This is a genomic window from Pseudomonas sp. PB106, assembly GCF_009764645.1.
Lineage (GTDB): Bacteria > Pseudomonadota > Gammaproteobacteria > Pseudomonadales > Pseudomonadaceae > Aquipseudomonas.
Window position 1 is genome coordinate 1 of the sequence record NZ_RWIM01000220.1, and the last position, 57,671, is coordinate 57,671.

The following is a 57,671-nucleotide window of genomic DNA, read 5'->3' on the forward strand; positions in this document are numbered from 1 at the left end:
TGCGATCCCTTGATTTTTTAAAGAGCAAAATCAAAAGATCGCAGCCTTCGGCAGCTCCTGCAGGGGTATCCGGCAGTCGGTGTGCCATTACGCCGCAGACCCTGCTATCATTCGCGCGCTCTTTTGCGGGTAATCCTGACTAAAGTACTAGGTCTTAAAGTTGACTTAAATACTCGGGAATTGCATACTCGCCCCATTCTGAACTCCGTGGTAACTGTCCATGCGACTGACTACAAAAGGCCGATACGCCGTGACTGCCATGCTTGACCTGGCGTTGCACGCGCAGCACGGGCCCGTGTCCCTGGCCGATATCTCCGAGCGCCAAGGCATCTCCCTGTCCTACCTTGAGCAGCTGTTCGCCAAGCTGCGCCGCAGCAACCTGGTTTCCAGCGTTCGCGGCCCGGGTGGCGGCTACCAATTGTCCCGCGACATGCAGGGCATCCAGGTTGCCCAGGTGATCGATGCAGTAAACGAATCGGTTGATGCCACCAAATGCCAGGGCCAGGGCGATTGCCATTCCGGCGACACGTGCCTGACCCATCATCTTTGGTGTGATTTGAGCCTGCAGATTCACGAATTTCTAAGTGGTATCAGCTTGGCTGATCTTGTGACTCGCCGTGAGGTGCAAGAAGTAGCCCAGCGTCAGGACCAGCGCCGTTGCAACAGCAAGGCGCCACGCCTGGACAAGATTGAAGCGTCCGCCGTCGAATGACAGCCGAAGAGCTAGCGGTACGCCAGCCCTGATTTAGGAGATAGTCCATGAAATTGCCGATTTACCTTGATTACTCTGCGACCACCCCGGTCGATCCGCGCGTTGCGCAAAAAATGAGTGAATGCCTGCTGGTTGACGGAAACTTCGGTAACCCGGCGTCCCGTTCCCATGTATTCGGCTGGAAAGCTGAAGAGTCCGTCGAAAACGCCCGTCGTCAGGTGGCCGATCTGGTCAACGCCGACCCGCGCGAAATCGTCTGGACCTCGGGCGCTACCGAATCCGACAACCTGGCTATCAAGGGTGCGGCACATTTCTACGCCTCCAAGGGCAAGCACCTGATCACCTCGAAGATTGAGCACAAGGCTGTCCTCGACACCATGCGCCAGCTGGAGCGTGAAGGTTTCGAAGTGACCTACCTCGAGCCGACCGAAGACGGTCTGATCACGCCGGCGATGATTGAAGCAGCGCTGCGCGAAGACACCATCCTGGTCTCCGTGATGCACGTGAACAACGAAATCGGCACCGTTAACGACATCGCCGCGATCGGCGAAATGCTCCGCGCCAAGGGCATTCTGTTCCACGTCGACGCCGCTCAGTCCACTGGCAAGGTCGAGATCGACTTGCAGAAGCTGAAAGTCGACATGATGTCGTTCTCCGCTCACAAAACCTACGGCCCTAAAGGCATCGGCGCGCTGTACGTCAGCCGCAAGCCGCGTGTGCGCATCGAAGCGACCATGCACGGCGGCGGTCACGAGCGTGGCATGCGTTCCGGCACCCTGGCGACTCACCAGATCGTCGGCATGGGCGAAGCGTTCCGCGTAGCCAAAGAAGACATGGCTGCTGAAAATGTCCGTATCAAAGCCTTGAGCGACCGTTTCTACAAGCAGGTCGAGCACCTGGAAGAGCTGTACGTCAATGGCAGCCTGACCGCCCGCGTTCCGCACAACCTGAACCTGAGCTTCAACTACGTTGAAGGCGAGTCGCTGATCATGGCGCTCAAGGATCTGGCGGTATCGTCCGGTTCGGCGTGCACCTCGGCGTCGCTGGAGCCTTCGTACGTACTGCGCGCCCTGGGCCGCAACGACGAACTGGCACACAGCTCGATCCGCTTCACCTTCGGCCGTTTCACCACCGAAGAAGAAATCGACTATGCCGCGCAGAAAGTCTGCGAGGCTGTTACCAAGCTGCGCGCTTTGTCGCCGCTGTGGGACATGTACAAAGACGGCGTCGATATCTCGAAAATCGAGTGGGCGGCACACTAAATATAGAAGCCGCCGGATACAGATCCTGTAGCGACGCGGCGGTTTACGCAGCGCAGTTGCAGGGTCTCAAGAGCGGCCCTGATGAGTGAGGATTGAGAATCATGGCTTACAGCGAAAAGGTCATCGACCACTACGAAAACCCGCGCAACGTCGGCAAGATGAACGCGGAAGATCCTGATGTCGGCACCGGCATGGTCGGCGCTCCGGCGTGCGGCGACGTGATGCGTCTGCAAATCAAGGTCAACGACGCCGGCATCATCGAAGATGCCAAGTTCAAGACCTACGGCTGCGGTTCGGCTATCGCCTCCAGCTCCCTCGCTACCGAGTGGATGAAGGGCAAGACCCTGGACGAAGCGGAAACCATCAAGAACACTCAGCTGGCCGAAGAACTGGCCCTGCCGCCAGTGAAAATTCACTGCTCGGTACTGGCTGAAGACGCTATCAAAGCGGCTGTTCGCGATTACAAGCAGAAGAAAGGCTTGATCTGACTTTCTGGATTTGGCGACGAGTAAGGAGTCACCGATGGCTATCAGCATGACAGAAGCGGCTGCTCGACACGTGCGGCGCTCCCTCGACGGGCGCGGCAAAGGTGAAGGGATTCGTCTGGGTGTTCGCACCACAGGCTGTTCCGGCCTTGCCTACGTGCTGGAGTTTGTCGACGAGGTGGTTGCAGAGGATCAGGTGTTCGAGAGTCACGGCGAAAAAGTGATCATCGACCCGAAAAGCCTGGCCTATCTGGACGGCACCGAGCTCGATTTCGTCAAGGAAGGGTTGAACGAAGGTTTCAAGTTCAACAACCCCAACGTACGCGGTGAGTGTGGCTGCGGCGAAAGCTTCAACATCTGAGGCTTGTCGTGGGTATTCCTTGTCATTTCGCTTTATTCGAGCTGCAACCGAGTTTCCGTCTGGATCTCGAGCAGTTGGCCACGCGCTATCGTGAGTTGGCGCGCGGCGTTCATCCTGACCGCTTTGCCGACGCTTCCGAGCGTGAGCAGCGCTCGGCACTCGAGCAATCTGCGCGGCTCAACGACGCCTATCAGACGCTCAAGAGTCCGGCCCAGCGCGCACGCTACCTGCTGACCATCAGCGGGCATGAAGTGCCGATGGAAGTCACCGTCCATGATCCCGAGTTTCTTCTGCAGCAGATGCAATGGCGCGAAGAGCTCGAAGACCTTCAGGACAGTGCCGACCTCGACGGTGTCGCGGTATTCAAGCGTCGCTTGAAAGTGGCTCAGGAAGAACTCAACGAAAGCTTCGCAGCCTGTTGGGATGATGCAGCGCAACGCGAACAGGCCGAACGCCTGATGCGGCGCATGCAGTTCCTCGACAAGCTCACCTACGAAGTGCGCCAGTTAGAAGAGCGCCTCGACGACTAACCCAGTGCTGCCCTGATTGCACGCCTGATAGACAGACAAGACCTGATTACCATGGCTCTACTGCAGATCGCCGAACCCGGCCAAAGTCCTCAACCGCACCAGCGTCGCCTGGCTGTGGGGATCGACTTGGGCACTACCAATTCGCTGGTCGCTGCATTGCGCAGTGGTCTTTCCGAGCCGCTGGCCGACGCTAACGGGCAGGTCATCCTGCCGTCCGCCGTGCGTTATCACGCCGATCGCGTCGAAGTCGGCGAGTCGGCCAAACTGGCTGCCGCCTCCGACCCTTTGAACACCGTGCTGTCGGTCAAGCGCTTGATGGGTCGTGGTCTGTCCGACGTCAAGCAATTGGGCGAGCAACTCCCGTACCGCTTTGTCGGCGGCGAATCGCACATGCCGTTCATCGACACCGTGCAGGGCCCGAAAAGCCCGGTCGAAGTCTCCGCCGATATCCTCAAGGTCCTGCGTCAGCGCGCTGAAGCGACCTTGGGTGGCGAACTGGTGGGCGCGGTGATTACCGTTCCGGCGTATTTCGACGATGCTCAGCGTCAAGCCACCAAAGATGCGGCAAAACTCGCCGGGCTGAACGTGCTGCGCTTGCTCAATGAGCCGACCGCAGCCGCTGTGGCGTATGGTCTGGATCAGCATGCGGAAGGCCTGGTTGCTATTTACGACCTGGGCGGCGGTACGTTCGATATCTCCATTTTGCGTCTGACTGGCGGTGTTTTCGAGGTTCTGGCCACTGGCGGCGACAGCGCGCTGGGTGGCGATGACTTCGATCACGCGATCGCCGGCTGGATCATCGAGAGCGCGGGTCTGTCCGCCGATCTCGATCCGGGCGCGCAACGCAATCTGCTGCAAACCGCTTGTGCGGCCAAAGAAGCCCTGACCGATGCGGTCAGCGTTGAAGTGGTCTATGGCGACTGGAAAGCGCCGCTGACTCGCGAAGCCTTCGATGCACTGATCGAGCCGATGGTCGCTCGTAGCCTGAAAGCTTGCCGTCGCGCCGTTCGCGATTCCGGCATCGAGCTGGAAGATGTGCACGCCGTGGTCATGGTCGGCGGTTCGACTCGCGTTCCGCGTGTTCGCGAAGCCGTTGCCGAAGCATTCGGTCGCCAGCCTTTGACGGAAATCGATCCGGATCAAGTGGTGGCCATCGGTGCCGCGATCCAGGCCGATACCCTGGCGGGCAACAAACGCGATGGCGGCGAATTGCTGCTGCTCGACGTGATTCCGCTGTCCCTGGGGCTGGAAACCATGGGTGGCCTGATGGAGAAGGTGATTCCCCGTAACACCACTATCCCCGTCGCTCGCGCACAGGATTTCACCACTTATAAGGATGGCCAGTCGGCCATGGCGATCCACGTGTTGCAGGGCGAGCGTGAGCTGATCAGTGACTGCCGCTCGCTGGCGCGCTTCGAATTGCGCGGCATTCCCGCGATGGTGGCCGGTGCAGCGAAAATTCGCGTGACCTTCCAGGTCGATGCCGACGGTCTGCTCAGCGTTTCCGCCCGCGAACTGGGTTCGGGTGTTGAGGCGAGCATTCAGGTCAAACCGTCCTACGGTCTGACCGACGGCGAAATCGCCAAGATGCTCAAGGATTCGTTCCAACACGCCAATGACGACAAGGTCGCTCGTGTTCTGCGCGAGCAGCAAGTCGATGCCCAGCGCCTGATTGAAGCGGTGCAGGGCGCTCTCGAGGTTGATGGCGAGCGTTTGCTCGACGCCGAAGAGCGCATGGTTATCGACCTGCAGTTGCAGGAACTGGCCGAACTGATGAAAGGCACTGATGGTTACGCCATCGAGCAGCAGACCAAGCGTCTGTCGCAAGTGACCGATGCTTTTGCTGCCCGCCGCATGGATCTGACGGTGAAAGCCGCTCTGTCGGGGCGCAATCTGAATGAAATCGAGGATATCTGATGCCGCAGGTCATTTTTCTGCCCCACGAGAAGTTCTGCCCTGAAGGCATGGTCGTCGAGGCTGCACCCGGCACCTCGATTCTCGAACTGGCCCACGAACACCACATCGAGATGGAAAGTGCCTGCGGCGGCGTCTGCGCCTGCACCACCTGCCACTGCATCATCCGCGAGGGTTTCGACTCGATGGAAGAGGCGGACGAGCTGGAAGAAGACTTCCTCGATCGTGCCTGGGGTCTGGAAGCGCAATCGCGTCTGGCTTGCCAGGCTATCGTTGGTGAAGAAGACATCACCGTCGAAATTCCGAAATATTCGCTTAACCATGCGGCAGAAGCGCCGCACTGACTGGTAAGACTGTCATGAGCTACGGTTGGAATGATGTTCAACGTATTGCAGAAGAACTGGCCGAGGCCCATGCCGGCGTCGATCCGTATTCTGTAGGTTTTGTCCGTCTGCAGCAGATGATCCTGGATCTGCCTGAATTCGATAGCACTTCTGGCCGTGTCGGCGAGAAGGTGCTGGAAGCGGTTCAGGAGCTCTGGGCCAAAGAATTGGACTGATCGTCTCGCAGGTTAGGCAATACCCAAGAACCCGCGTATAATTCGCGGGTTTAATTTTTCGCAAATTACCGTTTCTGGAGTTACACCATGGCTGTTCAACGTACTTTCTCCATCATCAAGCCTGACGCTGTTGCTAAAAACGTCATCGGCGAGATCACCACTCGTTTCGAAAAAGCCGGCCTGCGCGTTGTAGCTTCGAAACTGAAGCAACTGTCCAAAGCCGAAGCTGAAGGCTTCTACGCTGAGCACAGCGCTCGTGGTTTCTTCGGCGACCTGGTTGCTTTCATGATTTCCGGTCCTGTTGTTGTTCAGGTTCTGGAAGGCGAAAACGCTATCGCTCTGAACCGTGAGCTGATGGGCGCTACCAACCCTAAAGAAGCTGCTGCCGGCACCATCCGCGCTGACTTCGCTGATTCCATCGACGCCAACGCTGTTCACGGTTCGGACTCCGAAGCCGCAGCTGCTCGTGAAATCTCGTACTTCTTCGCAGCTACTGAAGTAACCACTCGCTAAGCATTGGCTTAAGAGTGAAGGTGAATCCATGACTACATCGACTGTAAAAACCAACCTGCTGGGTCTGACTCAACAGGAAATGGAAAAATTCTTCGACTCAATCGGGGAGAAGCGTTTCCGTGCCGGTCAGGTAATGAAATGGATTCACCACTTTGGCGTCGATGATTTCGACGCCATGACGAACGTCAGCAAGGCCCTGCGCGACAAGCTCAAGGCCATTGCTGAGGTCCGTGGTCCGGAAGTGGTCAGCGAGGACATCTCCAGCGACGGCACCCGCAAGTGGGTGGTGCGCGTGGCGTCCGGCAGCTGCGTCGAGACCGTTTACATTCCCCAGGGCAAACGCGGCACTCTGTGCGTTTCGTCCCAGGCAGGCTGTGCCCTGGATTGCAGTTTCTGCTCCACCGGCAAGCAAGGCTTCAATAGCAACCTCACCGCCGCTGAAGTCATCGGTCAGGTGTGGATTGCCAACAAATCTTTCGGCAGTGTCCCGGCAACCGTCGACCGTGCCATCACCAACGTGGTGATGATGGGCATGGGTGAGCCGCTGCTGAACTTCGACAACGTCGTCGCCGCCATGCACCTGATGATGGATGACCTCGGCTACGGGATCTCCAAGCGCCGCGTGACCCTGTCCACGTCGGGTGTGGTGCCGATGATCGATGAGCTGGCCAAGCACATCGACGTGTCCCTGGCGTTGTCCCTGCACGCACCGAATGACGCATTGCGTAACCAATTGGTGCCGATCAACAAGAAATATCCGCTTAAGATGCTGCTCGAGTCGTGCCAGCGCTACATGTCCGCCCTTGGCGAGAAACGTGTGCTGACCATCGAGTACACCTTGCTCAAGGACATCAACGACAAGGTCGAGCACGCCGTCGAAATGATCGCGCTGCTGAAAGATATCCCGTGCAAGATCAACCTGATTCCGTTCAACCCGTTCCCGCATTCCGGGTACGAGCGTCCGAGCAACAACGCGATCCGTCGTTTCCAGGATCAGCTGCATCAGGCCGGTTTCAACGTCACTGTCCGCACCACCCGTGGTGAAGACATCGACGCCGCATGTGGTCAATTGGTAGGGCAGGTGCTGGATCGCACCCGTCGCAGCGAACGTTATATCGCCGTGCGTGAATTGAGCGCCGACAGCGATCTGGCACAGAACGCCGCGAACACTAACTAAGAGAGGATCTCTATGTCCCTGCGCTTTGCGCTGCTGTTGCTGTTGGCCAGCCTGTGTGCTGGTTGTGTCCTGTCGGGTGACTACAACCCGATGAAGACCAGCAAGGGCCGCGATGAAGCGCGGGCTGCGTACGTGCAGTTGGGGCTGGGATACTTGCAACAAGGCATGAGCGAGCGGGCCAAGGTGCCGCTGAAGAAGGCGCTGGAAATCGACGGCTCCGATCCTGACGCCAATGCGGCCCTCGGGTTGGTGTTTCAGTCCGAAATGGAGCCGGAACTGGCCGACGAACACTTCCGCAAGGCGTTGTCCTCCCGTCCCGCCGATGCCCGTATCCTCAACAACTACGGCAGTTTTCTCTACGAACAACAGCGTTATAAAGAAGCCTACGAGCGTTTTGAACAGGCCGCCGCCGATACCCTGTATCCTGAGCGTTCGCGTGTGTTCGAGAACCTCGGCATGACCGCTTCAAAGCTTGGCGTGCGTGATCTGGCGCAGCAGCAGCTGGAAAAGGCCCTGCGTTTGAACCGCCAACAACCACGTGCATTGCTGGAAATGGCTGAGTTGTCCTTCGAAGACAGGCATTATGTGCCCGCACGTGACTATTACGACCGTTTCAGCCTGCTGACCGAACAAAATGCACGTAGTCTATTGCTCGGTGTTCGGCTGGCAAAAGTGTTTGAAGATCGCGACAAGGCCGCCAGTTATGGCCTGCAATTAAAACGACTCTATCCCGGTACGCCGGAATATCAGCAATACCTGTCGGAGCAATGATGAAAGCGGCGCATCCCGAAGTTGTAGCAGCGAATCGCGTTAACCCCGGTGAGACCCTGCGCCAGGCCCGCGAAAGCAATGGCTGGTCGCTGGCCGAAGTGGCCCTCAAGCTCAACCTCACCGTGACTTCCCTGAGCAATCTTGAAGCCGGCGCTTTCGACAAGTTGCCGGGGCATACCTTCGCTCGCGGTTACATTCGCGCCTACGCCAAATTGCTCGGCATGGACCAGACCGTACTGGTTCAGCAGTTCGACCAGTCCACCGGCACCGATTCCCAGGGCAGCAACGTGCATGCCCTCGGCCGTATCGAAGAGCCTGTGCGGGTTTCCCACACCATTTTGCGAATCGTCAGCCTGCTGTTGCTGATCGCGGTCATTGGCGGCGGTTTCGTCTGGTGGCAGGATCAGACCTCGCTGCGCACCAAGGACCTGACGTCTCTGGCGCCTGAGCACGTTGAAGTCGAAGGTGCCGACGGTACGACCCAGATTCATCCGATCGACGAGCCGGAAGACCAGGCTGTCGAGGAGAATCAGGCCGATAATTCGACAACACTGGCGTTGCCTCAGTCCGAAACCACCGCTGAATCGACTGGTGCCGAAGGCGCTGCTCCGGCCATCACTCCAACTGCGCCGGCTGCAACGCCGACCGCCCCGGTTCATACACCGGCGCCGGTTGTCGCCACTCCGGCTACCCCAGCGCCGACCGTTACCGCTCCGGTTGTTCCTGCTGCTCCGGCAGCCACCGCAGAAGCGGCCGCACCCGTTGCTGGCGAAGGTCAGGTACAACTGCAGTTCAGCGCCGATTGCTGGGCACAGGTGACCGATGGTCGTGGCAAAGTGATCTTCAGTGGTCTCAAGCATAAAGGCGATAGCGTCAGCGTTTCCGGCAAACCGCCGCTTAACGTACGTTTGGGCGTAGCTCGTGCCGCACAGGTCAGCTACAACGGCCAACCGGTCGATATCGCTCCGTTCACCAGTGGCGAGACTGCTCGCCTGAAGTTGGGTCAATAAGTCATGCACGGCGAATCTCCAATCAAACGTCGCGTTTCGCGCAAGATCTGGGTCGGCAACGTACCGGTGGGCGGCGATGCGCCGATCGCGGTGCAGAGCATGACCAACAGTGACACCAATGACGTTGCCGCCACTGTTGCGCAAATCAATCGTCTGGAAGCCGCCGGCGTCGACATCGTTCGCGTTTCGGTGCCGGACATGGACGCCGCCGAGGCGTTCGGCAAGATCAAACAACTGGTCAAGGTGCCGCTGGTTGCCGACATCCACTTCGACTACAAGATCGCTTTGCGTGTCGCTGAACTGGGTGTGGATTGCCTGCGCATCAACCCGGGCAACATCGGTCGTGAAGACCGTGTTCGTGCGGTGGTCGATGCAGCGCGTGATCGCGGCATTCCGATCCGCATCGGCGTCAACGCCGGTTCGCTGGAAAAAGACCTGCAAAAGAAATACGGCGAGCCGACGCCCGCCGCGTTGGTCGAGTCCGCCCTGCGTCACGTCGAGCACCTCGAACGCCTGAATTTCCAGGACTTCAAGGTCAGCGTGAAAGCCTCCGACGTGTTCATGGCCGTTGAAGCCTACCGCCTGCTGGCTAAAGAAATCGTTCAGCCGCTGCACCTGGGGATCACCGAAGCCGGTGGATTGCGTTCGGGCACAGTGAAATCCGCCGTGGGCCTAGGTATGCTGCTCGCCGAGGGGATTGGCGATACCATCCGCATCTCGCTCGCGGCCGACCCGGTCGAGGAAGTGAAGGTCGGTTACGACATTCTCAAGTCTTTGCATCTGCGTTCCCGTGGCATCAACTTCATCGCCTGCCCGAGCTGCTCGCGGCAAAACTTCGATGTGGTCAAGACCATGAACGAGCTGGAAGGGCGCCTTGAAGACCTGCTGGTGCCGCTGGATGTCGCGGTGATCGGTTGTGTGGTCAACGGCCCCGGCGAAGCCAAGGAAGCCCATATCGGCTTGACCGGCGGCACGCCAAATCTGATTTACATCGACGGCAAGCCGGCGCAGAAACTGACGAATGACAATCTGGTGGACGAGCTGGAAAGGCTGATCCGCCAGAAAGCGGCCGAAAAGGTCGAAGCTGACGCTGCCGTAATCGCGCGCGGCTGACCCTGACTGAAGAGCCGAACGAATTTAAGGATTTAAAGTGAGCAAGTCATTGCAAGCCATTCGTGGCATGAACGACATCCTGCCCGAACAGACCCCGCTGTGGCGTTATTTCGAGGGCACCGTCGCGCGTCTGCTGGATAACTACGGTTACAAGCAGATCCGCATGCCGATCGTCGAGTTCACCGAGCTGTTCAAACGCTCGATCGGTGAAGTGACCGACATCGTCGAAAAAGAGATGTACACCTTCGAAGATCGCAACGGCGACTCCCTGACCCTGCGTCCGGAAGGTACTGCCGCGTGCGTGCGTGCGGTGCTCGAACACGGCATCACCGGCGGTGGTCAGGTGCAGAAACTCTGGTACATCGGTCCGATGTTCCGCCACGAGCGCCCGCAGAAAGGTCGTTATCGCCAGTTCCACCAGATCGGTCTGGAGGTGTTCAACCTCGACGGTCCGGACATCGACGCCGAACTGATCATCATGACCTGGCGCCTGTGGGGCGAGCTGGGCATCCGTGATGCGGTCAAGCTCGAACTCAACAGCCTGGGCACCAGCGAGTCCCGTGGTCGCTACCGTGAAGCGCTGGTCGAGTACCTCTCGGCGCACCACGACAAGCTCGACGAAGACAGCCAGCGTCGCCTGAAAACCAACCCGCTGCGCGTGCTCGACACGAAAAATGCCGACACCCAAGCAGTGCTGGTCGATGCGCCGAAGATGGCCGACTACCTCGACGATGAGTCCCGCGCGCACTTTGAAGGTTTGAAGTCGCGTCTGGATGCCGTCGGCATTCCGTACGTGCTCAATCCGAAGCTGGTGCGTGGCCTCGATTACTACAGCAAAACCGTTTTCGAATGGGTCACCGACAAGCTCGGCGCCCAGGGTACTGTCTGCGCGGGCGGTCGTTATGACGGTCTGGTCGAGCAGATGGGCGGCAAGCCAACCACCGGCGTCGGTTTCGCCATGGGCATCGAGCGTCTGGTGCTGATGCTGGAAACCCTTGAGCAGATCCCGGAAGAAATTTCCCGTCAGGTCGACGTCTACCTTTGCGCCTTCGGTGAAGAAGCCGAGCTGGCCGGTCTGGCCTTGGCTGAACGTGTTCGTGATCAACTTCCAAACCTGCGCCTGCAAGTCAATGCCGGCGCCGGCAGCTTCAAAAGCCAGTTCAAGAAGGCCGACAAGAGCGGTGCGCTGTACGCACTGATCCTCGGTGACGACGAAATGGCCCAGCAAGTGGTAGGTTTCAAACCCCTGCGTGGCCAGGGCGAACAACAAAGCATTGCCTGGGATGCGCTCGCCGCTCACCTGGCCACCTGCGTCGTGCAGGGTTGAAGCTGTCCAAACAGCCGATTTAGCGATTAAGGAGTATTGGGGTGTCGAGTACCGAAGACGAACAGTTGGCGGATTTGAAGGACTGGTGGACACGCAACGGCAAACCTCTGGTCACCGGCGGCCTGTTGGCGCTGGTCATCGTGTTCGGCTGGCAGGCATATCACAAATACCAGAGCAACCAGTCGCAAGGCGCCTCGGTGCTCTATCAGCAATTGCTGGAAACCACGCTGACGCCTGACGGCAAGCCTGATGCTGCCCGTGTGGCGGATCTGGCCGGCAAGCTCAACAGCGAGTTCGGCGGTTCCGCCTATGCGCAGTACGGCAGCCTGTTCGTGGCCAAAGTGGCTGTGGACAGCGGCAAGCTGGACGACGCCGCGACCGAGCTGAAAGCCATCGTCGACAAACCGGCCAACCCGGCGCTGGGCGAAATCGCCCGTCAGCGTCTGGCGCAGGTACTCGGCGCACAGAACAAGGCTGAAGATGCCCTGAAACTGCTTGACGGCGACGCCGACAAAGCGTTCCTGGCGACTCGCGAAGAACTCAAGGGCGACCTGCTGGTGCAGCTGGGTCGTACCGATGACGCGAACAAGGCGTATCAAAAAGCCAAGGCGGCACTGTCGGATGAAGCGGCGGTCGGTGGCCTTCAAATCAAGCTCGACGACCTGGCCAAAGGGGATGCGTGACGTGATCCGTTGGAAGCATGCAGCATTGCTGGCTCTGGCCCTTCTGGCCGCGGGTTGCAGCAGCAACAGCAAAAAAGAATTGCCACCGGCTGAACTGACCGACTTCAAAGAAGAAGTGGTTCTGCAAAAGCAGTGGAGTCGTTCGATCGGTGACGGTCAGGGCGAAACCTACAACATGCTGGTGCCGGCGATCGACGGTGACACCATCTACGCCGCCGATGTGACCGGTGTAGTGATGGCCATGGATCGCGGCAATGGCGACGTGAAATGGAAGCAGGATCTTGATCTGCCTGTCTCCGGCGCTGTCGGCGTTGGTTATGGTCTGGTTCTGATCGGCACCCTGCGTGGCGAAGTCGTTGCTCTGGACACCAGCAACGGTGAAGAGAAGTGGCGCGCACGCGTCAACAGTGAAGTTCTCGCGCCACCAGCCAACAACGGTGACGTTGTGGTTGTGCAGACTCAGGACGATCGTCTGATTGGTCTGGATGCATCGACCGGTACTCAGCGCTGGGTGTATGACAGCACTCCGGCCGTACTGACCCTGCGTGGCACCAGTGCCCCGCTGGTCACCAATCGCCTCGCGGTGGCTGGGCTGTCGACCGGTAAAGTAGTCGCTCTGGATATTTCCAACGGCGTGCCGGTTTGGGAACAGCGCATTGCGATTCCACAGGGTCGTTCGGAGCTGGAGCGCGTGGTCGACATCGACGGCGGCCTGCTGCTGTCCGGCGGTACCTTGTACGTTGCCAGCTATCAGGGGCGCGTTGCGGCACTGGATCTGGAAAGCGGTCGTCAACTCTGGCAGCGCGATGCGTCGAGCTACGCCGGTATCGCTCAAGGTTTCGGCAGCGTCTACGTGAGCCTGTCCTCGGGCACCGTTGAAGGCGTCGACGAACGTTCCACCACTGCATTGTGGAGCAACGATTCGCTGGCTCGCCGTCAACTGTCGGCTCCGGAAGTGTTCTCCAGCTATGTAGCAGTAGGTGACCTGGAAGGTTATCTGCACCTGCTGAGTCAGGTTGACGGTCGTTTCGTCGGCCGTGAGCGCATCGACAGCGACGGCCTGCGTGCCCGTCCGCTGGTGGTGGGTGACACGATTTATGTGTATGGCAACAGCGGCAAACTGGAAGCCCTGACCATCAAGTAACAACTATGCTTGGGGATAACACCCCAGGCAGCTTCACTTGTGGAAGTGGACCTGTTCACTCCCGCAGTGTTGCCCCGAGCACCAGCCGCTGCCTCGCAGCGGCTTTTGTATTTTCTGAAATAACGAAGTGGAGAGCCGCATGGTTCCCGTAATCGCCCTGGTGGGCCGACCGAACGTCGGCAAATCCACCTTGTTCAACCGCCTGACCAGGACTCGCGACGCCATCGTCGGCGACTTGTCCGGTCTGACCCGTGATCGCCAGTACGGTGAGGCCAAGTGGCAAGGGCGTTCCTACATTCTGATCGACACCGGCGGTATCTCCGGTGACGAGCATGGTATGGACGAAAAAATGGCCGAGCAGTCGTTGCTGGCCATTGAAGAAGCTGATGTTGTGCTGTTCCTGGTAGATGCCAAGGCCGGTTTTACCGCCGCCGACCAGATGATCGCCGAACACCTGCGCAAACGTAACAAGCGTTCCCACGTGGTCGCCAACAAGGTCGACAACATCGACCCGGAAATGGCCCGCGCCGAATTCGCTCCGCTGGGTATGGGCCACGCGATCCCGATCGCCGGTGCTCACGGCCGTGGCATCACGCAGTTGCTGGAAGCCGCCCTGGGCGACTTCCCGCGCGATGATGACGAGCTGGCGGAAGGCGAAGAGGAAGAAGTCGTTGCCGAAGGCGAGGAAGCCAAGCGCATTCCTGGTCCGAGCGAAAAGGATGGCATCAAGATCGCCATCATCGGCCGTCCTAACGTCGGCAAGTCGACCCTGGTCAACCGCATGCTCGGTGAAGACCGGGTCATCGTTTATGACCAACCTGGCACCACCCGCGACAGTATCTACATCCCGTTCGAACGCAATGAAGAGAAGTACACGCTGATCGACACCGCGGGTGTGCGCAAGCGCGGCAAGATCCACGAAGAAGTCGAAAAATTCTCCGTGGTGAAAACCCTGCAGGCGATCAAAGACGCCAACGTGGTGATCTTCGTGATGGACGCCCGCGAAGGCGTGGTCGATCACGACCTCAATCTGCTCGGTTTTGCCATCGAGTCGGGTCGTGCGCTGGTCATCGCGATCAACAAGTGGGACGGCATGACGCCAAGCGAGCGCGACTACGTCAAGGTCGAGCTGCAGCGTCGCCTGTTCTTCGTTGATTACGCCGACATCCACTTCATCTCGGCACTGCACGGCACGGGCGTGGGCAACCTCTACGCTTCGGTGCAGAACTCGTTCAAGTCGGCGGTTACCCGCTGGCCGACCAACCGTCTGACCCAGATTCTGGAAGATGCGGTTGGCGAGCACGCGCCACCGATGGTCAACAACCGCCGGATCAAGCTGCGTTACGCCCACTTGGGTGGTGCCAACCCGCCGATCATCGTGATCCACGGTAACCAGATCGAGAAAGTGCCGAAGTCGTATGTGCGCTATCTGGAGAACACTTACCGCCGTGTGCTGAAGCTGGTCGGTACGCCGATCCGCATCGAGTTCAAGGGTGGCGAGAACCCGTACGAAGGCAACAAGACTGCGCTGACCGACCGCCAGGTCAACAAGAAGCGTCGTTTGATGTCGCACCACAAGAAAGCCGACAAGAAGCGCCGCGACAAGAAATAAGGTCGCTGGCTGTTGATCGTTCCCATGCTCCGCGTGGGAATGTATCCCGTGACGCTCTGCGTCACAAAGCGGCGGACGCAGAGGCGTCCAAGGCTGCATTCCCACGCAGAGCGTGGGAACGATCAATATGAGAGAAGGGTGCCATCCGGCGCCCTTTTTTTATGGGCGCCGGATGGGCTATCCTCGGGCTCTCCCGCGCCGTCGTCAGAGCCGGGTGTTGAGCAGGGAATCCCCCATGATCACCAGCAAGCTGCCGAATGTCGGCATCACTATTTTCACGCAGATGTCTCAGCTGGCCGCGCAAACCGGCGCGATCAACCTGTCGCAGGGTTTTCCTGATTTTGACGGCCCGCAGGCGCTGCGCGATGCGGTCGGTCGGCACATTGCCGGTGGTCATAACCAATATTCGCCAATGACCGGTCTGCCGGCGCTGCGTGAGCAGATCGCCGCAAAGATCGCCCGTAGCTATGGTGTCACCGTCGATGCTGACAACGAAGTGACCGTGACGCCGGGCGCGACCCAGGCGATCTTCTGTGCGATTCAGGCAGTTATCCACAGCGGCGACGAAGTCATCGTTTTTGATCCGTGCTACGACAGCTACGCACCGGCGACGGAATTGGCCGGTGGTCGTTGCGTGCATGTACAGCTGAATCCGGACGACTTCTCCATTGATTTCGACCAGCTCGCTGCGGCCCTGAGCCCGCGCACGAAAATGATCGTTATCAACACCCCGCACAACCCGAGCGGCGCCCTGATCAGCCGTGCGGAACTGGACCAACTGGCGGCGCTGATCCGCGATCGCGACATCTATCTGCTCAGCGATGAAGTCTACGAACACCTGGTGTTCGACGACGTGCCCCACGTCAGCGTGCTTGCTCACGAAGAGTTGTATCCGCGTGCGTTCGTGGTCAGCTCGTTCGGCAAGACCTATCACGTTACTGGCTGGAAAACCGGTTACGTCGTCGCGCCACCGGCGCTGACCGCCGAGTTGCGCAAAGTCCATCAGTACGTCAGTTTCTGCGGCGTGACCCCGCTGCAATACGCGCTGGCCGACTACATGGCCGAGCACCCTGAACACGTCGAAGAGTTGCCGGGTTTCTATCAGGCCAAACGCGATCTGTTCTGTGATCTGCTGGCACCGTCGCGCTTCACCTTCAAACGTGTCAGCGGCACTTATTTCCAGTTGGTCGATTACTCGCAGATCCGTCCTGATCTGAGTGACGTCGAGATGGCGATGTGGATGACCCGCGAGCACGGCGTGGCGAGTATTCCGGTGTCGGTCTTCTATCAGAATCCACCCGAACGCCAGCGCCTGGTGCGTCTGTGCTTTGCCAAACGCGAGGAGACGCTGCGTGAAGCGGCGGCAAAACTATGCGTGATCTGAGTGCGTTACCCGATCTGAACCTGGCGCTGATCCAGACCAGCCTGGCCTGGCACGACCGTCAGGCCAACTTCGAACACTTCGAGCTGTTGCTGGAACAGGCGCAGGGCGCGGATCTGATCATCCTGCCGGAGATGTTCACCACCGGTTTCTCCATGGAATCGGAAACCCTCGCCGAGCCCGAGAACGGTCCGAGCCACAAATGGCTGCGGACGCAGGCCGCTAAATTGAATGCGGTGATCACCGGCAGCGTAATCATCCAGGCCGCTGACGGCAGCCATCGCAATCGCTTGCTGTGGGCACGGCCGGACGGCGAAGTGCTGCATTACGACAAGCGTCATTTGTTCCGCATGGCCGGAGAGCACAACCATTACACGCCCGGCGAACGGCAGGTGCAGTTCGAGCTCAAGGGCTGGCGGATCCGGCCGTTGATTTGCTACGACCTGCGTTTCCCGGTGTGGAGTCGTGATTCGCAGGATACTGATCTGCTGCTGTACACCGCCAACTGGCCTGGGGCGCGACGGTTGCACTGGAATCGACTGTTGCCGGCACGGGCCATCGAAAACCTCTGCTACGTAGCGGCGGTGAATCGCGTTGGCACCGACGGCAAGGGCTTTGCCTACACCGGTGACAGTCAGGTGCTGGATTTCCAGGGCGAGAGCTTGCTGGCGGCAGGGGAGGCGGACGGCGTGTTCAAGGTGGTGCTGGAAGCGGCGCCATTGGCGGCTTATCGCGAGCGCTTTCCGGCGAATCTGGATGCCGATACCTTCGAGTTCACCTGAAAAGCAAAAGATCGCAGTCTTCGGCAGCTCCTACATTGGGATGTCGCTCACCCAGTAGGAGCTGCCGAAGGCTGCGATCTTTTGATCTTCAACAAAAAGGCCCCGAAGCTTTCACTTCGGGGCCTTTTGCGTTTCAGCAGTCGATTAAGCCGCTTTCGCCTCAGGCTGGCTCAGCGAGCGGTTCAGCGCGCTGAACAGCGCCTTGAAGCTCGCCGTGGTGATGTTTTCATCGATACCCACGCCGTGCACCGCACGTTCGCCGTTCACGCGCAGCTCGATGTACGCCGCTGCTTTGGCGTTGGTACCCGCGCCGATCGCGTGTTCGTTGTAGTCCATGATCTCCACCGGGATCGGCAGGCCGGCGACCAGTGCTTCCAGCGCACCGTTGCCCTTGCCACGCCAGTGCAGGTTGGTTTCGCCCTGACCCTTGCTCGCCACTTCCACTTCAACATTGCTGTTGCCGTTTTCTTCCTGCAGGCGATGGCTGACCAGCGCATACGGGGTGTTGGCTTGCAGGTATTCACTGATCAACAGCGAGTGAATCTGCTTGGCGGTCATCTCCAGGCCCAAGCGGTCAGTTTCGCGCTGCACGACCTGGCTGAATTCGATCTGCATGCGACGTGGCAGGCTGATGCCGTATTCCTGCTCCAGCAAGTAAGCGATGCCGCCCTTGCCCGACTGGCTGTTGACGCGAATCACCGCCTCGTAGCTGCGGCCAATGTCGGCCGGGTCGATCGGCAAGTACGGCACTTCCCACAGTGCATCTGGTTTCTGTTGGGAGAAGCCTTTGCGGATCGCGTCCTGGTGCGAGCCGGAGAACGCGGTGTGCACCAGATCGCCGACGTATGGGTGACGTGGGTGAACCTGAATCTGGTTGCACTCTTCAACGACTTTGCGCACGCCATCGATGTCGGAGAAGTCCAGCTGCGGATCGAGACCCTGGGTGTACATATTCAGGGCGACGGTGACGAGGTCGACGTTGCCGGTACGCTCGCCGTTGCCGAACAGGCAGCCTTCGACGCGATCGGCGCCGGCCATCAGGCCCAGCTCGGTGGCGGCGACGCCAGTGCCACGGTCGTTGTGGGTGTGCAGACTGATGATCACGCTGTCACGACGGTTGATGTTGCGGCCGAACCACTCGATCTGGTCGGCGTAGATGTTCGGCGTCGCGCATTCAACGGTGGCTGGCAGGTTGAGAATCATCTTGTGCTCAGGCGTCGGGTTCCACACCTCGATCACCGCATCACAAACTTCCTTGGCGAATTCCAGCTCAGTGGCGCTGAAGGTTTCCGGCGAATATTCGAAGGTCCACTCGGTGTCCGGCTGCATCGCGGCGTATTTGACGAACAGCTTGGCAGCGTTCACGGCGATGGCCTTGATGCCGTCCTTGTCCTGGTTGAAGACGATGCGACGGAAGGACGGCGAGGTGGCGTTGTACAGGTGAACGATGGCTTTCTTCGCCCCGCGCAGGGATTCGAAGGTACGCTCGATCAGGTCTTCACGACCCTGGGTCAGCACCTGAATGGTGGTGTCGTCCGGGATGTGGCCTTCTTCGATCAGGGTACGCACGAAGTCGAAGTCGGTTTGCGAAGCGGCCGGGAACGAGGCTTCGATTTCCTTCACGCCCACTTGCACGAGGGTTTTCCAGAAGCGCAGCTTCTTCACCGCGTCCATCGGCTCGATCAGCGACTGGTTGCCGTCACGCAGGTCGGAGCTGCACCAGATCGGCGCGGTGTCGATGGTCTTCGACGGCCAGGTGCGATCCGGCAGGTTGATGACAGGAAACGCGCGGTATTTCGAAGACGGATCTTTGAGCATGCTCATCGGGAAATTCCTTATTGTCTGGGCCGAAAAGAGGCGGCCTGCCGGTGTTACGAATGTTCTGGGAAACGCGTAGGACGAGGTACCGCGATTCAGCCCGGCAGTCGTGCGCTGACGAGGCACAGGCTGCGGTGCTGGCGAAGCTGAATGAGGGTGTGAGAGGTTTTCATGCCTTCAACCCTAACCGCGAGGGGAGAGGATGGCAAGCAGTCGAAAAAAATTGAGAGGAATACTCGGAAAGCGGGGGTTTGCAGGATTTTATTGCGCTTAAGTCGGTGGATCTTGTTGATGTTTGCGTGAGGTTAGATCGGGGCGCAATTGAAGTGGGTAGGGTAGCAGAGAGTTCTGCGGTGGTTGTGATGCCGTCTTCGCGGGCAAGCCCGCTCCCACAGTACCTGTGTCGTACACGGATCTCATGCACGGCCAAGAAACCTGTGGGAGCGGGCTTGCCCGCGAAGAGGCCAGTGGCCTCAATACATGATTCAGGGTTGAAACGCACCAATGAAAATCGCCGGATCCACCCGCGCATCATTCAGGCTGACATTCCAGTGCATGTGCGGCCCGGTCGCCCGGCCGGTCATGCCAACCTTACCCACCACCGCGCCGCGCGCCAGTTGATCGCCGACCTTCACGTCAATCTTCGACATATGGCAGAACATGCTGATAAAGCCCTGGCCATGGTCAACAAACACGGTGTTGCCATTGAAGAAGTAGTTGCCGGTGAGGATCACCTTGCCCGCCGCCGGGGTCTTGATCGGCGTGCCGGCCGGCACCGCGAAGTCGAGGCCAGCGTGGGGATTGCGCTCTTCACCATTAAAGAAGCGACGCACACCAAACTTGCTCGACAGCGGTCCGTTGACGGGTTTGTCCAGCAACAGATTGCTCGGTGTGTTCGGGCTGAAGCTGCGGTAGGCCTTGATTTGCTCAGCCAGTTCACCTTCGATGCGCTTGAGGTTCGACTGATCCGGATTGACCTGCTGTTTGTTCTTCAGGGTGATGCGCTGTTCCGGGTATTTCTTGTTGCCCACGGTGAATGGCAGATTGCGCCCGCCGCTGCTGACCTGCTGCGCGCCAGGCTTGACCGTCAACGGCACGCCGACAATCGCCAGCCAGTTGTTCTGTTCTTTCACCACCAGCACCGGTTTGCCTTGATATGTGGCTTTCGGCGCCTGTGCGGCCGCGCCGAGATCAACCACCGCCACACCGCCCGGCACCGGTTTGTTCAGCAGCCGGGTGATGTAGCTGTCAGCATGGGCGTTGAAGGTCAGACAGAGCAACAACAATGGAGCGAGAAAACGCGGCATGGATCAGTCCAGTAAAGAGAGGGTGACAGGCGTCAGGTGATTGTCCTCGACACGCACTTGCAGTTCGCCTTCGCCGAGCTTGGCTTTGAGTCGCTGGCCGGTGTGGGTCTGCGCAGCGTTGCGGATCGCATGGCCGCGCTCATCCAGCAGAATGCTGTAACCGCGACCAAGCGTTGCCAGCGGGCTGACCACGTGCAGCGTCTGCATCTGACTGTGCAGTTGCAGGCGACGGTTTTTCAGGCCTTCGCGCATCGCCCGAGGCAGGCGTTCGGCGAGGCTGTCGAGGCGCTGGCGCAGCATCGCCAACTGGCGGCCCGGATGTTGCGCGGCGAGGCGGGTTTCCAGGCGGATCAAGCGTTCGCGACGAGTGTTCAAATGACGCTCAAACGCCCGGCGCATGCGCATGTCCAGATCATCCAGACGTTGCGCTTGCTGGCGCAGACGTTCGCCGGGATGACGCAGGCGCCGGGCCATGCCTTCCAGACGCAAGCGATCACGCATCAAACGGTCGCGCATGCGCATCACCAAGCGGCGATGCAGGCTTTCGACCTGACGGATCAGGTGGCTGGAATCGGGCGCGAGCAATTCGGCGGCAGCGGATGGCGTCGGTGCGCGGACGTCGGCGACAAAGTCGCTGATCGACACATCGGTTTCATGGCCGACTGCGCTGACAATCGGCGTCACGCAGGCATCAACGGCGCGGGCCACGGCTTCTTCGTTGAAGCACCAGAGGTCTTCCAGCGAACCGCCGCCACGGGCGAGGATCAACGCGTCGAACCCACGGGCATCGGCCATTTTCAGGGCGCGGACGATTTGCGCGGTGGCTTCGCGGCCCTGCACGGCGGTCGGAATCAGCGTCAGCTGTACCTGCGGCGCACGGCGGCGGAACACACTGATGATGTCGCGAATCACCGCGCCGGTTGGCGAACTGATGATGCCGATGCGCTGCGGATGCGCCGGCAACGGCACTTTGCGTTCGGCACTGAACAGGCCTTCAGTGCTGAGTTTTTCTTTCAGTGCATCGAAGGCCAGACGCAGCGCACCGTCACCGGCAGGTTCAACGGTGTCGAGAATCAGCTGATAGTCGCCACGGCCCTCGAACAGCGAGACCTTGCCACGCACCTTCACCGCCAGGCCGTCCTTCAGCGCCTGACGCACGCGCGCGGCGTTCTGCCGGAACAATGCACAGCGCACCTGTGCGCCGCTGTCCTTGAGGGTGAAATAGATGTGGCCGGACGCCGGGCGGGCGAGGTTGGAAATTTCGCCTTCGACCCAGATGTTGCTGAACACGTCTTCGAGCAACACCCGCGCGCGGCCGTTGAGCTGGCTGACGGTCAGGACTTCACGGTCCAAGCCAAGTCTTGCAAAGGGATCTTTAATCATGGGGCGCAGTTTAAAGGCATTCTTCCGCTGATTGCACGATCCCTGTAGGAGCTGCCGCAGGCTGCGATCTTTTGATCTTGATCGGCAGGAAAAAGATCAAAAGATCGCAGCCTCGTTTCACTCGTCAGCTCCTACACGGGAGGTGTGAAGGTCTGGATGAAGTGTTCGATCAGCGGTGTTGGATTCTGGCGGTAGGCGAGGGCGACGGTGCTGTGGCAATCGGGATCAGTCAACGGAAGAAATCGTACGCCGCTCGGTGCAATGTCCTGCATTGATTCAGGCAGCAGGGCGATGCCGAAACCGGCCTGAATCAACTGCAATTGCGTGGTCTTGCGCGACATCACCCGCGCGGCTTTCGGGAAGAAACCCTGGCGCATGCACAGGTCGGCACACAGATAACTGAGGCCGCCGCGTTGCGGATGGGGAATGGAGATAAAGGCTTCGTCCTTCAGTTGTGCCAGATCGACTTCGGCTGCCTCGGCCAATCGATGCTCAGCCGGCACCGCCAGCAGCAACCGTTCAGTAAACAGCGGCACAATCTGAATGCCTTCGCGCTGGCGCAACACGGGCAACCGCAACAGGCCGATATCGAGGCGTCCCTCGGCCAGCTCTTCCAGTTGCGCCTCGGAAGACAACTTGCCGATGTCCAGCGACACGCCGCTCTGCTGATCAAGGTAGGTGCTGATCTGCTGAAGAAGCCAGCCGCTGATCGTCACCGTACTCGAATGGCTCAAGCGCAAGGTGCCGCGTTGGCCATTGCCGACCGCAGTGGCCATGGCGCTGGCCTTGCTCAGCTCATTAAGCAGATTACGTGCGCGAGGCAAAAAAGCTTCGCCCGCTGCCGTGAGTCGGGGCTGGCGCGCGGTGCGTTCGAACAGTGGCGTTTTCAGGCGCGTTTCCATGTCCTTGATCTGCCGGCTCAGCGCCGATTGCGCAATGAACAAGCGTTCGGCGGCCGCGCTGAAGCTTCCGCATTCGGCGATTTCGACGAAGTAACGTAATTGACGGGTTGAAAGCACGAGTCATGCCTTTTCGAGATGAGTAAGCGACCTGGAAGATATTAGTCGCAACCCTCGGCGCTGGCTAAAGTCATCTCAGGCTTATTAAGGAAGTAGACCCATGAGTGTGGCGGCGTTGTTGAGCGAGTGGACATGGGGCGCCGGAGGTTGGGCGGTGATCGGGCTGGGCATCGCGTTGGCCTATATCGTGTTCGGCATTGCCGGGTTTGGCACGGCGCTGGTCGCGGGGCCGATTCTGATTCTTTTCATGCCCTTGTCGAAGATCGTGCCGTTGTTGGTGTTGCTGGATTTTGTCGCGGCGTTCGGCAATCTGCTGCCTTCGCGGCGGGATGTCGCCAAGCCCGAGTTGTTGCGGCTACTGCCGTGCATGGCGGTCGGTTGTACGTTGGGAGTGATTTTCCTGCTCAACCTGAAATCTGATGTGTTGCTGCTGTTGATGGGGCTGTTTATCAGCGCGTATGCGATTTACAGCCTGTGGGTGAAAGCGCGGCCGGCGCAATTGTCGGCGGCGTGGGCAGTGCCGATGGGCACGGTGGGCGGGTTGTTTGGCGCGCTGTTCGGCAGCGGCGGCTTTCTCTATGCGATCTATTTGAACAGTCGATTGCCGAAAGAGGCCGCCCGGGCCACGCAAAGTGCGCTGATCAGCTGCAGCACGGTGGTGCGTTTGAGCCTGTTCGCCATCGCCGGGGTGTATGCCGAGCTACCCTTGTTGATGTTGGCGTTGTGTCTGTTGCCGGCGATGGCGCTGGGGTTGTGGATTGGCCGGCGGTTAACCATCAGGTTGTCGCGTGAGGCGTTCGTGCGGTTGGTGACGTGGCTGGTGCTGGCGAGCGGGATTGCGTTGATCGGGCGTTACCTCAGCACTTGACCGGATTTCGTCAGGGATTAAGCTGCCGGCCGCACTGATGCCATCGCGGGCAAGCCCGCTCCCACAGGTTTCTCTCGTGTACACAACATTTGTGATCGACCGAGATCCCTGTTGGAGCGGGCTTGCCCGCGATGGCGGCGGAGTGAGCACCGCAGAACTTCCATTTGACGTCGCAGGCTGCACCATGAATTCGCAAAGCATCATCGTCCCGAAAATTTCCACCCTGCCGGTCCATGAACCCCGGGCCCGGGCGATTCTGCGTTGGCTGGTACGCAAGAACATCGTCAAGGAAGAACTGAGCACCTGCGGTCGCACCGGCAATCGCATGGCGTATGCGATTGCCGACGGTGCGCGTGCCGTGGTCCTGCACCCGCAGGCATTGCCGTTCGGTGAGCCGATCAACGGCTTGGAGATCGTCACCAAGCGCTGCATCTACACCCCGGCCAAGGGGTTTCTCGAAGAGGCCGGGTGCGCCGAGTGCCGGCGTGAAGTCGGCGAAGCGCTGTTCGAAAGCCTTGAAGAATGGTTTCCCGGCCGCACCGACAACTTCACCTGCCCGGAATGCGGGCATGAAGACGACATCAACGGTTTTCTGTTTTTGCAGGAATGTGCGTTTTCCAACCTCGGTTTCATCTTCAACAACTGGCTGGAAGCGGGCTTCAAGCAAAGCTTTATCGATGAGTTCGCCGATTGGCTCGATCAACCTGTCTCCTGGGTCAAGGTGGAGCTGTAGGGCCGGGCGTTCCCGTACATCAGCAACATTGATATTAAGCTGAGTTTTACGTTGCTCCGAAGGGGGTGTCTGACTATAATGGCGCGCTTCCATTTTCCCGCTCGGGAGCCCCCGCGATGCTGCGTATCAGCCAAGAAGCTCTGACATTCGACGACATTCTCCTAGTGCCCGGTTATTCCGAGGTGCTTCCTAACGAAGTCAGTCTCAAGACCCGCCTTACCCGTGGCATCGAGCTGAACATTCCTCTGGTTTCTGCTGCAATGGACACCGTCACTGAAGCCCGTCTGGCAATCGCCATGGCTCAGGAAGGTGGCATCGGCATTATCCACAAGAACATGACCATCGAGCAGCAAGCTGCCGAAGTGCGTAAGGTCAAGAAGTTCGAAGCCGGCGTCGTCAAGGATCCGATCACCATTGAGGCAGATGCCACGGTGCGTGACCTGTTCGAATTGACCCGCATGCACAACATTTCCGGCGTTCCGGTACTGCACGATGGCGACCTGGTCGGCATCGTTACTTCCCGTGACGTGCGTTTCGAAACCCGTCTGGAAGCCACCGTACGTGAAGTGATGACGCCTAAAGAGCGTCTGGTCACCGTGCGTGAAGGCGCCGACAAGAACGAAGTCCGCGAGCTGCTGCACAAGCACCGTCTGGAAAAAGTTCTGATCGTCGACGACAAGTTTGCCCTCAAAGGCATGATGACCGTCAAAGACATCGAAAAAGCCAAAGCCTACCCGCTGGCCAGCAAAGACGATCAAGGTCGTCTGCGCGTGGGCGCTGCGGTCGGTACCGGTAAAGACACCGGTGACCGCGTAGCTGCCCTGGTTCATGCCGGTGTGGACGTGGTGGTGGTCGACACCGCCCACGGTCATTCCAAAGGCGTGATCGACCGCGTTCGCTGGGTCAAAGAGAATTTCCCTGAAGTGCAGGTGATCGGCGGCAACATCGCCACCGGCGCCGCTGCCAAGGCTCTGGCCGAAGCAGGCGCTGACGCCGTCAAGGTCGGTATCGGCCCGGGCTCGATCTGCACCACCCGTATCGTCGCCGGTGTCGGCGTCCCGCAAATCAGTGCCATCGCCAACGTTGCCGCTGCCCTTGAAGGCACCGGCGTTCCATTGATCGCCGACGGCGGCATCCGTTTCTCCGGTGACCTGTCCAAGGCCATCGTAGCCGGTGCTTCCTGCGTGATGATGGGCTCGATGTTCGCCGGTACTGAAGAAGCGCCGGGCGAGATCGAACTGTTCCAGGGCCGTTCGTACAAGGCGTATCGCGGCATGGGTTCGCTGGGCGCCATGTCCCAGGCGCAAGGTTCTTCCGACCGTTACTTCCAGGACTCCTCGGCAGGCGCCGAGAAACTCGTTCCGGAAGGCATCGAAGGCCGTGTGCCGTACAAAGGCACCCTGAGCGCGATCATTCACCAGTTGATGGGCGGCCTGCGTTCCTCGATGGGCTACACCGGTAGCGCCAACATCGAAGAAATGCGCACCAAGCCTGAGTTCGTGCGGATCACCGGTGCTGGCATGGCCGAATCCCACGTTCACGACGTGCAGATCACCAAAGAAGCGCCAAACTACCGCGTAGGTTGAGCCTTCAAGCAATAAAGTAAGCAACCGGGGCTGTTTGATTCAGCCCCGAGTTGTTTCTGAATCACGACTGTTTCTGAACGACTTAGACGAGACTGAATCATGGCCCTCGATATTCACGCTCACCGCATCCTGATCCTCGACTTCGGTTCGCAATACACCCAACTGATTGCCCGCCGCGTGCGCGAGATCGGTGTGTACTGCGAACTGCACCCGTTCGACATGGACGAAGATGCGATCCGCGAATTCGCACCTAAAGGCGTCATCCTCGCCGGCGGCCCCGAGTCCGTACACGTCGCCGACAGCCCGCGTTGCCCACAGGCAGTGTTCGATCTGGGCGTACCGGTTTTCGGTATCTGCTACGGCATGCAGACCATGGCCGAGCAACTGGGCGGCAAGGTTGAAGGTTCCGAACTGCGTGAGTTCGGTTACGCCCGCGTTGACGTGGTTGGCAAGAGCCGCCTGCTCGACGGCATCGAAGACCACATCGACGCTGACGGCCTGTTCGGCCTCGACGTGTGGATGAGCCACGGTGACAAAGTCACCAAGATGCCGGAAGACTTCCACATCCTCGCCAGCACCCCGAGCTGCCCGATCGCCGGTATGTTCAACGACGACCGTGGCTACTACGGCGTGCAGTTCCACCCGGAAGTGACCCACACCAAACAGGGCGGTCGCATCCTGTCGCGCTTCGTTCTCGACATCTGCGGCTGTGAAGCCCTGTGGACGCCGTCGAAAATCGCTGAAGACGCTATCGCCAACATCCGCGCACAAGTCGGCACCGACAACGTGTTGCTGGGTCTGTCCGGCGGCGTTGATTCCTCGGTCGTTGCCGCGCTGTTGCACAAAGCCATCGGCGACCAACTGACCTGCGTCTTCGTCGACAACGGCTTGCTGCGTCTGCACGAAGGCGAGCAAGTGATGGCCATGTTCGCCGAGAACATGGGCGTCAAAGTGATCCGCGCCAACGCTGAAGATCAGTTCCTCGACAACCTGGCCGGCGAAGCCGATCCGGAGAAGAAGCGCAAGATCATCGGTCGTACCTTCATCGACGTATTCGATGCCCAGTCGAACAAACTGGAAAACATCAAATACCTCGCTCAGGGCACCATCTACCCGGACGTGATCGAGTCGGCTGGCGCGAAAAGCGGCAAGGCTCATGTGATCAAGTCGCACCACAACGTGGGCGGCCTGCCGGAAGAAATGAACCTGAAACTGGTCGAGCCACTGCGCGAACTGTTCAAGGACGAAGTCCGTCGTCTGGGTCTGGAACTGGGCCTGCCGTACGACATGGTCTACCGCCACCCGTTCCCGGGCCCGGGCCTGGGCGTGCGCATCCTCGGTGAAGTGAAAAAGGAATACGCCGACCTGCTGCGTCGTGCCGACCACATCTTCATCGAAGAACTGCGCAAAGCCGACTGGTACCACAAAGTCAGCCAGGCCTTCGTCGTGTTCCAGCCAGTGAAATCGGTTGGCGTGGTCGGCGATGGCCGTCGTTACGCCTGGGTCGTTGCCCTGCGTGCAGTAGAAACCATCGACTTCATGACCGCGCGTTGGGCTCACCTGCCTTACGAACTGCTGGAAACCGTCTCCGGCCGCATCATCAATGAAATCGAAGGCATTTCGCGCGTCACTTACGACGTGTCGAGCAAGCCGCCGGCGACGATTGAGTGGGAATAATCCTGCACAAACCTTGACGGTTTGATCGCTGGATAAAAAGCCGCGTGAACGCGAGTTCACGCGGCTTTTTGCATTTATAAAATCGGCCCTGCGGTCCGTGGTCACGGCCGCTTTGCTGTTTCTTTCACAGTTGCGGGTGTATCGTATTCGCCTTTTGCGGGCCCGGTGCCCGTCGCTGATTCGTGAGGTAGTTGAGTTCATGTCCTTTACCCGTCGCCAAATCCTCGGTGGCCTGGCCGGTCTTGTTGTCGTTGGTGTCGGGGCGGGGGGCGCGTCGCGTTATTGGCTGGGCAAAATGGCTGACGCTGAGGCGGGGCATGATTACGAGCTGATCGCCGCGCCGCTGGACGTTGAGCTGGTGCCGGGGCACAAGACTGAAGCCTGGGCGTTCGGGCCGTCGGCGCCGGGCACTGAACTGCGCGTGCGTCAGGGTGAATGGCTGCGGGTGCGCTTCATCAACCATTTGCCGGTGGCGACCACCATTCACTGGCACGGCATTCGTCTGCCGCTGGAGATGGACGGCGTGCCGTATGTCTCGCAATTGCCGGTGCTGCCGGGCGAGTACTTCGATTACAAGTTCCGCGTGCCGGATGCCGGTAGCTATTGGTATCACCCGCACGTCAGCAGCAGTGAAGAACTGGGGCGTGGGTTGGTCGGGCCGCTGATCATCGAAGAGCGCGAGCCGACCGGTTTTGTGTACGAAAAGACCTTGAGCCTGAAGAATTGGCACATCGATGACGTAGGCAATTTCGTCGAGTTCAGCATTCCGCGTGAAGCGGCGCGTGGCGGTACGGCGGGGCGTTTGTCGACGATCAACGGTGTGCCATTGCCGGTGATTGAATTGCCCGCTGGGCAGATTACGCGGGTGCGTTTACTTAACCTCGATAACACGTTGACGTATCGCATCAACATTCCCGGCGTCGAAGCAAAAATCTATGCGCTGGACGGCAACCCGGTCGAGCCACGCCCGCTGGGCAAGGAATACTGGTTGGGCCCCGGCATGCGTATTTGCCTGGCGATCAAGGCCCCGGCGGCTGGCGAGGAATTGTCGCTGCGCAACGGTCCGGTGCGTCTCGGCACGCTGCGCTCGGTGGCCAATACCGATGCGCCGACCGAGTGGCCAAAGGCGCTGCCCGCCAACCCGGTGGCCGAGCCGGACCTGGCCAAGGCCGAGAAACTCAACTTCAATTTCGAGTGGGTCGGCTCAGTATCGGTCAACACCGAAAACGGCAAGCCACCGAGCCTGTGGCAGATCAACGGCAAGGCTTGGGATATCACCGACAAGACCTGCGCCGACCGACCGATTGCCAGCCTGAAACTGGGGCAGAGCTATATTTTCGAATTGAAAAACATGACCCAGTACCAGCACCCGATCCACCTGCACGGCATGAGCTTCAAGGTGATTGCGTCGAACCGGCACAAGATCATTCCGTACTTCACCGACACCTATCTGCTGGGCAAGAACGAGCGTGCGCAAGTGGCGCTGGTGGCGGATAACCCCGGTGTATGGATGTTCCACTGCCACGTGATCGACCACATGGAAACCGGCCTGATGGCCGCCATCGAGGTGAAGTGATGCGCCAGATTCGCCCCGCTGCGATCATCGACCGCAGCCGTGACCGCGATTTCATGCGCGAAGCCCTGACCCTCGCCGCACAAGGCGCAGCGCTCGGTGAAGTGCCGGTGGGCGCGGTGTTGGTGCAGGACGGCGCGATCATCGGTCGCGGCTTCAATTGCCCGATCAGCACCAGCGACCCGAGTGCCCACGCAGAAATGGTCGCGATCCGCGCAGCGGCGCAGGCGGTGGATAACTATCGTCTGCCGGGCAGTACGCTGTATGTGACGCTGGAGCCGTGCAGCATGTGCGCCGGTTTGATCGTGCATTCGCGGGTGGCGCGGGTGGTGTATGGGGCGCTGGAGCCGAAGGCGGGGATTGTGCAGAGTCAGGGGCAGTTTTTTACCCAGGGCTTTCTCAACCATCGAGTGTTGTATGAGGGCGGGGTGTTGGCGGAAGAGTGTGGGGCGGTGCTGACCGAATTCTTCCGGGCGCGGCGTGCGAAACCCACTGAATAAAGAACTGCATCGAACCCTGTGGGAGCTGGCTTGCCAGCGATGGCGTCCGCACATCAAACATTGATGCCGACTGATCCACCGCTTTCGCTGGCAAGCCAGCTCCCACAGATTTTTGCAGCGTTTGCGAGATCGGATTACTTCTTCGCGACAATCACCGCACGCATCGGTGCAGGCAGGCCTTCGATGGTTTTGCTGTGGTCTTCGGGATCAAGGAAGTCGCTCAGCGATTGATACTTCATCCACTCGGTGCCGCGCTGTTCTTCGACCGTGGTCATGCTTACATCCACGCAACGAATGTCGGTGAAACCGGCACGACGCAGCCATAATTCCAGCGCCGGCACCGACGGCAGGAACCACACGTTACGCATCTGCGCATAACGGTCTTCCGGCACCAGCACCTGATGTTTGTCGCCTTCGACTACCAGCGTTTCCAGCACCAGTTCGCCGCCCTTGACCAGGCAATCCTTAAGCGCCAGCAAATGCTCGATGGGCGAGCGACGGTGATAGAACACACCCATGGAAAATACCGTGTCGAAGCCTTCCAGATTCGCCGGCAGGTCTTCAAACGGGAACGGCAGGTGCCAGGCATTCGGTTCTGACAGATAACGCTGCACCGCCTGGAACTGGCAGAAGAACAGCCAGTTCGGGTCGACACCGATCACGCTGTCGGCACCGGCGCCGAGCATGCGCCACATGTAGTAGCCGTTGCCGCAACCGACATCGAGGATGCGTTTGCCTTTCAGATCCAAGTGCGGGGCGACCCGCGACCACTTCCAGTCCGAGCGCCATTCGGTGTCGACGTGCACACCAAACAGGTCGAACGGCCCTTTGCGCCACGGCGACAGGCCCATCAATGCGCTACGCATCTGTGCGCGGGTTTCATCGTCGCAATCGGTATCGAGTTTCAGGCCGTTGAGCAGGTCGACTTCGCTCGGCTGAATCTTCGGCAAGGCGTCCAGCGCACTCTGCCAGCGCTCCAGATCGCCGTGGCCTTTCTCCATTTTCTTGTCGAGTTGCGCTTGCAGGGTGTTGGCCCATTCGGCCAGCGGGGTGCCGGCCAGACGGCGGGCGAGGGGGGACAGATCAATCATGGCAAGGCAATCAACGAGGCAAAGTTAAGACACTGGAACCACGGCACGACTTTCGAGAACCCGGCAGCCAACAGGCGTTCGCGGTGTTCTTCGAGGCTGTCGGGCTTCATGACGTTTTCGATGGCGCTGCGCTTCTGGGCGATTTCCAGTTCGCTGTAGCCGTTGGCGCGTTTGAAGGCGACGTGCAGATCGGTGAGCAGCGCGTGTTCCTCGGCATCGTTGAAGCGCAGTTTCTCCGAGAGGATCAACGCGCCGCCGGGCAGCAAGGATTGGCGGATGCGCGAGAGCAACGCAGTGCGTTGATCGGGGGCGATGAATTGCAGGGTGAAGTTCAGCGCGACCACCGAGGCAGGCTGGAAGTCGAGGGCGAGAATGTCGCCTTCGATGACTTCCACCGGCAGCAACTCCTGGAACATCGAGTCCTGACCGTTGAGGTACTCGCGGCAGCGTCCGACCATCGCGGCGGAGTTATCCACCGCGATCACCCGGCAACCGTCGGTGCGCACGTGACGACGCAGTGCCTGAGTGACAGCACCCAGCGATGAGCCGAGGTCGTAGAGCACGCTGTTCGGCTGGGCGAACTGCGCCGCGAGTACGCCAAGGTTTTCGACGATGGTCGGATAACCCGGCACCGAGCGCTTGATCATGTCCGGGAACACCCGCACCACGTCTTCGTTGAAGGCGAAGTCGGGTACCTGGGCCAGAGGCTTGGCGAAAATGCGATCGGGTTCTTTGCTCACGGCGGTTCCGGCGGTGTAAATGGAAAGGCCGGCATTTTAGCCAAAAGGGCGCGGGGATGCTTGGGTTGTCTGATAAAGCGTTTTTTGCCGGTGATCGTTTCCACGCGGAGCGTGGGAACGATCAGATCCGTTTAGTCTGGGAGAAAGCGGAGGCGGCAATGCCCCACTGGCCCAACCAGTAGCTGAGGATGATGACGTACGGCGCGGCATGGAATGGCGATACAAAACGATCAATGCCGATCACGCTGTCCGAAAACACAAACGCCAATGCACCGCCAACCGCCAGTAGAGCCGAACGCTTGGGCACATCGGTGCCGAGCCGGGCGAGGGCACGCCAGAGCATCGCGCTGATCGCCGTGGCATAGACAATCACCGGCACCAACAATGGCCCGAGACCGCTGGAAATCAGGAGTCCTAGCAGCACCGCGCCAACGCCAAGGGCAAGCACTAGAGGCAGAATCGCCAGACGCTTGCAGTCACTCAGATAAGCCTTCAGATACGCCAGATGGGCAATCAGAAACGCGCCGAGGCCAAACACAAACAAATCCACCGGCCACGCCAGCAGCACATCACCGAGCAGCGAGAAAATCAGGCCGAGGCTGATCCAGCGGCGATAGTCGCTGACCGGCGCATCGTGCAGCCAACCAAGCAACGCCAGCACTGGCAACGGTTTGACCAACAGGCAGAGCATCGCGGCGTGGGTGCTGACACCGTAGAGAAACGTCACCGCGCCCATTAGCGCGAGAATCAGCCAACCCACGATCAGTTCACCGAAATCGCACAGTCAAAGGTTTCCACCGGCAGCACTTCCGGCGCCCACGGCTGTTGCGAAGTCAGGCGCAGGCGCCCGGTGCCGGTGGCGAATGCCTGGAAGCGCCAAGTGGAGACTCCGGCAGCGCCGACCACGCCGGCATCTTCCGGATTGCTGTAAACCTCAGGGCTGAGGGCGCGCAGGACACCGCCGGCGGAATCCTGAATCGCCCAGCGATAACCCGTGGTCGGGTTGCTTGGCAGGGTGATGATAAGGTTTTGCCCATTGGTCAGTTTCACCGGGCATTCGCTTTGTTTTTCCACGGTCACGTTGTGTTTCGGTTGCGTGGCGCAGGCGGCCAGCAAGAAAAGGGCGAGGGGGACAAACAGGCGAGTGGGGGACATAGGCTCAGCAGCTCCGGGCGTTCAGGACGAACGGCGAGCATAACTGAAGATGAGACAAGGTGTGACAGTGACCAGTTGCGAGCGCTGCCACCGTGCGACTGCTCAGCAATCACACGCTAGCAGGCTCTGTTACAACGACGGATCAGAAAGGCCAGATCAGTTCGTTGAGCAAAACGAAGCCCTTGCCGGTGACTTCGCGGGTGTCATCACCGTGGCTCGCTTTGCCGGAAAGTTTGAAGCCGCTGATGGAGTACCGGTACAGACTTGGGGCGAGTTGGGTGACATCGATAGTTGATGAGTAATCCATTTCATAGGTATATGCCTGAATACCTCGCTGGGTCACGATGGATTCAGAGTAACCATTGATCTGAGGCGCCAGCAGACTACGCAAAGACATGTAAATGTTTGTGGCGCCAGACAGATTTTCATTGTTCTTGAAAGCAAGGTTATAGCCGCCCAGCGGGCTGAAAGACGCGGAAATGGCTCTGGTCGTGTAGCTCGTCAAGTTGACTGCGACGCCGCCAATTGTTCCTTTCACTTCAACGGAGAGATTTCCGTCAACGAAAATTGCATTGGTATCGGTTGGATTTGCCATGAAGTGCGTCCCTGAATTGAATGAATTCGAGAAGCAAGTCTGAGTTGGCGGCCATCCGCTGAGAACTGTCAGATATGACAGTTCTTATGCCCGTTCGCGATTGTAGTGTGCATCAAAAGTAATACGACGTACCTCTGCCAGCGCAATGCGTTGGCAGAAGCACTGATCAACTTAGAACAACACCTTCGCCACATCGGCAAACTTCTTGGCGAAATGCACGGTAATCCCTTCCTTCAGATAATCCGGCAATTCCTCGAAGTTACCCCGGTTCGGCTCCGGCAAAATCAGCTCGAAAATCTTCTGCCGCCGCGCCGCAATCACCTTCTCGCGCACCCCGCCAATCGGCAGCACATGCCCGGTCAGCGTCAGTTCGCCCGTCATCGCCACGCCTTTTTTCGGCGGCTGATTGCGTGCGAGGGAGAGCAGGGCGCTGGCCATCGTCACGCCGGCGCTCGGGCCGTCTTTCGGGGTGGCGCCTTCCGGCACGTGCAGGTGGACGAAGGCTTCGTCGAAGAACTTCGTGTCACCGCCGAACTGTTTCAGGTGCGAGCTGACGTAGCTGTAGGCGATCTCCGCCGATTCCTTCATCACATCGCCCAGTTGCCCGGTGAGTTTGAAGCCGCGATTGAGCGTGTGAATCCGTGTGGCTTCAATCGGCAATGTCGCGCCGCCCATGCTGGTCCAGGCCAGACCGGTAATCACGCCGGTGCCGGACAACACTTGTTCGTTGCGGAACACCGGATGACCCAGCGACGCTTCGAGGTCTTTCGGCCCGAGCTTGATCACTGCTTTCGGGTCGTCGATGAGCTTCATCACCGCTTTTCGCACCAGTTTGCCCATCTGTTTTTCCAGCTGGCGCACGCCGGCTTCGCGGGCGTAACCGTCGATCAAGGCTTTGAGCGCAGTGTCGCTGATGCTCAGACTGCCCTTGGACACGCCGGCCTTTTCCAGCAGCTTCGGCCACAGGTGACGCTTGGCGATGGCGACTTTTTCTTCGGTGATGTAGCCCGACAGGCGAATCACTTCCATCCGGTCCAGCAATGGGCCGGGAATCGAATCGAGGGTGTTGGCGGTGCAGACGAACAGGACTTTCGACAAGTCCATGCGCAGGTCGAGGTAGTGGTCGAGGAATTCGACGTTCTGCTCCGGATCGAGGGTTTCCAGCAGCGCCGAGGCCGGGTCGCCCTGGTAGCTTTGGCCCATCTTGTCGATCTCGTCGAGCATGATCACCGGGTTCATCACTTCGACGTCTTTCAACGCCTGCACCAGTTTGCCCGGCTGCGCGCCGATGTAGGTGCGGCGGTGGCCCTTGATCTCGGCTTCGTCGCGCATGCCGCCGAGGCTGAAGCGGTAGAACGGCCGGCCGAGGGATTCGGCGATGGATTTGCCTACGCTGGTTTTACCCACGCCCGGCGGGCCGACCAGCAGCACGATGGAGCCGCTGATCTCGCCTTTATAAGCACCGACGGCGAGGAATTCGAGGATGCGATCCTTGATGTCGTCGAGGCCCGCGTGGTGTTTGTCGAGGACTTTGCGCGCGTGCTTGAGGTCGAGTTTGTCCTCGCCGTACACGCCCCACGGCACCGAGGTCGCCCAGTCGAGGTAGTTGCGGGTGACCGCGTACTCCGGCGAACCGGTCTCGAGGATCGACAGTTTGTTCATTTCCTCATCGAGGCGTTTCTGCACCTGCGCCGGCAGGACTTTGCCTTCGAGGCGTTGTTCGAACTGTTCGAGGTCGGCGCTACGGTCGTCCTTGGTCAGGCCGAGTTCTTGCTGGATGACCTTGAGTTGTTCCTTGAGGAAGAACTCGCGCTGATGCTCGCCGATCTTGCGGTTAACTTCCGCCGAGATTTCTTTTTGCAGGCGCGCGACTTCGACTTCCTTGCGCAGCATCGGTAGGACTTTTTCCATGCGCTTGAGCATCGGCACGCAGTCGAGCACTTCTTGCAGCTCGGGGCCGGTGGCGGACGTCAGGGCGGCGGCGAAGTCGGTCAGCGGCGACGGGTCGTTGGGGCTGAAGCGGTTGAGGTAGTTTTTCAGTTCTTCGCTGTACAGCGGGTTGAGCGGCAGCAGTTCCTTGATCGCGTTGATCAGCGCCATGCCGTAGGCCTTGACCTCGTCGGTCGGCTCGGTCGGCTGGTGCGGGTATTCGACTTCGACCAGATACGGTGGGCGGTGGTGTTTGAGCCAGGTTTTGATGCGGACGCGGCTCAGGCCTTGGGCGACGAATTGCAGTTTGCCGTTCTCGCGGCTGGCGTGGTGGACTTTGACCAGGGTGCCGTATTCGGGGAGGGCGCCGGTGTCGAAGTGGCGCGGATCTTCCTGGGGCGTGTCCATGAAGAACAGGGCCAGGGAGTGGTGTTCGGATTTGCTGACCAGTTCGAGGGTTTCGGCCCAGGGTTCTTCGTTGACGATGACCGGCAGGACTTGGGCCGGGAAGAACGGGCGGTTGTGGATCGGGATGATGTAGACCTTGTCCGGCAGGTTTTGGCCGGGCAGGGCGAGGCCTTTGCCGGAGGCGGTGTGTTCGATGTGTTCGGCTTCGGTGTAGTCGTCTGGGTTTTCCGGGAATTCTTGCTGGTCGCTCATGGGGCACCTGCGCAATGGAGTATGGGTCTTAGATGGGGCAGGGCTTGGGTGGTTTCAATGGGTGGGGGTGTTTCTGCTTGTGTGTTCAGGGTTTTGACAGGGGTCACGCTTTTGACTTGGCGGCCTTTGGGCCGGCCATGTTCTTGGGGGGGTGGGTGTATATCCGTTTTTTCGGGTGTTGCGGCTGGCGGTTTCGCCCTTACGGCGAGTCACCTTTTCCAGACGCCGAAAAGGTAACCGAAAAGGCTTGCTCCTGCGTTCGGCCCGCTCGCTGGGGCTCGGGGTTCCTTCGCTGCGGGATCGATCCGGGGGGCAGCGCCTCCGGTTTGCTTCGCTGCACCTCCTCTCGCTGTGTTTGGCTGCGCCAAACGGTCGCTGCGCTCCCACCCCCGGATCAATCCCTCCACTCAGCCTTCCGACGTCGCCCGAGGATCAAGATCAAAAGCGGTACTCGAGCTTGCGCTCATTGTGTTGAGTGGGGCTGCTTTGCCGCGGGTTTTGTGTAGGAGCTGCGGAGGCTCGGGCCGCGATCGGACGATCTTTTGATCTTGCTCCTGCTTTTGCTTTTCTGTGGGAGCGAGCTTGCTCGCGAAAGCGGTCTGACAGCCGACCTTTCTCTGGCAGATGTATTCGGTCCCTGTGGGAGCTGGCTTGCCAGCGATGGCGGCCGGCAAGCCGACCATTCTTTAACTGAATTCCCCATTCCAACTGTAGGAGCGAGCAGGCTCGCTCCTACAAGGGGTCAGTGTTGTGGCTGGCGGGTTTCGACGTTATCCAGTACCTGATTCACCGCCAGCTCCGCGAGCATGATGATTTGCTGGATCGCCAAGATAGTATGACGCTGCGGTGGGTCGACGTAGGCGGCGATGTCGCTGGTCATGATGCTGGCGGAGGCGAGGGATTCGCAGGCGTGGGCCAACAGGGTTTCGTTGTCCTGGTTCGGGGTGACCTGGAACAGGGTGCTGGGTTTGTGGAAGCGCAGGGTTAAGGCGTTGGGTTTGAGGTAGTGGTCGAGGGCGCGTTCGGCGGCGTCGTGGAGTTTCTTTGAACCGGGGAATTCGTAGGGTGTGGTGTCGTCGATTTCGGGCGGATTGGGTGTTGGTTTGATCATGGTGAATACTCAGTTGGTGAAAGTGGAGCTACTCCCGATTGCCGCGACGCAATCTGAGGTGGCAGCTGTACGCGGGTTCGCGGACCGATAACTGAGGAATCGGCATACCCCCAAGGAGATATCCCGCGCACAGCCGCCATGACACAACAGGCACCGAGGTGCCGTGAGGGTGGCGATTATGCATCAGTTATCGGGCCGCGACGCCCGTTCGCTGAATTTGCAGCGACCCCCCGAGCCTATCCAGCCGATTTCCGAGGCACAACCGACGCGACTTGTCGGAAAACTCCGTGCCATTCCCGGCGTCTGTAGGACAAGCAAAATTCCTACAACCAACGCTGATCAAACTGTGGGAGCTGGCTTCTCCAGCCGATTCAAAATCGGCGGGCACAAAAAAGGCGATGTCCCCTTCGGGGCATCGCCTTTGTTTTACCGGCGAAAAATCTTATTCAGGCAGGTTGTTGGCACTCACGTGGTCACCCATCTGGAGGCGCAGGGAGCCGTATGCTCCAACGTCAACTGTTATAGCGCAGGATGTATCCCTTGTATGGGCCCGTTGGCTGGGAAACTTCTCCACACACAACGATTTTGCTGTTTTGCATGACCAAACCGTCGCTCAGCGTTGGGCTGCCTTCTGGATTGTTGTAGACAGCCCAACCCGTTTTATTGAACGACGCGTCCAGCCTCCCATCAGCCTGATAACGAGCGATCAGGATTGGAGGAATTGGCGCTTCGGGTCCGTCGGCAGCCGACCCGGCGACCAAGAGCGCGCTATTGGTCGGCCATGCGCAATATTGCCAATACTCGCCCTTGGGAAGCATTGCTGAGTACAAAGTCTTGCCGTCATTGAACACAAGGTTAGGAGACCCATTGGCGTTCAGAACGGCTACCCATCCTCTGAATAATCTTTCTCGGAAAAGCTCTCCGACGATAGCAATTGCGTCGTTACTCTCTCTCACGGCAATCGCATTAACACTATTCCAGCCGGGACCGGCAGTCAGCGCGATGGTAGCAATCCCTTCATTGGCAAATCCGCGATCAAGTTGGCCATTCTCCATATAACGCGTTACATACACTTCAGAAACAGCATCACCATCGCGTAGCTTGAATGTGCCGGTGACCAGGATCTTTGCGTCTTTTTGCACTGCAAGGGCTTTAACGCCACTGGACTGATGATCAATTCCGTCGAGACCAATCAGGGTGAATCCTTTGCCATTGAACGATTTGTCTAACGAGCCATTCGGGTTGAGGCGAACCAGGATCCCCTGTTGAACAATAGGAAAACTCGAGACTACATCGATCAAAAGGATTTTTCCGTCGGGCATCACTTCGCAGGAAAGTGCCCCTGACCCCGAAGTGCCGGAACGCTGTTGAGGCTTCGGATCACCCGATCGCTTGGCCAGACTCCCGGCGGGCGCTTGCGTTACGAGATAGACAAGTTGTTGGGTGTCAACGCGCAGGATCCCGTTATCGCCGAATGTGTCATCGAGGGTGCCGTCTTCGAATTGACGCACGACGGCCACAAAACCATTGCTCCCTCCCAAAAGCTGGCCGGTGAGGATCCATCCTCCAGCAGGGTGTGAACGCAGCACCGGAAGCGAAAACCTTTCATCTTCGTCAAAACGAATGTCGACAGAACCACCGTTGCCAAATGTGTCGTCCAGTGTCCCGTCAGTGTTCAATCGTCTTAAAACGGCTGTCGGGGAGAATTGTGGATCCTCGACAATGAGCAATTTGCCATCGGCCACCTCAAGCGTGGTGGCCGGACTATTGCCTCTGGTCCCCTCGAACGGTAAGCCCACTGCCCCACCAACCCCAAAAGTGGTGTCGAGCGTGCCTGCTTCAGTGATTCCCTGTTGCTGATTCATGATCGCTTTCCTTGTCCAAAGGCGGATGCCCTTCAACACCAGTGGAACACCTGACAGTGGCGTTATCACCTGTCAGAAATGACAGTTGAACAGTCTTCTTGGGCCAAATTCATGTCCTTGGGAGCCAGAGAGGAGGGAGCGAGGAGTTTTCCAGATGCTGGCGCTTGATGCCTTACAGATGCTCAAGCTGTCATCGCATTTGTCGCGCATGGAGAAACAGCGTGCACAAAAAAGGCGATGTCTCTCACGAGACATCGCCTTTTCCTACCGCCTAAACCTTACTCAGACAGTTTGTACGCAATCACATAGTCACCCTGCTTGGTGCCCAGCGAGCCGTGACCGCCTGCAACAACGAGCACGTATTGCTTGCCGTCCTTGCCGGTGTAGGTCATCGGTGTGGTTTGCGCGCCTGCTGGCAGGCGGCCTTCCCACAGTTGCTTGCCGTTTTTCACATCGTAGGCACGCAGGTACTGGTCGAGGGTGCCGCTCAGGAAGGCGACGCCACCCGCGGTGGTGAAGGTGCCGCCCAGGCTAGGTACGCCCATGCTCAGCGGGATCGGAACCGGCGAGCTGTCGCGCACGGTGCCGTTTTTGTGCATCCAGATGGTTTTGCTGGTGGTCAGGTCGACCGCTGCAACATAACCCCACGCTGGCGCCTGGCACGGCAGGCCCATTGGCGACAACAGAGCCTCGAGGACTACGCCGTATGGCGCGCCTTTGTTGGGCTGGACGCCTTCGGTCTCGCTGACGCGTGGACCTTGCTTGGCGATTTCGGCGGCCGGGATCAGTTTCGAACGGAACGCCATGTAGCTCGGGTTGACGAAGGCGATCTGGCGCACCGGATCGACCGAGATGCCGCCCCAGTCAAACACGCCGAAGTTGCCTGGATAAACGATCGAGCCTTGCAGCGATGGCGGGGTGAACGGGCCATCGTAGCGCAGGGACTTGAAGTCGATCCGGCAGAGCATCTGGTCGAACGGGGTGACGCCCCACATGTCGCGTTCTTTGAGCGGCGGCGGCATGAAGTTGAGGTCGGATTTTGGTTGGGTCGGCGAAGTGTGATCACCTTCCACGGCGCCTTGCGGCACGGGAATTTCGTTGATCGGCACGATGGCCTTGCCGGTGCTGCGATCCAGTACGTAGATGCTGCCCTGCTTGGTCGACGCCAGTACCGCAGGCTTCACGCCGTCAGCGGTTTTGATGTCCATCACGGTCGGTTGACCGCCGACGTCCATGTCCCACAGGTCATGGTGGGTGAACTGGAAGTTCCAGCGCACTTTGCCGGTGGCGATGTCCAGCGCGGTCAGGCCGGCTGCGTGCAGTTCCGATTCAGGGGTACGCGCGCCACCGAACTGGTCCGGGGTCTGGTTGCCCATCGGCAGGTAGAGCATGCCGAGTTTTTCATCGACCGCGAACATCGACCACATGTTGGGCGAGTTGCGGGTGTAGGTCTTGCCTTCGGCAATCGGCGCGGTGTCGTCCGGGTTGCCGCTGTCCCAGTTCCACACCAGTTTGCCGGTGTGCACGTCGAACGCGCGGATCACGCCGCTTGGCTCGTCGGTGGAAACGTTGTCGGTGACGTGGCCGCCAATCACTACCAGGTCTTTGGTGACCGCTGGTGGCGAAGTGGAGTAGTAGCCGCCGGCATTGAAGCCGCCAATGTTGGCAGACAGATCAACCTGGCCTTTGTCGCCGAAGTCTTCGCACATTTTGCCGGTGTCGGCGTTCAGGGCGATCAGACGGGTGTCGGCGGTTGGCAAGAAGATGCGGCGCGGGCAAGCGCTGGCCGGGGCCGGGCTGGCCGAACCGGTCGGGCTCTGCTCGGAGGCGTAGACCGCGTCGTCGTGATAAGTCACGCCACGGCAGGTCATGTGCGCCCAGCCTTTGAAGTTGGCCGCGTTCTGCGTGCTCAGCTTCGGATCGAAACGCCAGATTTCCTTGCCCGAATCCGGATCAAGGGCAATCACCTGGCTGTGCGGCGTGCACACGTAGAGCATGCCGTTGACTTTCAGCGGGGTGTTTTCGGCGGTGGTTTCGCCCGGATCGTTTGGACCGGGGATGTCGCCAGTGCGATAGGTCCACGCCGGCACCAGTTTGCTCACGTTGGCCGGAGTGATCTGGGCCAGTGGCGAGTAACGGTCACCGTGGGCGCTGCGGCCGTAGGAGTTCCAGTCACCGTCGGGCATGGCCGGTGCGGTGTTGGTCATGCCGTCGACGCTGTCGCGATCCAGTTGGCCTTTGATTTCACCCGGGTTGGTGAATTGGCTGGCCAACGCAGTCAGACCTGCCAGCACGACGGCCACGCTCAAGGCGCCGGTGCCCATCGGGGCTGGACCGTTGAGCAGCAGCGGACGGCGGAACCATGGCAGCAACATCACCAGGCCCAGCGCGAACAGCATCGCCAGACGCGGCACCAGTTGCCACCAGTCCAGACCGACTTCCCACAGCGCCCAGACGGTGCTGGCGAACAGCACGATGGCGTACAGGCCCAGCGCTGCGCGGCGGCGCATCAGCAGCAGAATGCCGGTCAGCGCAATGCCGATACCGGCCAGCAGGTAGTACAGCGAGCCGCCGAGCATGCTCAGCTTGACCCCACCGGCCAACATGGCCAGGCCCATCAGTAGAAGCAGAATGCCGAGCAGGCTCGGTAGCAGACGGCCCCGACTCGAAGCACTTTCGGTGCTCATAGTGTGATTCTCCGTGACGTTTTATGTAGTCCCGCGCTGTAGTCACTGTAGATGACGATTGGGCGCGGGCATGGTTCAGATAAAAACTTGTCTAGCTAACGAATTTTTCCCGATCCCTGTGGGAGCTGCGGTGCGACGATTCGACTTGCCAGCGATGGCGGCGTGTCAGCCGACGAAGATGTCGACTGTGAAATCGCATCGCTGGCAAGTCGAATCGTCGCACCGCAGCTCCCACAGGTTTTTGCAGTGTTCTTTAGAACGAAGACTGGATCTTGATCCCGCCGATCAGGGCGTCGTCGACGTTGTTCACGCCACCGGGGTGGCGGATGTATTGCAGGTTCGGGCGTACGGTCAGCCAATTGGTCACGTGCACGCCGTAATACAGCTCGGCGCTGTATTCGGTGTCTTGCGGCGGCAGGAACGATGGATCGTCATAGTCGTAGACGGCGTTGGCCTGGTTGGTCGCTTCGGCGTTTTTGCGGTAGGCCGGGTTGACGTGTACGCGGGCGAGGGCGAAACCGATATCGTCCTTGGCGCGCGCGTCGAACGGGCCTTTGTAGGTGATGCCGGCCTGCACGTAGTTGTCGATGGCGTTGGTTTTCTTGTCGTGCATCGTGCCGTTGGCGAACACACTCAAGCCGCGGCTGTTGTCGCTGGCGACGCTGGTGATCTGCTGCTGGATGCCCAGCCACACGCCGTGTTTGCTCGACGCGCTGCGGTAGGCTTCGCCGCTGAGGGCTGCCGGTTGGCCGTTCTGATCTTTGTAGGCATCGGTGGCCTTGGCGTTGCTGTAGTAGTAACCGGCGCGGTATTCGCCCGGCAGGCCGTTGAGCTTGGGTGTCCACACCAGTTCGATCGGCAGGATCGCGCCCTGGGTGCCGCTGCCGCTGAGTTTGAAACCGTTGCCGCGATCGAGGTTCGACGGGTTCTGTTCGTAGGCGCCGACCTGCGCGTACAGCTCTGGGGTCAGGTGATATTTGACGCGCATCGCCCATTGGCTGACCGGCCAGTTGTACCAGATGCCGCCGACCCAGTTGCCGACCTGCGAGCCGCAGAACGCGAGGTTCTGGAAGTCGCACGGGAACGTGTTGAAGTCTTCGCCTTCGCCAAAACGGCCGACCTTGATGTCGAGTTTCTGGTCGAAGAATTTCTGCTGGTACCACATCTGCGTCAGGCGCGTGGTCTGGCCACGGCCCCAGACTTCCTGGGCGGAAGTGAAGCCGCCGACGCGCGGATCGTTGATGCGGTCGTTGCTGATGTTGTTGCCGCTGCGCTTGGTGATGGTCAGTTGAAACTCGGCGTCGTCCCAGCCGAGGATCTTCTGCAGGTCGAGGTGCGTGCCCAGACCGAACTGATCGCTGTAACGCGCGGTGCGGTCGTGGTCGTAGCCGCCGTGCAGGTTGCTGCCCATTTCGCCGGTGTAATCGAGTTTGAAGTCGTAGCCTTTTTCCGAGAGTTCTGTGCGCGTGCCGTTCCAGTCACCGAGCATGTACGGTGATTCGCTGTCGAACGCGGGCGCCGCTTGTGCGCAGGTGGCGAGGCCCAGAGCGGTGCAGCCGCCAAGGGTGCGCAGGGCTGAGATAGCGCTGTCTCGGGAGAAGGAAAAATCGGGCATGGCTAAGTCTTTTTTTGGTGTTTTCGGGAGTGCAATTCGAGCGCTTCAATATGTCGCAGGCAGTGAAGCGGTTCAGCAGAAGGGCGGCAGGATAATGATCTGTTACAAAAAGACAAAGGCCTTTTGTGAACATGCAGCGTTTCGGATTCGGTAACAGTGCGGCAAACGGGCGCATTGTCGGCCGGTTCGCAGCCTGCGATCTTTTCAGGTTGGCCTACATTTGAAGGTAGGCCTTCCACCCGAACACCCCCTCGGCTAAGGTGCGCGGCTTCTGCATTTTCACTTCGCCCAAAGGCCTGGCATGAACGAACAAACCCCCGATCCACTGCATGGCGTGACCCTTGAACAGATCCTCAACGCACTGGTGAGCCATTACGAATGGTCGGGGCTGGCCGAGCGCATCGATATTCGTTGCTTCAAGAGCGATCCGAGCATCAATTCGAGCCTGACGTTCCTGCGCAAAACCCCATGGGCACGGGAGAAGGTCGAGCGTCTGTACGTGAAGTTGATGCGCACCAAGCGACCGCTCTGACATGGACGCCGGCTCGCGGCGACGCCTGATTACCTGCGCAGCCTTACTGGGCTGGGCGGGGTTGGGCATTCAGCTGTACCTGATTTTCTTCGCACGCTTGAGCGTCGGCGCCAGCCTGTTGGGCGGGTTGGTGAGTTTTTTCAGCTACTTCACGATTCTGACCAATACGCTGGTGGCGACGGTGCTGACCTGTGCCGTGACCGATCGCGAATCTGCTGCACGCCGCTGGTTCCTGCAGCCGTGGGTCAGTAGCGCGATTGCCGTGAGCATTGCTGTGGTCGGCTTGGCCTACAGCCTTTTGCTACGGCATCTGTGGCATCCCGAAGGCTGGCAATTCATCGCTGATGAATTGCTGCACGACGTGATGCCATTGCTGTTTCTGGGCTATTGGTGGTTTTGCGTACCGAAAGGCACGTTGCGCTGGTGGCATCTGCCGGTGTGGCTGATTTATCCGCTGGTGTATTTCATCTACGCCTTGCTGCGCGGGCATTTGCTCGGTGCGTATGCGTACCCGTTCATTGATGTGGCGGTGTTGGGTTATCCACAGGTGCTGATCAATGCCGGGGGGATATTGCTGGGGTTTGTGCTGATTGGGTTGGCGCTGATCGGCCTCGACCGCTGCAAATTTGCACGGAGTTAAAGCACCTGTAGGAGCTGCCGCAGGCTGCGATCTTTTGACGTTGATTGTTCAAAAACAAGATCAAAGGATCGCAACCTTCGGCAGCTCCTACAGGGGGATATCACTCTTCTTCAGTGCTCTCGGCGCGCCAGTAGCCGACGGCTTTGATCAGTTGCTCATCAAGCCCATGCTCATCGATCAGCACCCGGCGAATCTGCCGTGACACCTTGGTCTCGGTCGCCACCCACGCGTACAGATTGCCCTTGGGCACTTGCAACTGCTTGACCGTGCTCAGCAGGTTGTCCTTGCCGCCGTCGCGCAATACCCAGATCACATTGACCTGTGCGGCGCTCTCGAGCACTTGCTGCTCGGCACCGTTTTCCACTTCGATCACCACCAGTGCCTTGCGATTGGCGGCCAGGCCTTCGAGGCGGCGGGCAATAGCGGGCAGGGCGGTTTCGTCGCCGATCAACAAGTAACTGTCGAAAATGTCCGGGACGATCATCGAGCCACGTGGCCCGCCGATGTGCAGGAACTGGCCGACGGTGGCCTGTTCCGCCCAGGTCGACGCAGGGCCATCGCCGTGCAGGACGAAATCGATGTCCAGTTCCAGCGCATCGAGGTCATAGCGGCGCGGGGTGTAGTCGCGCATTTCGGGTTTCGGTCCATCGTCCTTGCCGGCGCCGAGCCCCAGGTTGTCCAGTGCGGCGGCCTGTTCGGCGTTCTGCGGGAACAGCAGTTTGACGTGATCGTCAGTGCCCAGGCTGATAAATCCGGCCAGTTCCGGCCCGCCGAGGGTGATGCGGCGCATGCGTGGGGTCAGGTCGACCACGCGCAACACTTCCAGCTTGCGGCGTTTGATTTCGTGCATCACGCGGTGAATGGTTTGGGTATCGACTGCAGTCATTCGGCTTTCTCCGAGGCAGGTTGAACGGCAGGGCCGTCGACGATGGCTTTGGCGGTGTCGTTGAGCAGGTCCCGCACGCGCAGGATTTCTTCCGGGCTCCAGCGTCCGTGGTGCATTTGCAGGGCATGGCGCAGGTTATGCACCGCTTCGTGGATTTCAGGCGGGCGATCATGGCCGCGCAGCGAACGCTTGCTGACGTCGATGCGCATGCGCACGCCGTCCAGCGCTACGGCTTGTTCGCTTAAAGACGAACGACCGGCGTCGGTGGCGCTGTAGCGTTTTTTACCGCCCTCGGCGTCGCCGGTAATAAGGTCGCTTTCTTCGAGGAAAGTCAGGGTCGGGTAAATCACGCCGGGGCTCGGGCTGTAGGCACCGTCGAACATGCCTTCGATCTGGCGGATCAGGTCGTAGCCGTGGCACGGCTGTTCGGCGATCAGCGCCAGCAACAGCAATTTCAGGTCGCCGGGGGCGAAAACTCGCGGGCCGCGACCGCCGCGTTCACGACCGGGGCGTTTCTCAAAACCGTCGCGGCCGTCGCCGTGTTCGCGGTGGGGGGAATGATGGTCTCTCATTTTTCTCTGCTCTATCGTCGTGTTTAGATACAACTTAAGATATATCTTAAGGATGTCGCAAGGCGTTTTTGTCGGACGCATCCTTCAGGCGACGAGCGGTGGGTGTGCACGAAGGGACGACGTGCCGGGCAAATCGAAAGTTTTTTCTTTCAAGTTTTTTTCCGTGGATTAATGTCCGAAAAGTTAAAGCTATCACTCTATTAATTTCGCGGTTATATTCTGGTTGGCGTGATAAGCCCGTATTTATTAGTTTGATCCGCTGTATGGTTTTTCCATAAAAACTGTATGTAAGGCATAACTTACATCCACTGTTTGATAATCTCGTTTTTCGTTCTTTTTTCCGGCGTGTCGCGAGGGCTTTTAACTACGCGATCGTCGGAAGTTGCCTGCTTACTTTCCAAGGCTAAAAGCCGATGATGCTCCGGCGTTGAAAGTTCAAAACAACACGGCTCGATTCAGGCAGGCGTTGTTTGAACTTTCAATGATCCGATCCTCATCAAGAAAACAGGTACTGAACGATGTTCAAGAAACTCGCAATCGCCGCTTCGCTCGCAGGTCTGGCCATGAGCTCCTCGATGGCTTTCGCTGTAGAACCGTATCCACAGGTCATCAACGTGCGCGCCTTCGTTCCGACCTCGCTGTTCGTGATCAAGCCGCAGAACCCGGACTTCGGTCGTGACGAAGTGATGAGCCAGCTCGACAGCGGTGAAATGTCCACCATCGACCATATCTTCAACCTCAAGCACACCGACCCGAAAGGCTCGATCAACGCGCTGATCGACGGCACCGCGTCGCTGTACAACGGTCGTGACAACATCCCGCTGACGGTGTCGGTTGGTGGTATCGAACTGGGTAATACCACTACCGAAATCGTCAACGAAACGGAATCGGTCCCGGGCGTTCAACGCACCTTGCGCATCAAGGCCGATACCCCAAGCGCGACCCAGAACGGCAACTACACCGGCAGTTTCGCGGTGGTCTTCGAGCCTGTTATCAAGCCTTGATAGCGCGACGTGTTGAATAAAGTGTTGTTTGTTCAATAGTCGTCCTCGACGGTTATCCACGGATAACCGTCGGGGCCCGACTTCTTATGTAACCTGGATATCAAGATCATGTTCCCGATGACGCCCATCGCGGCTGCGCTCGCCTTTTTTTTATGTGCCAGCGCTGTGGCTGCAACTAACGACAACGGCACAACACCGCGCAGTCTGCTGGCCCAGGCCAAGGGCTTGCCGGCGGATTTCGAAGAGCACTTTTTCGACGTGCCATTGGCGGTTCGTGTGGAGCGTGATCAACAGTTTCTCGGTGAGGCGATGATCGTGTTGAGCCAGGATGATCGCGTCACTTTGCTGGAATTCACCGATACCGGTGACAGCCAGATCCCGGCCGTGGAGCGCGAAGCCTGGGCCGCGTATTTGCAACAAGGTGCGCCGCTGGGCGCCTGTCAGAGCAATTGCCCGGAACAGTTGCTCGCGCTGCACTACAACCTGCAGAGCTCGTTGCTGTCGATCGCCACCGAAAACGCTGAGCGCGACACCAGCGTCCAACGCTATTACGAACTGCCGGAAAACGGCAGCACCGGGTTGATCGTACGCAATCAGTTGAACCTCAATGGCGGTCAGGATCAGGACCTCGGCGGGCGCTACGGCCTGGAGGCCAGCAGCAGCCTCGGCAACTGGACGCAACGGGTCAATCTGCAATTGGCGCGGCTCGGCGATCCGGACGACACGCTGTACCACGCCGTGCATGAATTGTTCGCCCAGCGTGAATTGCCTGGGACATTCTTGCGTCTCGGTTATTTCACCCCCGGCTCCGATGGCCTGACCCGCCAGTTGCGTTCGTTCGGCGCCAGTCCCGACACGGCGGTGGGGCTGATGTACGGCAGCTCCGACAGTCTGGCGGTGAACAGCCCGACGCCGAGCGTCTATCCGATCTACGTCACCGCCAACCGCCAAGCCTCGGTGGAGATTTACCGCAACGGCTTGCTGGTCAACACTCAAGCCGTTGCCGCCGGTTTGCAGACCCTCGACACCCGGCCATTACCGGGCGGCATTTACGAAGTCGAAGTACGCCTGATCGAAGACGGCCAGATCACCTCGACCACTCAGGAACTCGTCTACAAACCGACCAACTGGCGCAACCACGATGAGCGCTGGCGCTACAGCCTGTTCGCCGGACAGGAAAGCAAACTGCTGAGCAACTGGGACGATCAGGCCAGCGGCGACACCACCGCCGGTGCGGCGGTCAATTACCTGCTGCATCCACGGGTGATTCTCGGGCTGTCGGCGCGGCAGATTCAGGGCAAGCAGCAATACGGTACGTCCATCGACTGGAACCTGCTCGACAGCACCAGCCTGTACGCCAACCTCTATCAGACCGAAGAGCACGGCACCGGCATGGACCTGCAAGCCATGTACAACTATGGCTCGGGCAGTCTGTTCGCCACCCACAATCGCAGTTGGCTGGACACCACCAACACTTACGAAACCCTGCCTGACGGTACGCGGGTGCGGCAGCGCAACGTGTTCATCGGCCAGACCAGCAGTTCATCGCTGGCGCTCAATCATCGAATCAACAGCAAGAATTCCTTAAACGCCCGCGTCGCCTACAGCGAAGGCAATGTCTCGGGCACCGCGCTGGATCTGGGCTGGTCGCAACGCACGGTGTTGTTCGGCAGCGATGCCAACTGGCGCTTCTCGGTGTTTGATCGACCAGGCAGTTACAGCAGTGGCGATGCACGCAATCGCGGGGTCGATCTGAGTGTCAGCATCGCCCTCGGCGGGCCGGGTGAGCAATGGTCCGGCAGCCTCGGTACGCGCACCTCACGCGATGGCGGGCGCGACAACAATGGCTCGCTGTCCTACCGCAAGACCTTGCAGGATCACGTGCTACAAAGCGTCTCCGTCACCGCATTGGCCGACACTTACGGTGTAGGCCTGACGGGCATGACCAATTTCCAGAATGATGTGGTCAATGGCGATGCCTTTCTCCAGCGTTCTTCGTTCAACGGTGATTACACCGGTGGCCTGAACCTCGACAGCACCGTCGCGGTGGGCGGCCGGCACATGGTCATGACCAGCCAGCAACAGACCGCCGGCGCCGGGATGATCATCGACGTGGAAACCGATCTGGACGAGATCGCCCTGCGCGCCGACGACCTCAGCGGCGGCAGCGCGACCCTGCGCCCAGGGCGCAATTACGTGCCGCTGACCGCTTACAAGAACAGCTCGGTCAGCTTCGATTTCGAAGGCAATCACACGCCCTCGGCGAGCATCCAGCCGGCCCGTGCGCGCTACCACCTGAACAAGGGCGGGGTCGACTACCGCAAGATCACCGTGAGCAAAACCTTCACCGTGCTCGGTCGCCTGCTTGACCCGCAAGGGCTGCCGCTCAAGGGCCATCACGTGATCAACCACGCCAGTCGTGGCGTGACCGAAGTCGACGGATTTTTCTCGATGGAAATGAATGCGTCGGCGCCGACCCTGGAAGTGCGGCGCGGCGAGAGTCTGCTCTGCCAGTTCCGCCTCGACACCGCCAATGCGCGGACTGAAAACAACGTGCTGATGATCGGCGACCTGCGTTGCTCGGCGGACACGCTGGCGGAAAACCTGCACACCCGCGACAAGGCCGGTTGATTCACTTCAGCGTCTTTCGGGATTGGAAAGTCTGACCCCTGCGGGTTGGCTCACTGTTCAGCATAAGGAGATCAATCACATGAAATATCGATGGGCATTGTTGTTGGCCGGCGTATTGCCGCTGACCGGCCACGCCGTTCCGGCAATCAATGTCGGCGTGGTTTACGACTACCTCGACGCCGACAAAAGCACCTACCTGAAACGCGTGTTCAACGGTGGCGACAGCACCGCGTTCGTCAAGGTCAACATCCTCGAAATCGTCTACGACGGCGACGGTACGCCACGGGAAATTCCGCTCGCCGCGCAGAACGACAGCCGCGTGCGCGATGGCTTGCTGGCCAGCCCCGCGCGCTTGATCGTGCCGGCCAACGGCATGCAAGGCACGCGTCTGGTGTACATGGGCGAGCGCGAGAAGGAGCGTTATTTTCGCGTGCGCTTCGTCCCGGTGGTGCCGGAAAAGGAAGATGAATTCGCCGTCTCGGCGGATGAACGCGAAGACTACAAAAAGAGCCTCAACGCCGGGGTCAACGTGTTGGCCGGCTACGGCACGGTGTTTTTCGTGCGACCGGCGCAGACCCGCTTCAACAGCGTGATCGACAACAGCGCCGGGCAATACCGGATCAGCAACCAGGGCAACTCGGTGGTGGTGATCGATGAGTTTCGCGATTGCTCGATCAAGGATGAAACCGACTGCCAGCCCACCACCAAGCATCACATCCTGCCGGGGCGTACGTTCGAGTTCGCCAAGCAGAGTGGCCGTGAATACAGCTTCACGGTGATCGAAGGCAAAGACAGTAAAGCCCTGGAAATCAAGGGATGACGACGCAACACGAGCGTGCAAGGTGACCCCCATGTTCAAGGCAATCTCCATGACCCTGATGTTGCCGCTGCTGGTCCTCGCCAGTGAGCGCGTGCAAGCCATCAGCGAACGCGAAACCTTCGAGGTCTCGGTGACGATTCCCACGGCGGAGTTCTTCGTGCTGCCATCGGAGCCGGACTGGATTCATCTCGAGCAGACCTTGCCGTTCAACCCGGACTCCGGGCAGTTCGCGCCGTTGCGTAAAAACTTCGATGTGAAGAACAGCAACGGTGCGATTTCCGCGCGCATCGCCGCCGAGCCGTATCTGAGCAATGGCCACGACAGCGACAACATCCCGCTGATCGTGACCTTCAATCACAAACGCCTGAGCCTCGATTCCGATCAGGTGGTCAGCGACTTCGATGCCCGTCCGGGCAAACGTGTGAGGCTTGAAGTGGCTGCGCAGCAACCGCCCGAGGGCGGTTATCAGCCGGGTCATTACTACGGCAGCGTGCACATGATTTTCGAGGCGTTAGCGCCTTGAGCGCTGGCACCTCGTCAGGCCCTTTCAGGAACAGCGCCATGACAATGCAACTTGCAGGCACACCCCCGCGCCACGCGGCGTGGGTGCTGGGCGGTTTTTTGATGCTGGCAGCGTCGCTGAGCAGCGCCGTCACTCAGGAAATCACCGCAGTGTTTCGCCCGGATCCGGGCAATCCGATGGTCAACAAATTCACCAATACCACACCGCAGAGCGGTGTTTGCCCCGGGCATATTCCCGCCAGGTGCGAGGCCCTCGGGATCTTCAGCATTCGCACCTGGGACCTGACGTTCAAAGCCAGCGGACCGCTGCGGATCAATACGGCCGATCCGGGCAACCTCGACCCACGGCAGGGGGTGATGTTCAAATTGCCGTCCGATTGGCGCCGTCTGGATGTCGTGTCGGACAGTGGCGAGCAGCAGACCGTCGAGATGCGCATTGCCGGCATCGGTAATCGTGCCGATGTGACCGAGCCCGCTCACGCGTTTACTTCTTGGGATCCCAGCCGTTGGTCGCGCGCACCCGCGCCGTGCCAAAGCGTTCATGCAACGGGTAACAGTCGAATAGCCTTGTGGTTCTGGATGGTGCCGGAGGGCGCGGGTGCGTGTGCCATGAGGCACCTGATCGAAATTCCCACGCTCGACTACTTGATGACCGAATACGCCTATGAACTGCGCACGCCCAATCCGCTGGGCATGACGACGGGGCGATATCGCGGCTCCATCACTTACAGCGTCGGGCCGAATCAGGATTTCGATTTCGGCGACATGATGATCCCGAATGACAATCAACTGACCTTCAATTTCACCCTCGAGGTGGAACACGTACTCAAGGTCGATGTGCCGCCCGGTGGTCATCGGATCGAGTTGGTACCGCAGGGCGGCTGGCAGGCATGGCTGCAGCGAAATCGGCGTCCGGAACGGCTGTTTCGCGACCAGACGTTCAACCTGTCGGCGTCCGGTCGCTTTAGCATGCGCCTGGAATGCGAGCACACCGACGGCGGGGAAAACTGTTCGATCTATGAGTCGTCCAGCGGCCACGCGGTGCCGCTGAACATTGCTGTGACGTTGCCCACCGGCCTGATCGATGACAGTGGCCTGCCGATCAATCGGCGCCGATTGGTTCGAGGTAGCGCTGCTGACACGTTTTTACCCGGGCATTACATCGACCGCAAGGCCGGGGTTCTGCACTTTGAAGTGGGCAGCAAGGACGTCGAAGAAATGCTCACCGGCATCAATAAAACCTACCGCTCCAACGTCACCGTAATCTGGGAGTCGGAGGTTTGATCGGCCTGCTTATCCCCTCACTGTCTGCATCAGGACAACCATCATGACCCTGCAAACCTACACCAGACGCCGGAGCGCCTTGATGTGGCTGACCGGCGTTTTCTGGGCGCTGGGCGCCTCGAGTGCCAGCGCCGCCATTCAGGAGATCACTGCGGTGTTCCGCCCGGATCCGGGCAATCCGATGGTCAATAAATTTACCAACACCACACCGCAGAGCGGCGTTTGCCCCGGGCATATCCCCGCCAGGTGCGAGGCTCTGGGGATTTTCAGCATTCGTACCTGGGATTTGACGTTCAAGTCCAGCGGCCCGATCCCGGTCAATCACGTCGGGCCCGGTCAGGGTGATTCGCGGCAAGGCGTGATGTTCAAAGTGCCGTCCGAATGGCGCCGGTTTGAAGTGGTTTCAGTTCGCGGTGATCGCCAGGTAGTGGAGATGCGCATTGCCGGTATTGGCAATCGCGCGGATGTCACGCCTCCGGCCCATGCGATGCAATCATGGGGACCACGTACCTGGAGTTACCCGCCGGCGCCTTGCGAGTCCATCCATGTCACTGGCAACTCCAATCTGGTTTTGTGGTTCTGGATGATTCCGGAGAACGCCGGCGCCTGCGCGCTGGCACCACTGATCGAAATTCCGACACTCGATTACCGGATGACCGAATACGCCTATGAGTTGCGCACACCCAATCCCCTGGGCATGTCGACCGGACAGTATCGTGGCTCGATGACTTACACCGTCGGGCCGAACATGGATTTCGATTTCGGCGATCTGATGATCCCGAATGACAATCAACTGACCTTCAATTTCACCCTGGACGTGGAACACACACTCAAAGTCGAAGTGCCGCCCGGCGGCAATCGTATTGAGTTGCTGCCCGAGGGCGGCTGGCAGGCGTGGCTACAGCGCAATCGGCGGCCTGAGCGGCTGTTCCGCGACCAGACGTTCAACCTGTCGGCCTCCAGCCGTTTTCGCATGGGACTGGAATGCGAACACACCGACGGCGGGGAAAACTGCTCGATCTATGAGCCGTCCAGCGGCCACGCGGTGCCGCTGAATATTTCGGTGACCTTGCCCGCCGGCCTGTCCGATGACAGCGGCCAACCGGTCAATCGACGCCGACTGGTTCGAGGAGGCGGCGTCGAAATCTTTTCACCGGGGTATTACGTCGATCGCAAGGCCGGGATTCTGCACTTTGAAGTCGGCAGCAAGGATGTCGAAGAAATGCTCACCGGGGTCAGCAAGACGTACCGGGCCAATGTCACCGTAATCTGGGATTCGGAAGTCTGAACGCATAACACTTCAAGGCCGACGGTGGGGGCACCGTCGGCCTTGAAGGGTTGTTCAATCCTGCGGGCTACCGATCAGAGACCGGCCTCTTTCAACGCGGTGCGTGTCAGGTTTCGGCCGAGCTGTTTTTTCTGTTCGCCGAGATCAATCGAGATTTGCCCATAGGCTTGCTCGGTCATGGTTGTAGCGGTGAAGATCAGGCTTTCACTTACCGGAATCTGTTTGGCGAGGGCGGTCATTTGTTCGCGCAACTGTGCCTGAGTCGCCGGTAAGTCAGCGGCATTCACCCATTGCTCCTGCAGGATCCGCAGATCCTCCAACTGCCCGATCTTGTCCTGAAAGCTCAGGAAATTCTGTTTGTATTCGGCCGGGTAGGCTTCCTCGAGAAAGGTCGACCAGATCGACAAATCGAGCATGCGATCGACCAGACCGTCGCCCTGTTCGTCGGCAATCACCTTGTCGTAGGCGCGATCAATGGCTTGATCGCTGACGTCCGCAATCTGCCGATACAACATGCTTTCAGACTGCCAGGGTAGCTGCAGACGCGCAGCCAGATTGGTTTCATAGGCCAGGTGCACTTCGACTTCATCGAAGCCTTGCGTACGCCCACGAATGTCGGCCCGGGCGATCTCGCCGACCGCTTCAAGACGGGCAGCGCCACGCGCCAGCGTGACCATCGAGGTTTGCAGTTCGGCGGCCGATGTCGACGTCGATTGGGCTTCGGAGGCCAGTACTTTGATCCCCATGTTGTTGAACAGCTGTGCCCCGGCATCGGCGCAGGTGGTCGGGGCGGTCGTCATGATGAACAGTTCGTCGCGCAAGTCGTGATTGAGATAGGCGGCCTCGATCGTGCGCCAGACCCGATGCGACAACTCCATGCGTTGCTCACCGCCGGCCAGGTAGTCAGCTGACTGTCTGAGATTTTCAATGACTTTGAAAAAGCCCTTGGAATTCAGTTCTGTCGCCAGATCGCCCCAGGCTTCCTGGCGGTAAGTCCCGAGCCCGGCGTGGTTGTGCCAGATCCGGTCTTCATAGATGGGCCAGCGAGTCATCTCGTTATTGGCTTTGGTGGAGTAGAAATGGATCGCACTGAAGCCAACGGAGGTTCGGTATTCCTCGTAGGCAATCCGGTTTGCGTCGGAGAGATTAAGGGTGAAAATTCGTGTGCGCGCGATGATGAAGGCCTGATCCGAACCCACTGGCACGGAGGGAACTTCCGTGATCGGGTTTTGCTGCATGTCGAGGAAAAAACTTCGCGGGCGCCGATGGTTGAAAACCCCGTCCGGCCAAGTGTCGATCCCGGTGTTGTTCAGTGTCAGGACCTTGAGTCGTGGCATACGCCCGATGTCGATTCGGGCGCCGAGCGGGTTGTCGTCCAGGCGCAGAATTTCCAGACGCGTCAGGTGGCGCAGTCGTTCGACATCGTCTGGCTTCAGATGAATGTTGTTCTCGCTCAGGCGCAACACTTCAAGGCCTTGCATTTTGCCGATGGCCATTGGCAAACGAGGCAGCTCACAGTGGCGCGCACTGAGATGACGTACGTGGTTGAAATCATCGAGCAGGCTTGATTGTTTTGATCTCAGACGCACGTTGTCGACATTCAGTGTATCGATCTGCCTGGCGTACTTTTTAATGCCCGGCAGCTTCTTCCACCAACGTTCGAGATCGTAGCCGGGTGCTTCGCTGGACAAGTCCAGGGCGTATTCAGCCAGCGGATGAACGGAACGTTTGCCCAGCACATCGCTGCGTCGTTCGAAACATTCCAGCAACTGATCGGTCAGGTATTTGCCACCGGTCATGAGGAAGTCGGAACTGTGCATGCCCCAGTCGATAACGTGTTCGAACATCCAGCTGTTGATCGTATCGCGCAACTCGCCAAGCTCTTGCTCCAGACGAGTCAGCGTTTCGCTCGCCTCGCCCCGGTCGGTGAGGGCTTTGACGAAACGGCTGACCTCTTGCGGGTTGAAGTGCGGGTACAGATCGGTCACCCGTTCGTCCAGGGTTCGTGGCGACCGGGACAGCGTCGGGCCACGCAACAGCAGCAGATCCTGAGTCGGCACGGGTGGCGGCGGATCGCGCGGGTCGAGGGCAATACGGCGCTCGACCGCAGGCTCGGTTTTCACCATCAGCCATTGCTTGAACTGCGTGCCTTCACGGGGCAGATAACCGAGGTTTTGCCGTTGTTTATCCGGCAGGGCCTGCAGCACGGCACGGTAAAGGTCCGCCGCTGCGTGCAGCTGGGTGTTGGCAGGGTCACGCACTTCATAGCTGTTGTTTTCGCCTTTGACCAGAATGCGCACGACCTGCGCCTGCGCCGGCCCGGCCTTGCAGATCAGTTCACCGTCGAAGCGGTCCTGGCGAATTTCCAGGCGCACCTCGTCCAGGGCATCGCTATGAATGCGCAGGGCATTGAGCACCAGACGTTCGGTGTCGGCGCTGATCAGCGAGTCGCGGTAAAAGCCTTCATAGCTGCGCGCGGTGCGGGTTTCCAGTTGCAGTTCCTGGGCGATGCGCTTGAGGCGCAGGGGCAGGCGAGCTTCATCTTCGATGACTTTGCGTTCGGATGCGCTGGCCACGGCCAGCAGGTTGTCGAGGCCGCGCGTCGGGATCTCGGGGAACTGCTCGCGCATCGTCCTGATCATGGTTTTGCGGGTGTCTTCACGGCTGGCGTAATCGGCGTCGAAAAGTTTTTGCCGCTCGCGTGCGGCGATCTCGACAATGCGAGTACGCAGCGCCTGGGTACGCGTAGCGAGTGAGCCGGAGGGTGTGCCCGGCGGCTGGTCGAGAATCACAGCGGTGCCGTTGTCATCCAGGGTCGACATGACGGTGCTGAGCAATTCCCCTTTGAGCAGTTGACGCTCCTGCAATTGCACGACCAGTTTCCTGCCGAGCGGTGTCTGGGGTTCGCTGTGTTCCCAGAGCTGCTTGCCCTGACCATCGATGACCCGCATCGAAGCGTTTTTCGGCCACATGCCATGCTGGGTCATGATCTGCAACTGGGTGACCGAATCGGCCCTGCCGTACACCGTCGGGTCGTCGCTGCGCATCTGCTCGATGAAGGTTTCGATGTCGCGGTCGATGCCCAGTCGGGTGAGGGTATCGGTGAGCAGCACCGGAGGCTGAAGGTTTTCCACGTACATGCGGCGCAACTCACCGGTGTCGGTGCCGCTGATCTGCCGTGCGGTTTCCAGCTCGGCGTCGCTGAGCGCGGCAGCGGCCGGGCCGAGCCGACGCAGCAGCTTGGCGTCATCCCATGTGCGCGGGTGCTCGAATTCGATCACACAGGCGCCCGCGCCGTTGAGCCTGACTTCGGGCCGGTAGGCGTCGGCGCGTTCGGGGTGCTTGATGTAATGCTGAGCGGTTTTGCCATCCCGGGTGATTTCATAATGCTGGTCGTCAACGCGCAAAATCTGCTTGCCGTTGTAGCGATGCAAGCCGTCGGCGTCGGATCGGGCGGCCGGTGTCAGGCCGACCTCTTTGAGTCGGTAAGGCGCCAGATCGGGGTTCCACAAGCGCGTTTCACCGCCGGGCATCTGCACCGGCAACAGGCTGTCGACAAACGCCGAGGCTTTGTTGAGCAACGGCTTGCCGGCGCTGAAACCGGCGGCCATGGCGGCTGTTTGCGCCACTTGATCGAGGACCCCCACCAGATGATCGATGGCTTCGGTCCACTGACCTTCGGCAAGGTCGACCACGCCGGTGATGACTTCTTTGCCAAGCTGAAAAGCGCTGTATGCCAGCATCATTTCGCCCAGACCGGGAACGAAAGGCGCCGCCACCATCAGCGCGACGTTGAAGATGTCCCAGGCGATTTTCGCGAAGTTGTCCCACCACGCCTTGCGCGCATGGCTGTCGGCGTCTGCCGTGGAAATGGCGATCTCGCGGGCATCCTTGAGCACCTTGTCGAGCTTGGTTTGAAACAGATGCGCAGCCATATCGCCGGTGAATGCCGTGCGCACAAACTGCAGGTCGGGCTGTTCCACGGGGTCATCGCGCCATGCGGGGCGTTGATCGGGTTCAACATCGCGGTGAAAGGCCAGTGTGGTCAGGCGCGCCTGCAAACCGGCGAAGAAATGGCCGCGCTGTTGTTGATCGACAAACTGGCTGAAGAACTGCCGATAACTGATCTGCGATGACGGGGCGATGGTGTTTTCACGCAGTTGTCGCGCCAGTTCACGAACGAAGGCTTTCCATGAGTCGTATTGCTTGAAAGGGTGTTCGGGATCGTGGGGCACATAGACAAC

The 57,671-nt window shown here is 59.5% G+C and carries 50 protein-coding genes (1 of these 50 running past the window's edge); 33 read left to right on the forward strand and 17 right to left on the reverse strand.

Annotation, left to right across the window (positions count from 1 at the left end; all coding sequences use genetic code 11):
- Positions 1–220 precede the first annotated feature (220 nt).
- The 19 genes from iscR (at position 221) to EJA71_RS26575 (ending at position 17,336) form a co-directional block, all read left to right on the forward strand.
- On the forward strand, positions 221–712 hold the full coding sequence (gene iscR / locus EJA71_RS26485) for a Fe-S cluster assembly transcriptional regulator IscR (protein ID WP_003227911.1): 492 nt from the start codon (positions 221–223) through the stop codon (positions 710–712).
- Positions 713–759: 47 nt separating this feature from the next.
- On the forward strand, positions 760–1,974 hold the full coding sequence (locus EJA71_RS26490) for an IscS subfamily cysteine desulfurase (RefSeq protein WP_158960936.1): 1,215 nt from the start codon (positions 760–762) through the stop codon (positions 1,972–1,974).
- 101 nt (positions 1,975–2,075) lie between these two features.
- Complete coding sequence (gene iscU, locus EJA71_RS26495) at positions 2,076–2,462, forward strand: Fe-S cluster assembly scaffold IscU (RefSeq protein WP_007916892.1); 387 nt, start codon at positions 2,076–2,078, stop codon at positions 2,460–2,462.
- Positions 2,463–2,496: 34 nt separating this feature from the next.
- Complete coding sequence (gene iscA, locus EJA71_RS26500; protein WP_003227904.1) at positions 2,497–2,820, forward strand: iron-sulfur cluster assembly protein IscA; 324 nt, start codon at positions 2,497–2,499, stop codon at positions 2,818–2,820.
- 8 nt (positions 2,821–2,828) lie between these two features.
- A complete protein-coding gene (gene hscB, locus EJA71_RS26505; protein WP_008084660.1) occupies positions 2,829–3,350 on the forward strand; it encodes a co-chaperone HscB in 522 nt (173 codons plus the stop codon).
- Positions 3,351–3,401: 51 nt separating this feature from the next.
- Positions 3,402–5,267 carry a Fe-S protein assembly chaperone HscA gene (gene hscA, locus EJA71_RS26510; protein WP_158960937.1) on the forward strand — a complete coding sequence of 622 codons (1,866 nt, stop codon included), beginning with the start codon at positions 3,402–3,404 and terminating at the stop codon, positions 5,265–5,267.
- Positions 5,267–5,608, forward strand: a complete 342-nt coding sequence (gene fdx / locus EJA71_RS26515; protein WP_007916885.1) for an ISC system 2Fe-2S type ferredoxin — start codon at positions 5,267–5,269, stop codon at positions 5,606–5,608. The genes hscA and fdx overlap by 1 nt, the downstream gene beginning before the upstream one ends.
- 14 nt (positions 5,609–5,622) lie before the next feature.
- Entirely contained in the window at positions 5,623–5,823 is a 201-nt protein-coding gene (iscX, locus tag EJA71_RS26520; RefSeq protein WP_150604298.1) for a Fe-S cluster assembly protein IscX, read from the forward strand.
- An 87-nt stretch (positions 5,824–5,910) separates the two neighbouring features.
- Positions 5,911–6,336 (forward strand): nucleoside-diphosphate kinase, encoded by a 426-nt coding sequence (gene ndk / locus EJA71_RS26525; RefSeq protein WP_007916882.1) that lies wholly within the window; start codon positions 5,911–5,913, stop codon positions 6,334–6,336.
- Between the two features lie 28 nt (positions 6,337–6,364).
- Positions 6,365–7,513, forward strand: coding sequence for a 23S rRNA (adenine(2503)-C(2))-methyltransferase RlmN (rlmN, locus tag EJA71_RS26530; RefSeq protein ID WP_025109218.1), 1,149 nt, complete (start codon positions 6,365–6,367; stop codon positions 7,511–7,513).
- 12 nt (positions 7,514–7,525) lie between these two features.
- On the forward strand, positions 7,526–8,284 hold the full coding sequence (gene pilW / locus EJA71_RS26535; protein WP_158960939.1) for a type IV pilus biogenesis/stability protein PilW: 759 nt from the start codon (positions 7,526–7,528) through the stop codon (positions 8,282–8,284).
- Positions 8,284–9,294 carry a RodZ family helix-turn-helix domain-containing protein gene (locus EJA71_RS26540; RefSeq protein ID WP_158960941.1) on the forward strand — a complete coding sequence of 337 codons (1,011 nt, stop codon included), beginning with the start codon at positions 8,284–8,286 and terminating at the stop codon, positions 9,292–9,294. Before pilW ends, EJA71_RS26540 begins: the two co-directional genes overlap by 1 nt.
- Positions 9,295–9,297: 3 nt before the next feature.
- Positions 9,298–10,407, forward strand: a complete 1,110-nt coding sequence (gene ispG, locus EJA71_RS26545; protein WP_008084646.1) for a flavodoxin-dependent (E)-4-hydroxy-3-methylbut-2-enyl-diphosphate synthase — start codon at positions 9,298–9,300, stop codon at positions 10,405–10,407.
- Between the two features lie 37 nt (positions 10,408–10,444).
- Complete coding sequence (hisS, locus tag EJA71_RS26550; protein ID WP_122589955.1) at positions 10,445–11,734, forward strand: histidine--tRNA ligase; 1,290 nt, start codon at positions 10,445–10,447, stop codon at positions 11,732–11,734.
- A gap of 41 nt (positions 11,735–11,775) precedes the next feature.
- Entirely contained in the window at positions 11,776–12,417 is a 642-nt protein-coding gene (locus tag EJA71_RS26555; protein ID WP_038362971.1) for a tetratricopeptide repeat protein, read from the forward strand.
- The gene (gene bamB / locus EJA71_RS26560; protein ID WP_016984368.1) at positions 12,410–13,561 is read left to right on the forward strand and encodes an outer membrane protein assembly factor BamB; all 1,152 of its coding nucleotides are present in this window, start codon (positions 12,410–12,412) and stop codon (positions 13,559–13,561) included. Before EJA71_RS26555 ends, bamB begins: the two co-directional genes overlap by 8 nt.
- A 139-nt stretch (positions 13,562–13,700) precedes the next feature.
- Complete coding sequence (der, locus tag EJA71_RS26565) at positions 13,701–15,173, forward strand: ribosome biogenesis GTPase Der (RefSeq protein WP_158960943.1); 1,473 nt, start codon at positions 13,701–13,703, stop codon at positions 15,171–15,173.
- Between the two features lie 235 nt (positions 15,174–15,408).
- Entirely contained in the window at positions 15,409–16,557 is a 1,149-nt protein-coding gene (locus tag EJA71_RS26570; RefSeq protein WP_158960945.1) for a pyridoxal phosphate-dependent aminotransferase, read from the forward strand.
- On the forward strand, positions 16,545–17,336 hold the full coding sequence (locus EJA71_RS26575; protein WP_158960947.1) for an amidohydrolase: 792 nt from the start codon (positions 16,545–16,547) through the stop codon (positions 17,334–17,336). The genes EJA71_RS26570 and EJA71_RS26575 overlap by 13 nt, the downstream gene beginning before the upstream one ends.
- Before the next feature lie 144 nt (positions 17,337–17,480).
- On the opposite strand, the gene leuA is transcribed toward EJA71_RS26575, so the two are convergent.
- From leuA to EJA71_RS26595, 4 genes are all read right to left on the reverse strand, one after another.
- Positions 17,481–19,160, reverse strand: coding sequence for a 2-isopropylmalate synthase (leuA, locus tag EJA71_RS26580; RefSeq protein ID WP_053123514.1), 1,680 nt, complete (start codon positions 19,158–19,160; stop codon positions 17,481–17,483).
- Positions 19,161–19,639: 479 nt separating this feature from the next.
- A complete protein-coding gene (locus tag EJA71_RS26585; RefSeq protein WP_158960949.1) occupies positions 19,640–20,461 on the reverse strand; it encodes a M23 family metallopeptidase in 822 nt (273 codons plus the stop codon).
- A gap of 3 nt (positions 20,462–20,464) precedes the next feature.
- On the reverse strand, positions 20,465–21,844 hold the full coding sequence (gene xseA, locus EJA71_RS26590) for an exodeoxyribonuclease VII large subunit (protein WP_158960950.1): 1,380 nt from the start codon (positions 21,842–21,844) through the stop codon (positions 20,465–20,467).
- Between the two features lie 131 nt (positions 21,845–21,975).
- The gene (locus EJA71_RS26595) at positions 21,976–22,863 is read right to left on the reverse strand and encodes a LysR family transcriptional regulator (protein ID WP_158960952.1); all 888 of its coding nucleotides are present in this window, start codon (positions 22,861–22,863) and stop codon (positions 21,976–21,978) included.
- Positions 22,864–22,963: 100 nt separating this feature from the next.
- On the opposite strand from EJA71_RS26595, the gene EJA71_RS26600 reads away from it, so the two are divergent.
- The 6 genes from EJA71_RS26600 (at position 22,964) to tadA (ending at position 29,800) form a co-directional block, all read left to right on the forward strand.
- A complete protein-coding gene (locus EJA71_RS26600) occupies positions 22,964–23,731 on the forward strand; it encodes a sulfite exporter TauE/SafE family protein (RefSeq protein ID WP_158960954.1) in 768 nt (255 codons plus the stop codon).
- Between the two features lie 184 nt (positions 23,732–23,915).
- A complete protein-coding gene (locus EJA71_RS26605) occupies positions 23,916–24,464 on the forward strand; it encodes a sugar ABC transporter ATPase (RefSeq protein ID WP_158960956.1) in 549 nt (182 codons plus the stop codon).
- Positions 24,465–24,580: 116 nt separating this feature from the next.
- Entirely contained in the window at positions 24,581–26,050 is a 1,470-nt protein-coding gene (gene guaB, locus EJA71_RS26610; protein WP_158960958.1) for an IMP dehydrogenase, read from the forward strand.
- A gap of 99 nt (positions 26,051–26,149) precedes the next feature.
- Positions 26,150–27,727 carry a glutamine-hydrolyzing GMP synthase gene (guaA, locus tag EJA71_RS26615; protein WP_122589943.1) on the forward strand — a complete coding sequence of 526 codons (1,578 nt, stop codon included), beginning with the start codon at positions 26,150–26,152 and terminating at the stop codon, positions 27,725–27,727.
- Between the two features lie 199 nt (positions 27,728–27,926).
- Entirely contained in the window at positions 27,927–29,303 is a 1,377-nt protein-coding gene (locus tag EJA71_RS26620; RefSeq protein ID WP_158960960.1) for a multicopper oxidase family protein, read from the forward strand.
- Positions 29,303–29,800: a tRNA adenosine(34) deaminase TadA gene (tadA, locus tag EJA71_RS26625; protein WP_158960962.1), complete on the forward strand. Its 498-nt coding sequence runs from the start codon at positions 29,303–29,305 to the stop codon at positions 29,798–29,800. Before EJA71_RS26620 ends, tadA begins: the two co-directional genes overlap by 1 nt.
- 134 nt (positions 29,801–29,934) lie before the next feature.
- Here the strand turns inward: tadA and cmoB are convergent, their stop codons facing one another.
- From cmoB to EJA71_RS26675, 10 genes are all read right to left on the reverse strand, one after another.
- Complete coding sequence (cmoB, locus tag EJA71_RS26630) at positions 29,935–30,891, reverse strand: tRNA 5-methoxyuridine(34)/uridine 5-oxyacetic acid(34) synthase CmoB (RefSeq protein ID WP_158960964.1); 957 nt, start codon at positions 30,889–30,891, stop codon at positions 29,935–29,937.
- Positions 30,888–31,631 carry a carboxy-S-adenosyl-L-methionine synthase CmoA gene (gene cmoA / locus EJA71_RS26635; RefSeq protein WP_158960966.1) on the reverse strand — a complete coding sequence of 248 codons (744 nt, stop codon included), beginning with the start codon at positions 31,629–31,631 and terminating at the stop codon, positions 30,888–30,890. Before cmoA ends, cmoB begins: the two co-directional genes overlap by 4 nt.
- A gap of 121 nt (positions 31,632–31,752) precedes the next feature.
- Entirely contained in the window at positions 31,753–32,391 is a 639-nt protein-coding gene (locus EJA71_RS26640; protein ID WP_178113755.1) for a lysoplasmalogenase, read from the reverse strand.
- 2 nt (positions 32,392–32,393) lie between these two features.
- Positions 32,394–32,786 (reverse strand): protease inhibitor I42 family protein, encoded by a 393-nt coding sequence (locus tag EJA71_RS26645; protein ID WP_158960968.1) that lies wholly within the window; start codon positions 32,784–32,786, stop codon positions 32,394–32,396.
- A gap of 142 nt (positions 32,787–32,928) precedes the next feature.
- On the reverse strand, positions 32,929–33,381 hold the full coding sequence (locus EJA71_RS26650) for a hypothetical protein (protein ID WP_158960970.1): 453 nt from the start codon (positions 33,379–33,381) through the stop codon (positions 32,929–32,931).
- A 171-nt stretch (positions 33,382–33,552) separates the two neighbouring features.
- Positions 33,553–35,970, reverse strand: a complete 2,418-nt coding sequence (gene lon, locus EJA71_RS26655; protein WP_158960972.1) for an endopeptidase La — start codon at positions 35,968–35,970, stop codon at positions 33,553–33,555.
- Positions 35,971–36,712: 742 nt separating this feature from the next.
- Positions 36,713–37,081, reverse strand: coding sequence for a DUF6124 family protein (locus EJA71_RS26660; protein WP_158960974.1), 369 nt, complete (start codon positions 37,079–37,081; stop codon positions 36,713–36,715).
- A gap of 512 nt (positions 37,082–37,593) precedes the next feature.
- Positions 37,594–38,946: a hypothetical protein gene (locus tag EJA71_RS26665; protein WP_158960976.1), complete on the reverse strand. Its 1,353-nt coding sequence runs from the start codon at positions 38,944–38,946 to the stop codon at positions 37,594–37,596.
- 278 nt (positions 38,947–39,224) lie between these two features.
- Positions 39,225–41,633, reverse strand: a complete 2,409-nt coding sequence (locus EJA71_RS26670; RefSeq protein ID WP_158960978.1) for a glucose/quinate/shikimate family membrane-bound PQQ-dependent dehydrogenase — start codon at positions 41,631–41,633, stop codon at positions 39,225–39,227.
- A gap of 253 nt (positions 41,634–41,886) precedes the next feature.
- A complete protein-coding gene (locus EJA71_RS26675; RefSeq protein ID WP_158960980.1) occupies positions 41,887–43,248 on the reverse strand; it encodes a carbohydrate porin in 1,362 nt (453 codons plus the stop codon).
- A 301-nt stretch (positions 43,249–43,549) separates the two neighbouring features.
- Between EJA71_RS26675 and EJA71_RS26680 the strand changes: the two genes are divergently transcribed.
- The gene (locus EJA71_RS26680) at positions 43,550–43,780 is read left to right on the forward strand and encodes a VF530 family DNA-binding protein (RefSeq protein WP_158960982.1); all 231 of its coding nucleotides are present in this window, start codon (positions 43,550–43,552) and stop codon (positions 43,778–43,780) included.
- Between the two features lies 1 nt (position 43,781).
- Positions 43,782–44,420, forward strand: coding sequence for a Pr6Pr family membrane protein (locus EJA71_RS26685; RefSeq protein WP_158960984.1), 639 nt, complete (start codon positions 43,782–43,784; stop codon positions 44,418–44,420).
- Positions 44,421–44,520: 100 nt separating this feature from the next.
- Here EJA71_RS26685 and EJA71_RS26690 read toward each other — a convergent pair whose 3' ends face one another.
- Together EJA71_RS26690 and EJA71_RS26695 are read right to left on the reverse strand one after the other, a co-directional pair.
- Positions 44,521–45,306: a siderophore-interacting protein gene (locus tag EJA71_RS26690; protein ID WP_158960986.1), complete on the reverse strand. Its 786-nt coding sequence runs from the start codon at positions 45,304–45,306 to the stop codon at positions 44,521–44,523.
- Positions 45,303–45,878 carry a PadR family transcriptional regulator gene (locus EJA71_RS26695; RefSeq protein WP_158960988.1) on the reverse strand — a complete coding sequence of 192 codons (576 nt, stop codon included), beginning with the start codon at positions 45,876–45,878 and terminating at the stop codon, positions 45,303–45,305. Before EJA71_RS26695 ends, EJA71_RS26690 begins: the two co-directional genes overlap by 4 nt.
- Positions 45,879–46,396: 518 nt before the next feature.
- Here EJA71_RS26695 and EJA71_RS26700 point away from each other — a divergent pair.
- The 6 genes from EJA71_RS26700 to EJA71_RS26725 all read left to right on the forward strand — a co-directional run bounded on the left by EJA71_RS26700 (position 46,397) and on the right by EJA71_RS26725 (position 53,427).
- Positions 46,397–46,882, forward strand: coding sequence for a CS1 type fimbrial major subunit (locus tag EJA71_RS26700; RefSeq protein ID WP_158960990.1), 486 nt, complete (start codon positions 46,397–46,399; stop codon positions 46,880–46,882).
- Between the two features lie 108 nt (positions 46,883–46,990).
- Positions 46,991–49,513 carry a TcfC E-set like domain-containing protein gene (locus EJA71_RS26705; protein ID WP_158960992.1) on the forward strand — a complete coding sequence of 841 codons (2,523 nt, stop codon included), beginning with the start codon at positions 46,991–46,993 and terminating at the stop codon, positions 49,511–49,513.
- Positions 49,514–49,592: 79 nt separating this feature from the next.
- Positions 49,593–50,333, forward strand: coding sequence for a molecular chaperone (locus EJA71_RS26710; protein WP_158960994.1), 741 nt, complete (start codon positions 49,593–49,595; stop codon positions 50,331–50,333).
- A gap of 31 nt (positions 50,334–50,364) precedes the next feature.
- Positions 50,365–50,856, forward strand: coding sequence for a CS1 type fimbrial major subunit (locus tag EJA71_RS26715; RefSeq protein ID WP_158960996.1), 492 nt, complete (start codon positions 50,365–50,367; stop codon positions 50,854–50,856).
- Between the two features lie 38 nt (positions 50,857–50,894).
- Positions 50,895–52,139 carry a hypothetical protein gene (locus EJA71_RS26720; RefSeq protein WP_306110085.1) on the forward strand — a complete coding sequence of 415 codons (1,245 nt, stop codon included), beginning with the start codon at positions 50,895–50,897 and terminating at the stop codon, positions 52,137–52,139.
- 43 nt (positions 52,140–52,182) lie between these two features.
- Positions 52,183–53,427 carry a hypothetical protein gene (locus EJA71_RS26725; RefSeq protein ID WP_256671842.1) on the forward strand — a complete coding sequence of 415 codons (1,245 nt, stop codon included), beginning with the start codon at positions 52,183–52,185 and terminating at the stop codon, positions 53,425–53,427.
- 74 nt (positions 53,428–53,501) lie between these two features.
- Here EJA71_RS26725 and EJA71_RS26730 read toward each other — a convergent pair whose 3' ends face one another.
- Positions 53,502–57,671, reverse strand: partial view of a dermonecrotic toxin domain-containing protein gene (locus EJA71_RS26730; protein ID WP_158960998.1) — the 3' portion only. Its footprint extends 876 nt past the window's final position; the window shows 4,170 of its 5,046 coding nt (coding positions 877–5,046); its start codon lies off the right edge, out of view; it ends in the stop codon at positions 53,502–53,504.

Coding starts and splice junctions, on each gene's coding strand:
- hscA (WP_158960937.1), top strand. CDS start 3,402: ATGGCTCTACTGCAGATCGCCGAACCCGGCCAAAGTCCTCAACCGCAC.
- EJA71_RS26705 (WP_158960992.1), top strand. CDS start 46,991: ATGTTCCCGATGACGCCCATCGCGGCTGCGCTCGCCTTTTTTTTATGT.
- iscA (WP_003227904.1), top strand. CDS start 2,497: ATGGCTATCAGCATGACAGAAGCGGCTGCTCGACACGTGCGGCGCTCC.
- EJA71_RS26670 (WP_158960978.1), bottom strand. CDS start 41,633: ATGAGCACCGAAAGTGCTTCGAGTCGGGGCCGTCTGCTACCGAGCCTG.
- EJA71_RS26695 (WP_158960988.1), bottom strand. CDS start 45,878: ATGAGAGACCATCATTCCCCCCACCGCGAACACGGCGACGGCCGCGAC.
- iscU (WP_007916892.1), top strand. CDS start 2,076: ATGGCTTACAGCGAAAAGGTCATCGACCACTACGAAAACCCGCGCAAC.
- EJA71_RS26600 (WP_158960954.1), top strand. CDS start 22,964: ATGAGTGTGGCGGCGTTGTTGAGCGAGTGGACATGGGGCGCCGGAGGT.
- EJA71_RS26680 (WP_158960982.1), top strand. CDS start 43,550: ATGAACGAACAAACCCCCGATCCACTGCATGGCGTGACCCTTGAACAG.
- der (WP_158960943.1), top strand. CDS start 13,701: ATGGTTCCCGTAATCGCCCTGGTGGGCCGACCGAACGTCGGCAAATCC.
- EJA71_RS26660 (WP_158960974.1), bottom strand. CDS start 37,081: ATGATCAAACCAACACCCAATCCGCCCGAAATCGACGACACCACACCC.
- iscX (WP_150604298.1), top strand. CDS start 5,623: ATGAGCTACGGTTGGAATGATGTTCAACGTATTGCAGAAGAACTGGCC.
- rlmN (WP_025109218.1), top strand. CDS start 6,365: ATGACTACATCGACTGTAAAAACCAACCTGCTGGGTCTGACTCAACAG.
- EJA71_RS26620 (WP_158960960.1), top strand. CDS start 27,927: ATGTCCTTTACCCGTCGCCAAATCCTCGGTGGCCTGGCCGGTCTTGTT.
- lon (WP_158960972.1), bottom strand. CDS start 35,970: ATGAGCGACCAGCAAGAATTCCCGGAAAACCCAGACGACTACACCGAA.
- iscR (WP_003227911.1), top strand. CDS start 221: ATGCGACTGACTACAAAAGGCCGATACGCCGTGACTGCCATGCTTGAC.
- EJA71_RS26675 (WP_158960980.1), bottom strand. CDS start 43,248: ATGCCCGATTTTTCCTTCTCCCGAGACAGCGCTATCTCAGCCCTGCGC.
- tadA (WP_158960962.1), top strand. CDS start 29,303: ATGCGCCAGATTCGCCCCGCTGCGATCATCGACCGCAGCCGTGACCGC.
- leuA (WP_053123514.1), bottom strand. CDS start 19,160: ATGAGCATGCTCAAAGATCCGTCTTCGAAATACCGCGCGTTTCCTGTC.
- EJA71_RS26570 (WP_158960945.1), top strand. CDS start 15,409: ATGATCACCAGCAAGCTGCCGAATGTCGGCATCACTATTTTCACGCAG.
- xseA (WP_158960950.1), bottom strand. CDS start 21,844: ATGATTAAAGATCCCTTTGCAAGACTTGGCTTGGACCGTGAAGTCCTG.
- ndk (WP_007916882.1), top strand. CDS start 5,911: ATGGCTGTTCAACGTACTTTCTCCATCATCAAGCCTGACGCTGTTGCT.
- EJA71_RS26710 (WP_158960994.1), top strand. CDS start 49,593: ATGAAATATCGATGGGCATTGTTGTTGGCCGGCGTATTGCCGCTGACC.
- pilW (WP_158960939.1), top strand. CDS start 7,526: ATGTCCCTGCGCTTTGCGCTGCTGTTGCTGTTGGCCAGCCTGTGTGCT.
- EJA71_RS26605 (WP_158960956.1), top strand. CDS start 23,916: ATGAATTCGCAAAGCATCATCGTCCCGAAAATTTCCACCCTGCCGGTC.
- EJA71_RS26665 (WP_158960976.1), bottom strand. CDS start 38,946: ATGAATCAGCAACAGGGAATCACTGAAGCAGGCACGCTCGACACCACT.
- EJA71_RS26490 (WP_158960936.1), top strand. CDS start 760: ATGAAATTGCCGATTTACCTTGATTACTCTGCGACCACCCCGGTCGAT.
- EJA71_RS26725 (WP_256671842.1), top strand. CDS start 52,183: ATGACCCTGCAAACCTACACCAGACGCCGGAGCGCCTTGATGTGGCTG.
- EJA71_RS26720 (WP_306110085.1), top strand. CDS start 50,895: ATGACAATGCAACTTGCAGGCACACCCCCGCGCCACGCGGCGTGGGTG.
- EJA71_RS26690 (WP_158960986.1), bottom strand. CDS start 45,306: ATGACTGCAGTCGATACCCAAACCATTCACCGCGTGATGCACGAAATC.
- EJA71_RS26700 (WP_158960990.1), top strand. CDS start 46,397: ATGTTCAAGAAACTCGCAATCGCCGCTTCGCTCGCAGGTCTGGCCATG.
- bamB (WP_016984368.1), top strand. CDS start 12,410: ATGCGTGACGTGATCCGTTGGAAGCATGCAGCATTGCTGGCTCTGGCC.
- EJA71_RS26540 (WP_158960941.1), top strand. CDS start 8,284: ATGAAAGCGGCGCATCCCGAAGTTGTAGCAGCGAATCGCGTTAACCCC.
- cmoB (WP_158960964.1), bottom strand. CDS start 30,891: ATGATTGATCTGTCCCCCCTCGCCCGCCGTCTGGCCGGCACCCCGCTG.
- ispG (WP_008084646.1), top strand. CDS start 9,298: ATGCACGGCGAATCTCCAATCAAACGTCGCGTTTCGCGCAAGATCTGG.
- EJA71_RS26685 (WP_158960984.1), top strand. CDS start 43,782: ATGGACGCCGGCTCGCGGCGACGCCTGATTACCTGCGCAGCCTTACTG.
- EJA71_RS26585 (WP_158960949.1), bottom strand. CDS start 20,461: ATGCCGCGTTTTCTCGCTCCATTGTTGTTGCTCTGTCTGACCTTCAAC.
- EJA71_RS26715 (WP_158960996.1), top strand. CDS start 50,365: ATGTTCAAGGCAATCTCCATGACCCTGATGTTGCCGCTGCTGGTCCTC.
- guaB (WP_158960958.1), top strand. CDS start 24,581: ATGCTGCGTATCAGCCAAGAAGCTCTGACATTCGACGACATTCTCCTA.
- EJA71_RS26575 (WP_158960947.1), top strand. CDS start 16,545: ATGCGTGATCTGAGTGCGTTACCCGATCTGAACCTGGCGCTGATCCAG.
- guaA (WP_122589943.1), top strand. CDS start 26,150: ATGGCCCTCGATATTCACGCTCACCGCATCCTGATCCTCGACTTCGGT.
- EJA71_RS26650 (WP_158960970.1), bottom strand. CDS start 33,381: ATGGCAAATCCAACCGATACCAATGCAATTTTCGTTGACGGAAATCTC.
- EJA71_RS26645 (WP_158960968.1), bottom strand. CDS start 32,786: ATGTCCCCCACTCGCCTGTTTGTCCCCCTCGCCCTTTTCTTGCTGGCC.
- fdx (WP_007916885.1), top strand. CDS start 5,267: ATGCCGCAGGTCATTTTTCTGCCCCACGAGAAGTTCTGCCCTGAAGGC.